At 66.5% G+C, this 56,580-nt stretch carries 54 protein-coding genes and 1 pseudogene (2 of these 55 running past the window's edge); 25 read left to right on the top strand and 30 right to left on the bottom strand.

What is annotated here, in order from left to right; genetic code table 11:
• Positions 1 to 462, top strand: the 3' portion of a protein-coding gene (locus tag E0T84_RS04690; RefSeq protein WP_138743938.1) for a hypothetical protein. 393 nt of this gene lie to the left of the window's left edge; the window shows 462 of its 855 coding nt (coding positions 394-855); its start codon lies off the left edge, out of view; it ends in the stop codon at positions 460 to 462.
• A gap of 23 nt (positions 463 to 485) precedes the next feature.
• Positions 486 to 1,196: a crotonase/enoyl-CoA hydratase family protein gene (locus E0T84_RS04685; RefSeq protein ID WP_138743937.1), complete on the top strand. Its 711-nt coding sequence runs from the start codon at positions 486 to 488 to the stop codon at positions 1,194 to 1,196.
• Between the two features lie 75 nt (positions 1,197 to 1,271).
• Here the strand turns inward: E0T84_RS04685 and E0T84_RS04680 are convergent, their stop codons facing one another.
• The gene (locus tag E0T84_RS04680) at positions 1,272 to 2,111 is read right to left on the bottom strand and encodes an endonuclease domain-containing protein (protein WP_138743936.1); all 840 of its coding nucleotides are present in this window, start codon (positions 2,109 to 2,111) and stop codon (positions 1,272 to 1,274) included.
• 47 nt (positions 2,112 to 2,158) lie between these two features.
• Here E0T84_RS04680 and E0T84_RS04675 point away from each other — a divergent pair, with 47 nt between their 5' ends.
• The 5 genes from E0T84_RS04675 to recD are packed head-to-tail and all read left to right on the top strand — an operon-like array spanning position 2,159 to position 12,019.
• The gene (locus tag E0T84_RS04675) at positions 2,159 to 2,635 is read left to right on the top strand and encodes a MarR family winged helix-turn-helix transcriptional regulator (RefSeq protein WP_070946253.1); all 477 of its coding nucleotides are present in this window, start codon (positions 2,159 to 2,161) and stop codon (positions 2,633 to 2,635) included.
• Positions 2,632 to 3,882, top strand: coding sequence for an MFS transporter (locus E0T84_RS04670; protein ID WP_070946254.1), 1,251 nt, complete (start codon positions 2,632 to 2,634; stop codon positions 3,880 to 3,882). The genes E0T84_RS04675 and E0T84_RS04670 overlap by 4 nt, the downstream gene beginning before the upstream one ends.
• A gap of 24 nt (positions 3,883 to 3,906) precedes the next feature.
• Positions 3,907 to 7,119 carry an exodeoxyribonuclease V subunit gamma gene (recC, locus tag E0T84_RS04665; RefSeq protein WP_138743935.1) on the top strand — a complete coding sequence of 1,071 codons (3,213 nt, stop codon included), beginning with the start codon at positions 3,907 to 3,909 and terminating at the stop codon, positions 7,117 to 7,119.
• Positions 7,116 to 10,370, top strand: a complete 3,255-nt coding sequence (recB, locus tag E0T84_RS04660; protein WP_138743934.1) for an exodeoxyribonuclease V subunit beta — start codon at positions 7,116 to 7,118, stop codon at positions 10,368 to 10,370. Before recC ends, recB begins: the two co-directional genes overlap by 4 nt.
• Positions 10,370 to 12,019: an exodeoxyribonuclease V subunit alpha gene (gene recD, locus E0T84_RS04655; protein WP_138744022.1), complete on the top strand. Its 1,650-nt coding sequence runs from the start codon at positions 10,370 to 10,372 to the stop codon at positions 12,017 to 12,019. Before recB ends, recD begins: the two co-directional genes overlap by 1 nt.
• On the opposite strand, the gene E0T84_RS04650 is transcribed toward recD, so the two are convergent.
• From E0T84_RS04650 to E0T84_RS04640, 3 genes are all read right to left on the bottom strand, one after another.
• Positions 12,016 to 12,165 (bottom strand): hypothetical protein, encoded by a 150-nt coding sequence (locus E0T84_RS04650; protein WP_019344342.1) that lies wholly within the window; start codon positions 12,163 to 12,165, stop codon positions 12,016 to 12,018. The two genes, recD and E0T84_RS04650, sit on opposite strands and share 4 nt — an antisense overlap.
• Before the next feature lie 160 nt (positions 12,166 to 12,325).
• Positions 12,326 to 12,730: a hypothetical protein gene (locus E0T84_RS04645; protein ID WP_138743933.1), complete on the bottom strand. Its 405-nt coding sequence runs from the start codon at positions 12,728 to 12,730 to the stop codon at positions 12,326 to 12,328.
• Between the two features lie 74 nt (positions 12,731 to 12,804).
• Positions 12,805 to 14,577 carry an alpha/beta hydrolase gene (locus E0T84_RS04640; RefSeq protein ID WP_138743932.1) on the bottom strand — a complete coding sequence of 591 codons (1,773 nt, stop codon included), beginning with the start codon at positions 14,575 to 14,577 and terminating at the stop codon, positions 12,805 to 12,807.
• Positions 14,578 to 14,723: 146 nt separating this feature from the next.
• On the opposite strand from E0T84_RS04640, the gene E0T84_RS04635 reads away from it, so the two are divergent.
• Positions 14,724 to 15,365, top strand: coding sequence for a TetR/AcrR family transcriptional regulator (locus E0T84_RS04635; protein ID WP_239252991.1), 642 nt, complete (start codon positions 14,724 to 14,726; stop codon positions 15,363 to 15,365).
• A gap of 11 nt (positions 15,366 to 15,376) precedes the next feature.
• On the opposite strand, the gene E0T84_RS04630 is transcribed toward E0T84_RS04635, so the two are convergent.
• The 9 genes from E0T84_RS04630 to E0T84_RS04590 form a co-directional block, all read right to left on the bottom strand.
• Positions 15,377 to 16,606, bottom strand: coding sequence for a tetratricopeptide repeat protein (locus tag E0T84_RS04630; protein ID WP_138743930.1), 1,230 nt, complete (start codon positions 16,604 to 16,606; stop codon positions 15,377 to 15,379).
• Positions 16,606 to 17,682, bottom strand: a complete 1,077-nt coding sequence (locus E0T84_RS04625; RefSeq protein ID WP_138743929.1) for a vWA domain-containing protein — start codon at positions 17,680 to 17,682, stop codon at positions 16,606 to 16,608. The genes E0T84_RS04630 and E0T84_RS04625 overlap by 1 nt, the downstream gene beginning before the upstream one ends.
• Positions 17,679 to 18,761, bottom strand: coding sequence for a hypothetical protein (locus E0T84_RS04620; RefSeq protein ID WP_138743928.1), 1,083 nt, complete (start codon positions 18,759 to 18,761; stop codon positions 17,679 to 17,681). Before E0T84_RS04620 ends, E0T84_RS04625 begins: the two co-directional genes overlap by 4 nt.
• On the bottom strand, positions 18,752 to 19,228 hold the full coding sequence (locus E0T84_RS04615; protein ID WP_070946264.1) for a hypothetical protein: 477 nt from the start codon (positions 19,226 to 19,228) through the stop codon (positions 18,752 to 18,754). The genes E0T84_RS04620 and E0T84_RS04615 overlap by 10 nt, the downstream gene beginning before the upstream one ends.
• Positions 19,218 to 20,090, bottom strand: a complete 873-nt coding sequence (locus tag E0T84_RS04610; protein ID WP_138743927.1) for a DUF58 domain-containing protein — start codon at positions 20,088 to 20,090, stop codon at positions 19,218 to 19,220. Before E0T84_RS04610 ends, E0T84_RS04615 begins: the two co-directional genes overlap by 11 nt.
• A 7-nt stretch (positions 20,091 to 20,097) precedes the next feature.
• On the bottom strand, positions 20,098 to 21,054 hold the full coding sequence (locus E0T84_RS04605) for a MoxR family ATPase (RefSeq protein WP_070184935.1): 957 nt from the start codon (positions 21,052 to 21,054) through the stop codon (positions 20,098 to 20,100).
• A 100-nt stretch (positions 21,055 to 21,154) separates the two neighbouring features.
• Positions 21,155 to 22,114: a hypothetical protein gene (locus tag E0T84_RS04600; RefSeq protein ID WP_138743926.1), complete on the bottom strand. Its 960-nt coding sequence runs from the start codon at positions 22,112 to 22,114 to the stop codon at positions 21,155 to 21,157.
• 310 nt (positions 22,115 to 22,424) lie between these two features.
• Positions 22,425 to 23,552 carry a DUF4878 domain-containing protein gene (locus E0T84_RS04595; RefSeq protein WP_138743925.1) on the bottom strand — a complete coding sequence of 376 codons (1,128 nt, stop codon included), beginning with the start codon at positions 23,550 to 23,552 and terminating at the stop codon, positions 22,425 to 22,427.
• Positions 23,553 to 23,568: 16 nt separating this feature from the next.
• Positions 23,569 to 24,873 (bottom strand): hypothetical protein, encoded by a 1,305-nt coding sequence (locus E0T84_RS04590; RefSeq protein WP_138743924.1) that lies wholly within the window; start codon positions 24,871 to 24,873, stop codon positions 23,569 to 23,571.
• A gap of 254 nt (positions 24,874 to 25,127) precedes the next feature.
• Here E0T84_RS04590 and E0T84_RS04585 point away from each other — a divergent pair, with 254 nt between their 5' ends.
• Positions 25,128 to 25,883 (top strand): sensor domain-containing protein, encoded by a 756-nt coding sequence (locus E0T84_RS04585; protein ID WP_171054915.1) that lies wholly within the window; start codon positions 25,128 to 25,130, stop codon positions 25,881 to 25,883.
• 12 nt (positions 25,884 to 25,895) lie between these two features.
• Here E0T84_RS04585 and E0T84_RS04580 read toward each other — a convergent pair whose 3' ends face one another.
• Both E0T84_RS04580 and E0T84_RS04575 read right to left on the bottom strand, forming a co-directional pair.
• A complete protein-coding gene (locus E0T84_RS04580) occupies positions 25,896 to 27,152 on the bottom strand; it encodes an Ig-like domain-containing protein (RefSeq protein ID WP_138743922.1) in 1,257 nt (418 codons plus the stop codon).
• Positions 27,153 to 27,289: 137 nt separating this feature from the next.
• The gene (locus E0T84_RS04575; RefSeq protein ID WP_138743921.1) at positions 27,290 to 27,823 is read right to left on the bottom strand and encodes a TIGR00730 family Rossman fold protein; all 534 of its coding nucleotides are present in this window, start codon (positions 27,821 to 27,823) and stop codon (positions 27,290 to 27,292) included.
• A 52-nt stretch (positions 27,824 to 27,875) separates the two neighbouring features.
• Between E0T84_RS04575 and E0T84_RS04570 the strand changes: the two genes are divergently transcribed.
• Genes E0T84_RS04570 through E0T84_RS04560 form a run of 3 tightly spaced genes read left to right on the top strand, consistent with a single transcriptional unit; the run spans position 27,876 to position 30,157 of the window.
• The gene (locus E0T84_RS04570; protein WP_070187414.1) at positions 27,876 to 28,082 is read left to right on the top strand and encodes a CopG family transcriptional regulator; all 207 of its coding nucleotides are present in this window, start codon (positions 27,876 to 27,878) and stop codon (positions 28,080 to 28,082) included.
• Positions 28,079 to 28,462: a type II toxin-antitoxin system death-on-curing family toxin gene (locus tag E0T84_RS04565; RefSeq protein WP_070187413.1), complete on the top strand. Its 384-nt coding sequence runs from the start codon at positions 28,079 to 28,081 to the stop codon at positions 28,460 to 28,462. Before E0T84_RS04570 ends, E0T84_RS04565 begins: the two co-directional genes overlap by 4 nt.
• Positions 28,463 to 28,522: 60 nt before the next feature.
• Entirely contained in the window at positions 28,523 to 30,157 is a 1,635-nt protein-coding gene (locus E0T84_RS04560) for a peptide chain release factor 3 (RefSeq protein ID WP_138743920.1), read from the top strand.
• A gap of 77 nt (positions 30,158 to 30,234) precedes the next feature.
• Here the strand turns inward: E0T84_RS04560 and E0T84_RS04555 are convergent, their stop codons facing one another.
• Positions 30,235 to 30,927, bottom strand: coding sequence for an LpqN/LpqT family lipoprotein (locus E0T84_RS04555; RefSeq protein ID WP_070187420.1), 693 nt, complete (start codon positions 30,925 to 30,927; stop codon positions 30,235 to 30,237).
• Between the two features lie 186 nt (positions 30,928 to 31,113).
• On the opposite strand from E0T84_RS04555, the gene E0T84_RS04550 reads away from it, so the two are divergent.
• Positions 31,114 to 31,479 carry a hypothetical protein gene (locus E0T84_RS04550; RefSeq protein WP_138743919.1) on the top strand — a complete coding sequence of 122 codons (366 nt, stop codon included), beginning with the start codon at positions 31,114 to 31,116 and terminating at the stop codon, positions 31,477 to 31,479.
• 10 nt (positions 31,480 to 31,489) lie between these two features.
• Here E0T84_RS04550 and cax read toward each other — a convergent pair whose 3' ends face one another.
• The 4 genes from cax to E0T84_RS04530 all read right to left on the bottom strand — a co-directional run bounded on the left by cax (position 31,490) and on the right by E0T84_RS04530 (position 36,488).
• Positions 31,490 to 32,566, bottom strand: coding sequence for a calcium/proton exchanger (gene cax, locus E0T84_RS04545; protein ID WP_138743918.1), 1,077 nt, complete (start codon positions 32,564 to 32,566; stop codon positions 31,490 to 31,492).
• A 46-nt stretch (positions 32,567 to 32,612) separates the two neighbouring features.
• Complete coding sequence (locus tag E0T84_RS04540) at positions 32,613 to 34,949, bottom strand: esterase-like activity of phytase family protein (RefSeq protein ID WP_138743917.1); 2,337 nt, start codon at positions 34,947 to 34,949, stop codon at positions 32,613 to 32,615.
• Positions 34,950 to 35,063: 114 nt separating this feature from the next.
• A complete protein-coding gene (locus E0T84_RS04535; RefSeq protein WP_070187408.1) occupies positions 35,064 to 35,471 on the bottom strand; it encodes a hypothetical protein in 408 nt (135 codons plus the stop codon).
• A gap of 60 nt (positions 35,472 to 35,531) precedes the next feature.
• Positions 35,532 to 36,488, bottom strand: a complete 957-nt coding sequence (locus E0T84_RS04530; protein WP_371725696.1) for a mechanosensitive ion channel family protein — start codon at positions 36,486 to 36,488, stop codon at positions 35,532 to 35,534.
• A 128-nt stretch (positions 36,489 to 36,616) separates the two neighbouring features.
• Between E0T84_RS04530 and E0T84_RS04525 the strand changes: the two genes are divergently transcribed.
• The 4 genes from E0T84_RS04525 to E0T84_RS04510 all read left to right on the top strand — a co-directional run bounded on the left by E0T84_RS04525 (position 36,617) and on the right by E0T84_RS04510 (position 40,868).
• A complete protein-coding gene (locus E0T84_RS04525; RefSeq protein ID WP_138743915.1) occupies positions 36,617 to 36,916 on the top strand; it encodes a DUF1778 domain-containing protein in 300 nt (99 codons plus the stop codon).
• Positions 36,917 to 36,925: 9 nt separating this feature from the next.
• Positions 36,926 to 37,459: a GNAT family N-acetyltransferase gene (locus tag E0T84_RS04520; protein ID WP_138743914.1), complete on the top strand. Its 534-nt coding sequence runs from the start codon at positions 36,926 to 36,928 to the stop codon at positions 37,457 to 37,459.
• A gap of 100 nt (positions 37,460 to 37,559) precedes the next feature.
• Positions 37,560 to 39,551 carry an OPT family oligopeptide transporter gene (locus tag E0T84_RS04515; protein WP_138743913.1) on the top strand — a complete coding sequence of 664 codons (1,992 nt, stop codon included), beginning with the start codon at positions 37,560 to 37,562 and terminating at the stop codon, positions 39,549 to 39,551.
• A gap of 219 nt (positions 39,552 to 39,770) precedes the next feature.
• Positions 39,771 to 40,868, top strand: coding sequence for a Fic family protein (locus E0T84_RS04510; protein WP_249383583.1), 1,098 nt, complete (start codon positions 39,771 to 39,773; stop codon positions 40,866 to 40,868).
• Here E0T84_RS04510 and E0T84_RS04505 read toward each other — a convergent pair.
• The 8 genes from E0T84_RS04505 to E0T84_RS04470 form a co-directional block, all read right to left on the bottom strand.
• Complete coding sequence (locus E0T84_RS04505) at positions 40,865 to 42,016, bottom strand: Wadjet anti-phage system protein JetD domain-containing protein (protein ID WP_138743911.1); 1,152 nt, start codon at positions 42,014 to 42,016, stop codon at positions 40,865 to 40,867. The genes E0T84_RS04510 and E0T84_RS04505 overlap by 4 nt on opposite strands.
• The gene (locus E0T84_RS04500) at positions 42,013 to 45,396 is read right to left on the bottom strand and encodes an ATP-binding protein (protein ID WP_138743910.1); all 3,384 of its coding nucleotides are present in this window, start codon (positions 45,394 to 45,396) and stop codon (positions 42,013 to 42,015) included. The genes E0T84_RS04505 and E0T84_RS04500 overlap by 4 nt, the downstream gene beginning before the upstream one ends.
• Positions 45,389 to 45,967, bottom strand: coding sequence for a DUF4194 domain-containing protein (locus E0T84_RS04495; RefSeq protein WP_138743909.1), 579 nt, complete (start codon positions 45,965 to 45,967; stop codon positions 45,389 to 45,391). The genes E0T84_RS04500 and E0T84_RS04495 overlap by 8 nt, the downstream gene beginning before the upstream one ends.
• Positions 45,964 to 47,388 (bottom strand): DUF3375 domain-containing protein, encoded by a 1,425-nt coding sequence (locus E0T84_RS04490; protein WP_138743908.1) that lies wholly within the window; start codon positions 47,386 to 47,388, stop codon positions 45,964 to 45,966. Before E0T84_RS04490 ends, E0T84_RS04495 begins: the two co-directional genes overlap by 4 nt.
• A gap of 60 nt (positions 47,389 to 47,448) precedes the next feature.
• Positions 47,449 to 47,760: a type II toxin-antitoxin system PemK/MazF family toxin gene (locus E0T84_RS04485; protein WP_070946287.1), complete on the bottom strand. Its 312-nt coding sequence runs from the start codon at positions 47,758 to 47,760 to the stop codon at positions 47,449 to 47,451.
• Positions 47,757 to 48,056, bottom strand: coding sequence for a hypothetical protein (locus E0T84_RS04480; RefSeq protein WP_249383575.1), 300 nt, complete (start codon positions 48,054 to 48,056; stop codon positions 47,757 to 47,759). The genes E0T84_RS04485 and E0T84_RS04480 overlap by 4 nt, the downstream gene beginning before the upstream one ends.
• Positions 48,057 to 48,205: 149 nt before the next feature.
• Complete coding sequence (locus tag E0T84_RS04475; RefSeq protein ID WP_138743907.1) at positions 48,206 to 49,897, bottom strand: DUF6398 domain-containing protein; 1,692 nt, start codon at positions 49,895 to 49,897, stop codon at positions 48,206 to 48,208.
• Positions 49,898 to 50,058: 161 nt separating this feature from the next.
• Positions 50,059 to 50,457, bottom strand: a complete 399-nt coding sequence (locus E0T84_RS04470; protein ID WP_212757696.1) for a DUF4143 domain-containing protein — start codon at positions 50,455 to 50,457, stop codon at positions 50,059 to 50,061.
• A 406-nt stretch (positions 50,458 to 50,863) separates the two neighbouring features.
• Here E0T84_RS04470 and E0T84_RS04465 point away from each other — a divergent pair, with 406 nt between their 5' ends.
• From E0T84_RS04465 to E0T84_RS32195, 7 genes and pseudogenes are all read left to right on the top strand, one after another.
• Complete coding sequence (locus tag E0T84_RS04465; protein WP_249383574.1) at positions 50,864 to 51,355, top strand: hypothetical protein; 492 nt, start codon at positions 50,864 to 50,866, stop codon at positions 51,353 to 51,355.
• 73 nt (positions 51,356 to 51,428) lie between these two features.
• Entirely contained in the window at positions 51,429 to 51,704 is a 276-nt protein-coding gene (locus E0T84_RS04460; protein ID WP_070187418.1) for a type II toxin-antitoxin system Phd/YefM family antitoxin, read from the top strand.
• Positions 51,701 to 51,982: a type II toxin-antitoxin system RelE/ParE family toxin gene (locus E0T84_RS04455; RefSeq protein ID WP_070187395.1), complete on the top strand. Its 282-nt coding sequence runs from the start codon at positions 51,701 to 51,703 to the stop codon at positions 51,980 to 51,982. The genes E0T84_RS04460 and E0T84_RS04455 overlap by 4 nt, the downstream gene beginning before the upstream one ends.
• A 90-nt stretch (positions 51,983 to 52,072) precedes the next feature.
• Positions 52,073 to 53,145, top strand: a pseudogene (locus E0T84_RS04450) (HNH endonuclease domain-containing protein).
• Positions 53,146 to 53,162: 17 nt separating this feature from the next.
• Positions 53,163 to 53,822 carry a nicotinamide riboside transporter PnuC gene (pnuC, locus tag E0T84_RS04445; RefSeq protein ID WP_138743906.1) on the top strand — a complete coding sequence of 220 codons (660 nt, stop codon included), beginning with the start codon at positions 53,163 to 53,165 and terminating at the stop codon, positions 53,820 to 53,822.
• The gene (locus E0T84_RS32200) at positions 53,819 to 54,433 is read left to right on the top strand and encodes a hypothetical protein (RefSeq protein ID WP_249383573.1); all 615 of its coding nucleotides are present in this window, start codon (positions 53,819 to 53,821) and stop codon (positions 54,431 to 54,433) included. Before pnuC ends, E0T84_RS32200 begins: the two co-directional genes overlap by 4 nt.
• A complete protein-coding gene (locus tag E0T84_RS32195) occupies positions 54,336 to 54,908 on the top strand; it encodes an AAA family ATPase (RefSeq protein ID WP_249383572.1) in 573 nt (190 codons plus the stop codon). Before E0T84_RS32200 ends, E0T84_RS32195 begins: the two co-directional genes overlap by 98 nt.
• A 45-nt stretch (positions 54,909 to 54,953) precedes the next feature.
• On the opposite strand, the gene E0T84_RS04435 is transcribed toward E0T84_RS32195, so the two are convergent.
• Positions 54,954 to 55,346 (bottom strand): hypothetical protein, encoded by a 393-nt coding sequence (locus tag E0T84_RS04435; RefSeq protein ID WP_138743905.1) that lies wholly within the window; start codon positions 55,344 to 55,346, stop codon positions 54,954 to 54,956.
• On the bottom strand, positions 55,343 to 56,146 hold the full coding sequence (locus E0T84_RS04430) for a hypothetical protein (RefSeq protein ID WP_138743904.1): 804 nt from the start codon (positions 56,144 to 56,146) through the stop codon (positions 55,343 to 55,345). The genes E0T84_RS04435 and E0T84_RS04430 overlap by 4 nt, the downstream gene beginning before the upstream one ends.
• Positions 56,147 to 56,381: 235 nt before the next feature.
• Between E0T84_RS04430 and E0T84_RS04425 the strand changes: the two genes are divergently transcribed.
• On the top strand, positions 56,382 to 56,580 hold the start of the coding sequence (locus tag E0T84_RS04425; protein WP_138743903.1) for a metallophosphoesterase. It continues 779 nt past the right edge of the window; only the first 199 of its 978 coding nucleotides appear in the window; its start codon is at positions 56,382 to 56,384; its stop codon lies beyond the right edge, outside the window.

Here is a 56,580-nt window from a genome sequence, read left to right as displayed (position 1 = left end):
CGCATCGTGTGGGATTCGGCTTTGGACCGTAAGCAACTGGGCGAGGCCATCGCGTCGCGCTTCGACGGCGCGATCACCTACTACGACGAGCCGGGCGCGCCCGGCAAGCCCAGTGGCCGCAAGCTGCGCAACACCGCGGTGCTCGATTGGGCGACGCTGCCGCCGGTGGACCGCATGGAGTTGCTCACCACACATGATCAGGCCCGCCGCGAGAAGCAGAAGCTGGAGTTGTTGCGCAGTGTGCTGACGTATTTCCAGTACGCGGCCAAGGAGACCGACGAGCAGACGCTGCGCAACGAGATCAACCGCATGAACGCGATGGGCGCCGAGGTGCGGTCCCGCTGGCGCAACCGCTACGAGGCCGGCCATGACGACGATGACGACGACGATTACGACGACGACGAGCCCGAGACCGATCTGATCAAACCGGCGGCAACGTCCGGCAGGCGTCACCGGGCCTGAGGACACTCGCTAGCATCAGTGCGATGAGCAGCCTGGTGAGCTACGAGCTCAACGATGTCGTGGCCACGATCACGATGGATGACGGCAAGGTCAACGCACTGTCGCCTGCGATGCAGGCCGAGATCAATGCGGCACTCGATCAGGCGGCCGCCGGCGCGGCTTCCGGCGAGGTGAAAGCCGTGGTGCTGGCCGGAAATTCGAAGGTTTTCAGTGGCGGGTTCGACCTGAGTGTGTTCTCCTCGGGCGACGTGGCGGCGACGCTGGGCATGCTTGCCGGCGGCTTCGAGCTGGCGGTGCGGTGCCTGAGCTTCCCGGTGCCGGTGATCATGGCCGCGACCGGACATGCCATCGCGATGGGTTCGTTTCTGCTGCTGTCCGGCGATCACCGGGTCGGCGCGGCGACGGCGCGATGCCAGGCCAACGAGGTCAAGATCGGCATGACGCTGCCGATCGCGGCCATCGAGATCATGCGGATGCGCTTGACGCCGGCGGCTTTTCAGCGCGCGAACTCCATGGCGGCGGTGTTCACCGGCGACGCGGCGATCGCGGGCGGTTGGGTGGACGAGGTCGTCGACGCCGACGCGGTGCTGTCCCGGGCCCAGGAGGTGGCCGCCGAGGCTGCCGCGACCGTGCACACCGCGGCGCACGTGGCCAGCAAGCTCAAGGCCCGCGCCCAGGCCCTGACCGCCATTCAGGCTGGAATCGACGGGCTGGCAAAGGAATTCGCGGGGTAGCTCGCGCTTTCGGCCGGCCGTCTGCTCACGTGTGAAGCGCTACGGCGGTTTTTCGGCCGTTTTTCCGCCACAGCGCTACGCACGCGAAGCCCAGGCTTTGGCGATCCGGCCGAGCATGGTGGCCATACCTTCCCGACGGGTGACCCGGACGACGATCCACCCCATTTCGACCATCGCGTCGACCCGCATGATGTCTTTACGAATCTGCTCGGGATCGGTGTGATGAGCGCCCTCGTATTCCAGGACGATCTTGAGCTCCGGCCAGGCCAGGTCGACCTCGCCGATCAGCGCGCCGTACTCGTTGCGGATCGGGTATTGCGTTTGCGGCCGCGGATAGCCCGCGCGAATCACCAATAGCCGCAACCACGTTTCCTGCGGCGACTCCGCGCCCGGGTCCACCAGCGCGATGGTGGCGCGCGCCTGCTTGATGCCCTTTCGCCCCGTATGCGCGTCCAGGGCCTTGTCGATGTCAGCCACTTTCAGGCGAGCGGCCCTCGCCAGCGCGTCGATCGCAGCGACAGCCGGATCCTGCGGGAACTTGCAGGCCAGATCGACCGCAGTGCGCGTCGGTGTAGTGAGGCGGATATCGCCTATAGAACAGATCTCGTCGTCATCGATCGCGTCTGCCCACGTGACGATCCCTCGCGCCGGCCTGCGATTGTGGTTGTCGATGATGTAGGCGGGCAGGCTCGAGTCGATCCACCGCGCTCCGTGAAAGGCCGACGCGGAGTATCCGGCCAGGACGCCGTGCCCCCGCGACCGCAACCAGCAGGCCTTGGCTCGCAGCAGCGCGGTTGGTCGGGTGCCCTTCGCGACATAGATATCGCGGTGAATGGCCACGAACCGGGTTCTCAGCTGGTGGCGGGTCAGCACACCTGAGGCCACCGCCTCGCTTCCGACGAATGGATCCCCCATGCGCGGAGTCTGCCGATGCCTACCGACAATCGCCTGCCAATACATGTATGTGCTATGCACATATAGTGCCTCGCTACAACCAACTCGATGAGCTCCTCGTGCGCATCCACACCGTCCGGCAGCGCCCGGGGTGGCGGCACCGGCTGATCGACGCGTCGGGCAGTGTTGCGTCACTGTCCACGCTGCGGGTGCTGCGGGCCGTCGAGCAGCGGGAGAAAGCCGGGCAGAGCGCGTCGGTCGGCGAAGTGGCCGAGTACATGGCCGTCGAGCACTCCACCGCCAGCCGCACCGTCGCCAATGTCGTCGCCGCCGGCCTGCTGACCAAGGCGCTCGCCGCCGAGGACCAGCGCCGCTGCGTACTCACCCTCACCGAGGCGGGGCGCCAAGCCCTGGCCGACGTCACCGAACGACGACAGGAGATGGTCGCCGAGACCGTGGCCGGCTGGCCCGAGGCCGACGTCGACAGACTCGTGGATCTGTTGGAGCAGCTGGTCACCGATTTCGAGCGGGGGATCAGCTCGTGACAGCCCAGACCGCTGCCCGCCCGCAGCCGCGCGGCGCCGTGGCACTGATGTTCGACCCGGTCTTCGGCGCCTTGTTCTGGGGCAAGATGTTCTCCGTCGTCGCGGTGTGGACACACGGCATCGTGGCCGCCATCGTGATCTTCGACGCCACCGGTTCGGCGGTGATGGTGGGCATGGTCGGCGTCGCACAGTTCCTGCCCCAGCTCATCTTGAGCCCGACCAGCGGCAAGTGGGCCGACGTCGGCAACCCGGCCCGCCAGATCCTGTGGGGCCGGGTGTTGTGCATCATCGGCTCCGGCTCGACCGCCCTGTGGCTGGCCCTTTCGCCCGACTTGCAGGGCACCGCCGCAGCGGTGCCGGTCCTGGTCGGCTCCACCCTTGTCGGGTTCGGGTTCGTCATCGGCGGCCCGGCCATGCAGTCGGTGGTGCCGAGCCTGATCCGCGACGGCGAACTGCCGACGGCCATGGCGCTCAACAGCATTCCGATGACCATCGGCCGCATCCTGGGGCCTGCCATCGGCGCGTTCCTGGCGGCGCGGCTGGGCGCGGCGCCGGGTTTCGCGATCAGCGCCGGCCTGCACATGGTGTTCGCCGTCTTCTTGCTGCTGGTCACTTTCCCGGCCCGGCCGAAGCTCCGGCCCGACGGCGACTACCGGGTGCGCGCGGCCCTGGCCTACGTGTGGCGCGATCGTCCGCTGCTGCTGGCGTTGCTTGCGGTCACGACGGTCGGGTTCGCATCCGATCCGTCGATCACGCTGACCCCGTCGATGGCCGACGAGCTCGGCGGCGGCGCCCATCTGGTGGGCGCGCTTTCGGCGGCCTTCGGTGTCGGTGCGGCACTGGGCATGGTGGTGCTGGCCGTGATGCGCGGGCGTCTGCCGGCTGCCCGGGTCTCGACGATCGGGCTGTGGCTGCTGGTCACCGGGTGCGGGCTGCTGGCCCTGGGCACCGTGACGGCCTTGGCGCTGGCCGGTTTCGCGATTGCGGGGCTGGGGTTCGGCTGGGCGATGACGGGTTTGAGCACCGTCGTGCAGGAGCGGGCACCGGAGGAGCTGCGGGGCCGCATCATGGCACTGTGGCTGGTCGGCTTCCTGGGCTCACGCCCGTTCGCGGCGGCGCTGCTGGGCGGTGCGGCCGACGTGTTCAACGTGCGGGTGGCCTTCCTGATCGCTGCTGCGGTGACACTGGCGGTGACGCTGGCAGCCCGTCCGGCGGCGCTGTCCGCACCAAATCCGGTGGTGGCCTGACCGCGTCTCTTATCGTGTGTGTCGATGGGATTTCACCTGCACCGCGCCGAGCGCACCGATCTGCTCGCCGACGGGCTGGCGGGTCTGCTGTCCCATCCCCCGGCTGATCCGTTCACCCAGGAGCTGGTGCTCGTCCCCGCCAAGGGCGTGGAGCGCTGGCTCAGTCAGCGGTTGGCGAACCGGCTCGGCGTCTGCGCGGCCGTCGAGTTCCGCAACCCGCGATCGTTGATCGCCGAGTTGACCGGTACCGCCGACGAGGATCCATGGTCGGCTGATGCGATGGCCTGGCCGCTGCTGGCGGTCATCGACGAGAACCTCGACCAGCCGTGGTGTGAGCCGGTGGCAACGCACCTCGGCCACTTCGAGACCGGTGACGAGTATGAGCTGCGCCAGGGCCGGCGCTATGCGGTGGCCCGCCGGTTGGCCGGGCTGTTCGCCTCCTATGCGCGGCAACGCCCGCAGTTGCTGGTCGACTGGGTTGATCTGCCCGCCGACCTGGCCTGGCAGAAGCCGTTGTGGCAGGCGCTCGTCGAGCGGATCGACGCCGAGCCGCCGCACGTCCGGCACGCGAAAACCCTTGCCCGGCTGGCGGACTCACCCAGCGACCTGCCCGAGCGGCTGTCCCTGTTCGGGCACACCCGGTTGCCGGTCACCGAGATCGAACTGCTCATCGCGCTGGCCACCCATCACGATCTGCATCTGTGGCTGCCGCACCCCAGTGACGACCTGTGGCAGTCATTGGCCGCGCACACCGGCCCGCTCCCCCGCCGTGAGGACAACAGCCACCGCGATGTGGGTCACCCGCTGCTGGCCACCCTCGGCCGCGATCTGCGGGAGCTGCAGCGCGGGCTTCCGGCCACCGACAGCGACGAATATCTCAGCGGGGCAGACCATCCCGATACCGTGCTGGGCTGGCTGCAGTCCGATATCGCGGCCAACGCGGTCCGCCCGGCCGGGCGGGTGCCCCGACGTGAGGACCGCTCGGTGCAGGTGCACAGCTGCCATGGGCCGGCCCGGCAGATCGAGGTGCTGCGCGAAGTGCTGCTGGGCCTGCTGGCCGACGATCCGAGCTTGGAGCCACGCGACATCCTGGTGATGTGCCCCGACATCGAGACCTATGCCCCGTTGATCACGGCCGGGTTCGGGTTGGGTGACGTGGTGCCCAGCCCGCGAGGTGCACACTTCACCATCGGCGCGCATCCGGCGCACAAGCTGCGGGTGCGGTTGGCCGATCGTGCACTGGTGCAGACGAATCCGCTGCTGTCGGTGGCGGCCTCGATGCTGGCACTGGCCGGTGGGCGAGCCACGGCCAGCGAGGTGCTCAACCTGGCCGAGTCGGATCCGGTACGGGCCCGGTTCGGTTTCACCGATGACGATCTGGAGGCCATCACCGCCTGGGTGCGTGAGGCCAATATCCGGTGGGGTTTCGATCAAGAGCATCGCAGCCCGTATGGCGTCGAATTCCTGCACAACACCTGGCGTTTCGGGATCGACCGGGTGCTGGCCGGGGTGGCGATGTCCGACGACTCGCACGCCTGGCTGGGCACCACGCTGCCGCTGGACGACGTCAGCAGCAACCGGGTCGAGTTGGCCGGCCGGTTCGCCGAATTTGTTGAAAGGCTCAGGGAAGCTGTCGATCAGCTCAGCGGGGTCCGCCCGCTCGGCGAGTGGTTGTCGGCGTTGAGCGCCGGGATCGAGGCGCTGGCCCACTCGGATGAGGACTGGCCCACCGCCCAGGTGCAACGAGAGTTCACCGAGGTCACCGCGGCTGCCGGCGCGGCCACCACACCGATGCGGCTCAGTGATATTCGCGCGCTGTTGGATCGGCACCTGGCCGGCCGGCCGACCCGGGCCAATTTCCGCACCGGAACCCTCACGGTGTGCACCATGGTGCCGATGCGCTCGGTGCCGCACCGGGTGGTGTGTCTGGTCGGACTGGACGACGGGGTGTTCCCTCGGCTGGGTGCGGCCGACGGCGACGACGTGCTGGCGCGTGATCCGCGCACCGGTGACCGCGACATCCGCTCGGAAGATCGCCAGTTGCTGCTCGACGCGATCGGCGCGGCCACCCAGACCCTGGTCGTCACCTACACCGGCGCCAACGAATACTCCGGGCAGGCCCGGCCGCCGGCGGTGCCACTGGCCGAACTCCTCGACACCATCAAGATCACCGCCGAGCAACCGGTGGATGTGGTGACCGCGCACCCGTTGCAACCCTTTGACATTCGCAACGTAACCCCCGGCGCCCTGCTGCCCGAGGGGCCGTTCACCTTCGACCCCACGGCGCTCACCGCGGCACAGGCCAGTGCCGGGCAGCGGGCGCAACGTCCGCGGTTCTTCGACCATCGCCTGCCCGCGCCGCCGGCCGACGATGTCGCGCTGGAGGATCTCGTCACGTTCTTCAAGGATCCGGTTAAGGGCTTCTTCCGGGCGCTGGAGTACACGTTGCCGTGGGATGTGGACGGGGTTTCGGACGAGATGCCGGTCGATATCGACGCACTGGAGGAATGGACCGTCGGCGATCGCATGCTCAGCGACATCCTGCGCGGCATGCCCCCGGCCGATGCCCAACAGGCCGAGTGGCGTCGCGGCACGCTGCCTCCGGGCCAATTGGGTTGGCGCCGTGCGATCGCGCTGCGTGATCGATGTGCGCTGCTGGCCGCCGAGGCGCTGCGGTACCGGAGCACTGACCCGCAGGCCTATGACGTCGATATCGACCTGGGTGCCGGGCGACGGTTGACCGGTACGGTCTCCCCCGTGTTCGGCGACCACCTGGTGTCGGTCACGTACTCCAAGCTCGACGGCAAGCATCTGCTGCAGAACTGGATTCCGTTGTTGACGTTGGCCGCCGGGCATCCCGACCGCGACTGGTCCGCCGTCTGCATCGGGCGGCCGCGGCGTGGCGACACCCCGCGGGTCGCTGGGTTGGCACGCCCCGAGGATCCGGTCGCACTGCTCGCCGATCTGGTGGCCATCTATGACGCGGGCCGCCGGGAGCCGTTGCCGCTGCCCATCAAGACCTCTTATGCCTGGGCGGCCGCCCGTCACGCCGGGGATGACCCGGAGCGTGAAGCCGGATTCCGTTGGCGTAGCGGCCGGTTCCCCGGTGAAGATGAGGCGCCGGCACATGTGCGGGCCTGGGGTCGTGGCACGCCGCTGAGCCGACTGGCCGGGCTGGGTGAGTACGCAGAGCGGTTGTGGTTGCCGCTGCTGAACGCCGAGGGGTCACCCCGGTGAAGGTCTTCGATCTTCTCGGCCCGTTGCCGCGAGTCAACAGCACCACGGTGCTGGAGGCCAGCGCGGGCACCGGCAAGACGTTCGCACTGGCCGGTCTGGTGACGCGGTTGGTGGCCGAAGGAGCGGCGACGCTGGATCAGATGCTGCTCATCACGTTCGGCCGGGCTGCCAGTCAGGAGTTGCGCGAGCGGGTGCGGGCCCAGATCGTCGGTGCCCTGGCGGCGTTGGAGGATCCGTCGCGCGCCGACACCGATCTGCTGCAGTATCTGGTCGCCGCGGATCAGCAGGCCCGCGGGCGGCGGCTGCGCGATGCGCTGGCCGGTTTCGATGCGGCGACCATCGCCACCACGCATCAGTTCTGCCAGATCGTGCTGAAATCGCTTGGTGTGGCCGGGGACAGCGATTCGGGTGTGACGCTGGTCGAGAGTCTTGACGAGTTGGTGTGCGAGATCGTGGACGATCTGTATCTCGCCCATTTCGGTGCCCAGCGGGATGTCCCCGAGCTGGGCTACGCCGAGGCCCTGCGGCTGGCCCGCGTGGTGGTGGACAATCCGGCGACCGAACTGCGGCCCGTGGAGCCCGAACCGGAGTCCCCGGCGGCGATTCGGGTGGGATTCGCGCGGGCGGTGCTGGCCGAGTTGGAGATTCGCAAGCGGCGCCGCGGCGTGCTGGGTTATGACGACCTGTTGACCCGGTTGGCCGGTGCGCTCGAAGCCAAGGATTCGGCTGCTCGGGTCCGGATGGCGCAGCGCTGGCCGATCGTGATGGTCGACGAGTTCCAGGACACCGACCCGGTGCAGTGGCAGGTGATCGAGCGGGCGTTTTCCGGGCAGTCGACCCTGATCCTGATCGGTGACCCCAAGCAGGCGATCTATGCGTTTCGCGGTGGGGATATCGACACCTATCTGCGGGCCGCGGCCACCGCCGGGGACAAGCAGACGCTGGGCACCAACTGGCGCAGCGACAGCGTCCTGGTGGATCGCTTGCAGGCGGTGCTGCGGGGCGCCGAGCTCGGCGGGCCGGACATCGTGGTGCACGACGTGCGGGCCAATCACCAGGGCCACCGGCTGGCCGGGGCGCCACACAACGACCCATTCCGGCTGCGGGTGGTGACGCGTAACCGGCCCGGCACCAAGGTGATTCCGATCGCCGACCTGCGCGAGCACATCGGAACAGACCTGGCCGCCGACATCGGTGCGTTGTTGACCAGCGGCGCCACCTTCGATGGCGGCAAGCTGCAGGCCCGCGACATCGCGGTGATAGTCGAGACCCACAAGGACGCCCGGGCCTGTCACACCGCGCTGCTCGCGGCCGGGATCCCCGCGGTCTACACCGGGGACTCGGACGTGTTCAATTCCGAGGCCGCGCAGGATTGGCTGTATCTGCTGGAAGCCTTCGACCAACCGCACCGTCCCGGGTTGGTGCGGGCCGCAGCGGCCACGATGTTCTTCGGGGAGACCGCCGAAACCCTTGCCGCGGGCGGAGATGCGTTGACCAACCGGGTCGCCGACACGCTGCGCACCTGGGCCGGCCACGCCCGCGAACGCGGCGTGGCGGCGATCTTCGAGGCCGCGCAGCTGGCCGGAATCGGCAAGCGGGTGCTGTCCTGGCAGGGCGGTGAGCGGCTGATGACCGACCTGGCCCACGTGACCCAACTGCTGGGCGATACCGCGCACCGGGAGGGCTTCGGGCTGGCCGCACTGCGGGACTGGTTGCGCACGCAGCGCACCGAGGGCGGGGGCACGTCCGAACGCAACCGGCGTCTCGACAGCGACGCGGCCGCGGTTCAGATCATGACAGTGTGGGTGAGCAAGGGCCTGCAGTTCCCGATCGTGTACCTGCCGTTCGCTTTCAATCGTTATGTGCCGGAACCGGATCTGGTGTTGTTCCACGACGAGGGGATGCGCTGCCTGCAGGTCGGCGGGCCGGATCCCGCGGTGACCCGGGCCGGGCGGGCCGAGGCCGCCGCCGATGACAGCCGCCTGACCTATGTGGCGATGACGCGGGCCCAGTCGCAGGTGGTGGCGTGGTGGGCACCGTCGAACGACGAGCCGAACGGCGGTCTGTCGCGGCTGCTGCGCGGGCGAACCCCGGGGCAGGCCGCAGTGCCCGACCGATGTGCCCCGGCGAAGGTCTCCGATGACGACGCGCTGGCCCGGCTGCGGGCCTGGGAGGCCGCGGGCGGCCCGGTGCTCGAGGAGTCGGTGATCGCCCCGGCCGCCCCGGTGCCCACCCATGAAGTGCCAGATGGTCTGGCGGCACGGCATTTTCATCGGTCCATCGACACCGCGTGGCGGCGCACCTCGTATTCGGGGCTGTTGCGCGCTGCCGAGGGCGACGGGCAGCGCGGGGTCTCCAGCGAACCGGAGGTTGCCGAACTCGACGACGAGTCGAGCGATATCGCCGTCGTCGCCCCGACCCAGGGTGCCGACGTCCCGTCCCCGATGGCCTCGCTGCCCACCGGCGCGGCGTTCGGTTCTCTTGTCCATGCGGTCCTGGAGACCACCGATCCGCTGGCCGCCGATCTGACGGCAGAACTGCTGAGCGAGGTGCGCACGCATGCGGCCCGGTGGCCGGTGGAGGTGTCCGCCGACGAACTTGCCGCGGCCCTGCTGCCCATGCACGACACCCCGCTGGGGCCGTTGGCGCCCGGGGCGACGCTCCGTCAGATCGGACTGGCCGACCGGCTGTGTGAGCTGGACTTCGAATTCCCCATGGCCGGCGGCGATCTGCGCGGCGGCGAGTTCGCCAGGCTGGCCGACATCGGTGCACTGCTCGACGAGCATCTGCCGGCCGACGACCCCATGGCGGTGTACGCCGACCGCTTGTCGACGGGGCTGTTGGGCTGGCAGCCGTTGCGCGGGTACCTGTCCGGGTCGGTGGATGTGGTGCTGCGAATCGGGCGGCGCTTCGTCGTCGTCGACTACAAGACCAACTGGCTGGGCACCGGTGACGAGCCGCTCACCGCGGCCGATTACGGGCGGGACCGGATGGTCGAGGCGATGCTGCACTCGGACTATCCGTTGCAGGCGCTGTTGTACAGCGTTGTGCTGCACCGGTTTTTGCGTTGGCGACTGCCGAACTACGATCCGGACACCCACCTGGGCGGGGTGATGTACCTGTTCGTGCGCGGGATGTGCGGGGCACAGACACCTGTCGTCGACGGGCACCCAGCCGGGGTGTTCAGCTGGGAACCGCCCGCGGCGCTGGTGATCGCGATGTCGGAGCTGCTCGATCAGGGGGCCGCGTGATGCTGGATGCGTTCGCCGAGATCCTCGAGCCTGCCGATGTGCAAGTGGCCCAACGGTTGAGCACGCTCGCCGAGGAGACCGACCCGCGCGTCACCCTGGCCCTTGCGCTGGCGGTACGGGCCGTGCGCGGCGGCTCGGTGTGTGTGGACCTGCGGTCGGTGGCCGCGCAGACCCAGTTGCCGGAGCTGCCGTGGCCACAGGTCGACGGGTGGTTGCGGGCAGTGGCGGCCAGCCCGCTGCTGGGCACTCCCCCGGTGCTGCGGTTGTTCGGCGACCTGCTCTATCTCGACCGGTACTGGTTGGAGGAGCAGCAGGTGTGCGACGACGTGCTGGCCTTGGTCGCCGCCGACCCGGGTGGGTCGGCACCCGATGTGGCGAGGTTGTTCCCGCCGGGGTTCGAGGAGCAGCGGGCCGCGGCGAAAGTGGCGTTGTCTCAAGGGCTCACCGTTCTGACGGGCGGGCCGGGCACCGGCAAGACCACCACCGTGGCGCGGTTGTTGGCGCTGCTGGCCGAGCAGGCCGCGTTGGCCGGTCGGCCGGGGCTGCGCATCGCACTCGCGGCGCCGACCGGCAAGGCCGCGGCCCGGCTGCAGGAGGCGGTGCAGCTTGAGGTGAGCCGGCTCGACGCGGTGGATCGTGAGCGGATCTCGGGCCTGCAGGCCACCACGCTGCACCGGCTGCTGGGGCCCCGACCGGACACGTCGTCACGCTTCCGTCACCACCGGGCGAACCGGTTGCCGCACGACGTGATCGTCGTCGACGAGACCTCGATGGTTTCGCTGACGATGATGGCACGGCTGTTGGAGGCGGTACGTCCACAAACCCGGTTGCTGCTGGTCGGCGATCCTGACCAGCTGGCCTCGGTGGAAGCCGGTGCGGTCTTGGCGGACCTGGTCGACGGGCTGGGTTCGCGCGGGGTGGCCGCCCTGCAAACCTCGCACCGGTTCGGTGAGTCGATCGGCGCACTGGCCTCAGCAATTCGGGCCGGGAACGCCTCGGCCGCGGTGGAGGTGCTGGCGGCCGGCGGCGAGCATGTCGAGTGGGTGGGCGCGGACCCCGGCGAGCGGCTACGGGAAGTGCTTGTGCCGCATGCCCTTGCGCTGCGGCAGGCGGCGCTCCTCGGGGATGAGCACGCGGCGCTGGCCATCCTCGATGAGCATCGGCTGCTGTGCGCGCACCGGCACGGTCCGTTCGGCGTCACGCACTGGAACCGTCAGGTACAGCGGTGGCTGGCCGAGGCGACCGGTGAGCCCACGTGGGCGTCGTGGTACGTAGGACGGCCGATCCTGGTGACCGCCAACGACTATGGGCTCAAGCTCTACAACGGCGACACCGGCGTCACCGTCGCCACCCCGGACGGCTTGCGGGCCGTCGTAGGTGGCTCGGGAACCTTCGCCACCGGTCGGCTCACCGAGGTCGAGACCATGCACGCCATGACCATCCACAAATCCCAGGGCAGCCAGGCCGACGAGGTGACCGTGCTGCTACCGCCGGAGGACTCCCGCTTGTTGACGCGGGAGCTGTTCTACACCGCGGTCACCCGAGCCAAGACGCGGGTGCGCGTCGTGGGGTCCGAGGCGGAGATTCGCGCGGCGATCGCCCGGCAGGCAGTCCGAGCGACCGGCCTGCGAAAGCGGCTGAAGCTCTAAACGGCGCGTCCGGCGAAAAATGCGCCGGAGACGAGGCCGATGACGATCGCCAGCGTGGGCAGGCCCATCGCCGCAGCCGTCACGACGCCGGCGACCGCGCCGATGCCGAGCACCAGCAGAAGTACGCCCACAAATGCACCGACCATTGCACGCCCTTTCCTATGACAGCGATCACAATGTACCCTCTCGGTGGGCTGAATCACACGCAGATCACGCACCAATTTGGTTAACGATTTCGCCGCAAAATGTATAGCTGAGCTTGGTATATGCCTTGTTCAGCGCATGTCAGCGAACAGGGACGGCGCGCTATCCGGCGCCAGAGACGCTCAGCGCCCAGAACACCAGCGCGTTGACGGCCAGGAAGGCCGGCAAAGAGATCGCGAAGGCGCGCCCCCGCCGGCGTCTGGGTGCCGCGAAGGGCAACACCAGGGCCCAGAAGAGGCTCACCGGCACGGAGATGAGCACCCCGAAGATGATTCCGTAGCCGTGCGGATCGGTGGCCGGATTCGTGTCGAAGGCCGAACTGAGCACGCCGTAGACGACCAGCGCCCAGAACGCCACAGCGCCACCGCCGATGACCGCCGCGACCCAGCGGATGCCCACCATGACCGGATCATGCCGCGCGGCCGCCGACGGCGACTGGATGAAGGCCCGCGGACCGTACCGGTCGACCCACTCGTGTGGGTATTCCTCTGGCGGTGTCTGCTCCACGGCAACCCCCCGGTTCGGCGTTCTCACCAGGATATGGCCGGAGCCGGGGGCTGACAGTCACCCGTGTTCGAAAGTCAGACGGCCATCGCGACGGATTGTCCGGCCAATGGTTCGTACACCGCGTATTGGAACAAGACGTCGAGGATCACCTGGGCCACTGGGTCCCACGGCATCGATTGCACCCAGTCGGTCGAGGTGAACGGCAGCACCACGGCGGTGGCGGGGCCCGACGGGGTGGGGATCTCGATGCTGTCCTGCGGCGCGCCGTACACACCGGTTTGCGTGCCGTTGTACATGTCGTTGATCCAGCCGGACGAAATCGTCTTGACCGCATCGATGTTCCGCGGTTGCGAGAAGCCGGCGATGGCGTACTCGGCGAACTGCAGGATGGGGTTTGCACCCTGCAGGCCGTCGATGTGACGCCCCCCGACCAGCATGACGCCGTTGAACATGTCGGGCCGGGCGGCCTGCAGTTCATCACCGGCGACGCCGCCGAGACTCCACACGTAACGCTCGGACGAAATAAGCAGCACGGGACGGTAATTGGCGCCCGTCAGCTTGCTCAGCGCGTCGGGCATGTCCTGGTGGGTGTCCACTCCATCGAGCAGGACCACCCCGGCCAGGTCGTCGACTGCGCCGTTGTCGACCATGCGGCCGGCCGCTCCGGTGACCAGCATGCCGCCCAGGGAGTGGCCGACCAGGACGAACTTGGATGGCAGCGTGACGGGGTGGCCTGCCGCCGCACTTGCACTCGCGGTCAGCTCGGCCCGGTCATCGACGAACAGATCGGCCACGGACTGCTGCATCGGTTCGCCGCCGAGCCATTCGGCTCGTGGGTCGAACAGGTTTGACGACAGCGTGGGGGCGACCACGATGCTGTTGGTCGACTCAGCCAGGTACGCCGCGGTGTAGCTGTACATCGGGCCCGTCGCCATGAAGCCGTGCTGTAGGTAGATGACGCCCGTCGCGGAGTCCGGGTCCTCGGGGAAATACCAGTCGGCCCGCACGGTCTGGTCGGTGCCCGGCATGTCCAGCGTCGAGGTGCGGACGGTGACAGTGCTACCCGGCGGGAGCACCGGCGGGCCCGAGAACACCTGCAGCGCAGCACCGATCACGTTGAACACCACCGAGCCGACGATGTTCACCAACGGGGCGGGCCTCGGCGCGGTGGCCGGGGACCCGACGGCTGCGGCCAGTTGGACCGTCGGCGGCTCCAGCCGTTGATCGGCAACGGTTTTCGAGATCCTGTCCGTGACCTTGGCGAGCAGGGCGGGACGGTCGGGAACGGTCTGGGGCGCCGTCTTCTGGGCGACTCGTTGGGTGACGGCTTCGATCGCATCGGCGATCGGGGGTGTCGCCTTCTCGGCGGGTGCGGTATCGACGGGTGGGATATCGGCGACTTCGGGAATCTCCGGCGCCTCAGGCTTGGCCGCAAGCTTGGGCCGTGGACGTGATCGCACGGTCCGGGTCTTCGGGGTGCGGTCGGCGACCTCGGCCAGCGCCGCGCGGGTCCGCTCGGCGATGCCGTCGACCAGGTTGTGGACGGCCGCACGCGTCGGCAGCGACCTCAGCACGGGCCTGGGCAGCGACAGCTGCGGGCGCTCGTTGGACGCGGCCCCGGCGGCTTGCCTCGGTTTCTGCTTACGTAGGCCGTGGTGGGCGACCTTGGCCCGTTGCTTCGTCGTCTTGTCAGAGTCGTTGGCGGACTGCGTGGTTGATTTCTCCCGACCTGGATCGGCATGCGACGTCGCGACGGTGCCGCCGATCAGTCCCATCCACAGGGCGACCAGCAGCACGCCCCACCCGATCGTCGTGAACCCATGAATTGCCCGCCCCGGTTTGATCACGCAGGCACGCTAACCGGCCCCGGCGGCCACCCGCAGGAAAATACACAAATTCGTTCAAATGTTTCTTTAACGGGTCGTGTCCGCCGGGGCACCGCGACTCGTCGGGCATACTGAGACCCCACAACGCAGCCGAGCAGGACAGTCGATTGTCAGCACCACAACGCCGACCCCGGGGACGTCCGGTAGGTGGCGGCAACACCGCCGAGCAGTCCCGCGAGGTGTTGATGGATGCCGCCGAGCACCTGTTCGTCACCCGCGGGTACCGAGCCTCGACCATGGAGGTGATCGCCCACGAGGCGGGCTATTCGCGGACCGCGATCTACCGCCAGTTCGCCAACCGCAACGAGCTGATCGCGGCCATGGTGCAGCGCACCACCCAGCGGCATATGGCCTCGATCCTCACCCGGATCCCCAAGGGGGCCGGTCCGGTCGATCTGCTGGTCGAGAGCTTGGTGATCGTCGCGACCGAGTTGGTGTCCGATCCGCTGCTCAACACGATCGCCGACCAGACCGCCGAGGGCACGATCGCGTCACTGATCGCCAACGACCCGCGCCTGACCGAGTTGGTGCAGACCACGATCGAGGCCATGATCGCCGATGACGCCGGCCAGTTCCGGTCCGGTTTGCAGGCACATGACCTGGCGCAGTACATCATTGCGACCGCACTCGGTTTCCTGGTGAATGCCGTCCCGGTACGCAACGATCCCGCCGTAGCGCGGGACTACATCGAGACGTTCATCCTGCCCGCCATCGTGAAGAAGCCACCACCGCCGCGGCAGGTGTTCTGAGTAGCCCACGTTCACTCACGTTCGCCGCCATAGGAACTGGAATCCTCCAGGATGGCCTGCAGCTTGTTCCCCGGGTCTGAACCCAGTCCATCGCGGCCCTCGAGGCGCAGATCTGGCGCGCTGGTGTTCTTGTCTCCCAACGGCAGTCCGTCGGGCCCGACCGGCCCGAGGATCTGCGCAGGATTCGGCGCGGCCGGGTCGGCCACTTGCAATGGGCCGTCGCCAGGGCCGCCAGGCGGTTGCTCACCTGACGGGCCCGGCGGTGGCGGCGGCGCTTCGGGCAGGTTCTCACCAGGCAACGCCGGCAACGGCGGGGTCTCGGTTGCCGTCTGACCACCGCCCGGTGCGAGCGGCGGTAGCTCGGGAGCCCCGCCCTGTCCGACCGGCGGGAGGGCAGGGGCCGCCCCCGGCCCCTGCGGCGGAGGGGGCGCACCTTGACCCGGATCCTGGCCGGGCGCCTGCTGCTGACCGGGAATCAGGCCCGGGCCCTGTCCCGGATTCTCCCCTTGGCCAATGCCTTGACCCGGCGGGGGCGGCAGGGCCGGCGGCGGCGGAGGTGGTTCGGGGGTCACCACGGCGGGACCTGTCGGTCGCGGCGGGGGCGGGGCATGCAGCGCGGCCAGTTTGCGGTCCAGCCGCGGTTTGGCGTCCGCACGCACTGCCCGTCGTTCTTCGTTGGGATCGGTGTTGTACAGGAAGCACCCGTCGGGGGCGTCTTTCACCACGCTCAGGGCTGAGTTGTACAGCCGGTCGGCATCGTCGGGACGTCCGGACCGTACGGCCAGGTCGGCCAGCGTTTCCCGCACGAGTTCGAGATTGATCCGCACCGGGCAGGAGTCGTCGCCGTCGAAGCGTTCCAGCGCGTCGCTGAACCGTGCTTCGGCGTCGTTCAGTTTCCCTTCCAGGACAAGCAGATCGGCTTCGGCGAACGCGATGTTGCCGGGTTCGATCACCCCGAACTTTTTCAGTTTGTCGACATCGATGCGCAACGCCTCGATGTCGTGCCGGTCGAACGAGTCCACGGCGGAATTCCCGACCATCACCACCGAGATCAGCCCGGCGACGACGAGCGCCAGCAAGGCGGCCACGGGTGCGGTGTAGAGGAACAGTCTGCGGCGCAGTCGCAGCCGCCGCTGTGACGGATTGAACCACGCCACGGTTCGCGCCCGGGCGATCCGCAGGTAGTGCCGCAGGAACCCGACGATCTGGCCCAGAATCTGGTTCGGCTTCTGACGCAACATTATTGGGCCACCACATCCTCAGCGGTGAGGTCGCTGCGAGACAGCCGATTACGCCGAACTTCTCGGACCATCAACACGGCCTCTATCGACAGCAGTGCCGCACTGATCAACGCGAACACCCAGTACCACTCGGTGCGCCCGACCAGCGGATCCCCGTCACCGGTGACATCGCCACCGTCGACCATGCCGCCCGAAGCCACCGGCGGTAGCACCGGCACGATCTCTTGGCCGGCCTCGCGGTGAAAGTATTTGACGCCAAGGCTCTTCGCGATGTCCTGTAGTCGGGCCTCGTCGAGCCCGGACCGGATGATCGCTCCGGTGTTCGGGTCACCCAGGTAGTTCTTGCGCCCGTTGGCATAGCTGTGGGGAATCGGGCCACCGGCCGGGGTGCCGTATCCCAGCACCGCGCCGCCCTTGAAGAGGTCTTCGGAGATGTCGAACGCGCCCGGTTTGGCCTGGTCGCCCTTGGCCCCGTCACCGAAGTAGAACACCAGGCTCTTCGACTCGGGGTAGGCCTTCTTCGCTGCTGCCAGTTGTTCGCGCAGCAGACCATTGGCGGCCACCGGATCGATGAAATTGTAGGAGTCATAGGGTGTCAGCGAATACGCCGAGAGGTTCTTGACGTAGGCCTCGAAGCTGTCGGTATCGGGCGAGAGCGGCCAATTGACCTTGGCCTTGGTGGCGAACCCGATCATATTGAACCGCGCTGTTCGGTACTTCTCCATCAACGCGGCGATGTCGGCGCGGATGCCCTCCATGCGCGCCTGCCCGTTCCCGTAATCGGGTATGCGCGAAGTCACGGATCGATCGACGACGAAGAACACGTTGATGTCGGAGACCGCACCGCCTGCGGCAGACGCCTTGCGATCGCCCTCGTCGGCAACCCCGGGACGAAATGCCGCCAGGACCAGGAACAGCGCGGCGAATGTCAGTCCGAGCCAACGCAATACGACGGGACGGTAACGGCCCGGTGTGGTGCGCACCAGCAGCTGATAGAGCGTGAACACCCGCACGGCCACGATCAGGAAAGCCAGGATCGCGAGCAGGTAGACCGGCAGGACCGGGGCGAAGTTCATCGGCGCAGCACCCCCAGCCCGATGGACAGGGCCAACGCCGCCACCACCGCGATCGACAGCGGCACCGCCGGGATGTCGAAGTGTCGCTTCGAGTCCTGGTTGACCCCGAGGTAACGCGGTGCCGGCGGATCGTCGTTGATCTTGTCGAGGGCGCGATCGAGGATGTCGTTGGCGCCGTCCGAGGATCCGGTGCCCGCCGGGTTGTAGAGCGAGAAATGACCCCTGGTGGCGTCGGCCAGTGCGCGCAGGGAGTCGTTGCCGGTCTGGCTGATCTGCCCGACGTCGGCCCGGGAAATGGCGTTGATCTGTATCCCTTCGCGCTGCGCCAGGGCCAGCACCTGGGATTGGTCGTAGACCGAGGGCCGCTTCTCGTCGTCGGCGCGGAACTTGCTGTATCCGATGTAGACCAGTTGGCGGCGGTGGGAGTCGCTGCTGTTGCCGAACCCCGACAGGCACATGGCCAGGGTGTCTTCGAGGCTCGGCGCGTAGTCGACGTATTTGATGGGCCGGGCGAATGCTTCGAGCCCGGCTGCGAGTTCGAGCTTCTGCTCGACCGCCACGTTCTGGTGGGTGTCGATTTTCTGCTGAATCCCGGCCAGGCCGGCGAAGTAACGCATCCGCTGCTCGGCGAAGGCGCTGTCACGGGTCATGGGCAGTGCCCGCAGGTTCTGGGACGTGATACCGAACGAGGTGGCCGTGGAGTCCTTGGCTTGCCCGGCCCAGTAATTGAGGAAATCGGCGGTGGTCGGATCATTGGCAGGTTGCCCTACACACAGCATGACGTCGCGGGGGTAGCTCGCGTCGTAGCCGTCGTTGGCCGTGGCGAGCTTTTGGGGACGGGCCGCCGCGACGATGGCGCCCAGGAAGGCGATCGCCACCATCGAGCCGACGACAGCCATCGAGATCAGGTAGATGCGCTGCACCCGAGCGAATTCGGGCAACCGGGTCAGGCGGGTCGCGTTGGCCAGCGGCCGCATCCTGCGCTGCACCTTGGCCACCGGCAGTCGCCAGGCGATGGCCACGGCGATGGCGAGGCCCAGCACGCCGATCAGCAGCAGCCAGGTCCATCTCAGGTCCATGCGTGGATCATCTCCTCGGCCGAACGTCCCAAAGCCAGTACGTCAGCGCGGGATTCGGGATTGAACTGCGCATCGTGCAAGAGCGTCAGCAGTGGGACGGCGTCGGACAACTCGCCCTGGGCGAGGTACTCGGTCAGCAGGTTCTTGGCGTACACCCCGGTGCGCAGGTACAGGAAGCTGCGCAGTGTGTGGTTGTAGGCGGTGGCGGCGTCTTCCCGGGACAGCTCACGTCTGCCGTAACGCGCGGTCGTCTCTTCGATCGCCCGGGTGAATCGGCGCCGGATCAGTTGGGCATGCCAGTCGCGTAGGACGGGGATGGACCGCAGCCGTTGCGGCGGCAGCGTCCAGATCACCACGCCGGCGCACCAGGCGATCAGCGCCACGACGATCAGGGCGGCCAGCACCAGCCACCATCCCGACGGGGCCAGCGGTCCGCCGATGAACCTCAGCAGGTCATCACCGGGCATTGCTGTACACCTCCGTCAGATGCGTGATCCTGTTGCGCACTTCGAGGCTGCCGCCGATCCGGACGAAAGGCACTGCCATCCTGTCGAAGAACCCGTCGAGATCGACCATCCGTTGCTGCTCGGCCCGGCGGTAGGCGTCGACGACGGCACGGCCCAATGTGGTGCCGTCGGGGATGAACCGTCCGGTGCCCACGTCGTAGCCGTCCATCTCGCCCTGCTCCGCGCCGACGGCCGGCATGTCCGATATCGCCACCCACAGCAGCTCGTGACGGCCGGCCAGTCGCTTGACGGCTTCCTCCAGCTCGGTGGAGATCTCCGGCTCATCGGCGATGACGACCATCAACAGCCGCGCACGATGGCTGTGGGCGACGTAGTTCAGCTGCGTGACGATGCGGCTTTCCCCGACGTCGCCGACGCTGTGCGCCGCGAGCTGCTCGAGCATCCCCTCGATGTGGTTCTCGCCCTTGCGGCTTCGCACGGTGGCGCTGCCGCGGGCATCGCCGTAGACCAGGCCGAGCTCATCGGAGCGGCTCATGCTGATCATTCCGACGACACCGGCCACCACACCGGCGATGTCGCGCTTGAACTCACCACTGGGCGCCAGGGCGGACATGTTGCGTCCCGTGTCGCACACCAACAGGATCTTGTGGTGCTTCTCGGTGACGAATTTCGTGACCAGGGTGTCGCCGGCTCGGGCCGTGGCCTTCCAGTTGATGTCGCGGATGTCGTCGCCGGGCACATACGGACGCAGATCGTCGAACTCCAGCGTGCGAGTGTGCAGCAATGCATGCTTGCCGCCTTGCAGCATGCTGCGACTGACATTGCCGAAGTACTGCCGCGCGCGGTTGAGGTGCCTACCCATCGCCGGACTATCCGGGCACCGGGACCGCTTGCAGCACCTGATCGATCACGGACTCCGGGGTGACCTTGGCGCTGACTGCCTCGAATCCGAGGATGAGCCGATGCCGCAACACCCGGTAGGCCACCTTGTGGATGTCCGGCGGCAGAACGTGATTGCGGCCGGCGATCAGCGCGGCGGCGCGTGCGGCGTTGACGAAGGCGATCGTGGCGCGGGGGCTGGCGCCGTACTCGATGAACCGGGCCACCTCCGGGCGCAGGAACTGGTGCGGTTCGCGGGTGACGTGCACCAGCCGGCTCACGTACTGCATCAGCACCGGGTCCATGTGCACGTTGCGCGTGGTGAGTTGCAGTCGCCGAATCGTTTCCAGGTTCACCACCGGGCGCGGCACCCCGGTCCGGTCGTACACCCCACGGTCTCGGCGCTGCAGCACCTCGACCTCTTCTTCGGGGGTCGGGTAACGCAGCACCTCTTTGAGCATGAACCGGTCGGTCTGGGCTTCCGACAGCGGATACGTGCCCTCCTGGTCGACGGGGTTCTGGGTGGCGATCACCAGGAAGGGTTCGGGCAGTGGGTATGTCGTTCCGGCGATGGTGGTCTGGCGTTCCTCCATCGCTTCGAGCATGGCGCTCTGCGATTTCGAGCTGGACCGGTTGATCTCGTCGAGCAGCACGATGTTGGCGTGCACGGGGCCCAGCTGGGTCTTGAACTCCGCGGTGGTGGCGTCGTAGATCTGGGTTCCCAGAATGTCGCTGGGCAGCAGGTCCGGCGTGCACTGGATCCGCTGGAAGGTTCCCGCGATCGCATCCGAAAGGGTGCGGGCCGCCGTGGTTTTCGCCAGGCCCGGCACGCTTTCGAGCAGAATGTGCCCGCCGCCCAGCAAGCCGATCAGCAGCGTCTCGCGCAGCTGCTCCTGCCCGACCACCTTGGCGCCGAAGGCGTAGCCGATCTCGCGTACCGCCTGCATCGCGAGTTGTAGTTCCTGATTACCGGGCTGAACCCGGTTGGTCAGTGTCGTACGTTCCCCCGCATCCACGCCGGGCTGTTGGAGTTCCACTCGGTGATCCTTACTCGTAGGTGTAGGTCGGGGGATTCTTGGTGAGGTCGACGTAGCCGCCGAGCTCCACCCGCACGTTCTCGTCGTCGATGTTGAACATCGGCTCGGTGGACCGCGCGGACAGCTTCATGTCGACCGCGCCCGTGACGGTTGCGTGGCCGCTGAGCCCGTCACCGAAGACTCCCGGTGGCATCCGCAGCCTCACCCTGTCGGCGTTGCTCGGCGCGGTCCAGCGCGCACTGCCGTCGATCAGGCGGTAGGAGGCGCGGCTGGCATCCATGGGGCAGTTGGGCGGGGCCAGGGAGGTGGATTTCGCGCACTCGGTCATGGCCTCCAGAATCGCCTTGTCGGCGGCTTCCTTACCCGCGTCGCTGACTTCCAGCTCGTAATCGGCGTCCTCTTCAGGCTGCTTGTACGACGCCCCCGACTGCAGGTAGGAATCCCGGCGGTATGTCAGGGTGATGTTGGGGTTCGAGCTGCTCACTTCTATCGCACCGGGAAAGAGGTAGGCGATGCCCGACGACGGCAGCGGTTTCCCGAAGATGCTGAACGAATCCAGCAACGCCGTGGAACCTTTGGCTTTCTCTTTCTCGAAATTCAGTGCGTAGGTTGGGTATTCGACCTTGTAGGTACCGTCGCCAGATTGTTTGACGGGGATTTCCTGGTCTACGGCCTGATCGCCGAAGTTGGCCAGGACATGCACCGAGCTGGAATCCTCACCGAGGATCTTGATGTCGGTGATCGGCATCTTGTCGATCTGCTTCTTGAGCACGTCGTCGGTGAGGTAGGTCTTGTCGGGGGGCTGGTTGAGCCCGAACGACAGCGCCTTGTCCGCGTTGCCTTTTGCCAGTGCCTTCAGGTAGCCCTCGACGGCACCACTGGCAGTCGTGGCATCCGGGCCGGATGCACCGACCACCACGATGATCCCGACCACCACCGCGACCACGAGCACCACGGCGCCGGCGATCATGCCGAACAGCTTGCGGCGATTCTTGGGTGGGGTGCGGTAGGAGGGGGGATCGAATGACGGGGCGCCGAACGGGCTAGCACCAGATGGAAAAGCCGCATTTCCTTGAGGATTCGTGTATCCGCCGGTGAACGGCGGGGCTCCGGGGGGTGTGGCACCGAACGCCGGGCCCGGTGAAAACGGCCCCGGGACCGGCGACGGCGGGCGGGCCGGGGGCGGAAAGCCTTGGGGCGGCTGAGATGCATCGCCGCCGATGGGATTGTCTCCCCCGAAGTTGGTCACAGCATCTCCCGCTCGGTCGACGTCATCTTCACTAGTTCGTAGAAACTGTCGGCGGTTGCACGCCGATGTTCACCTCGACCTGGTCCGAGATGCTCAGGGAGTTGTCGATGACCCGCCCGGTCCTCTTCTCGACGGCGGTGAAGGGCACGTTGAGGCCGCCCACCTGGACCACAGTTGTGTGATCGGGAAGCCGGAAGATGTCCGGGGGCAAGTCGACCGGGCCGCGCACACGCATCGTGCTCATGTCGTAGGTGTCGGTCCAGGTTCCGGTGAGGATGTCTCCGCACCCGGTGTGATCACCCGGGTTGAAGCACTTGTTGATCCAGGCCAGCACGGCGTCCTGCGCCGCTTTGAGTCCATCGGGGCCCATCGAGAACTTCGGCTTCACGCCCGTGTCCTTGAATGCAGAAACGTCGTCGAGGGTGGTCGGTGGCAGCTCGTTGACCTTGACATACGGTGTGGCTGTGCCCATTTCGAGGTAGCCCGGAAAGACGTAGAAGTGCCGGCTCTGCGGCAGCGGCTTGCCGAACACGGTCAACGCCTCGGCCGCCTCGGGGTCTCCGTAGCCGTGGATCTCTTCGGTGGTGGCATCGACGAACGCCGCCGAGAGCTTCCACTGGTTGTCGACCACGACCATGTCGAGCTTTCCTTCGGTGCGCTGGCCACCGAACTTCGCGGCAACCTTCACCACGGCAGTCCGCTTGTCGGTGTCGGGTTTCCTGCCCTCCTCCCCGATCACCTGCACCTCGGTGATGGGCAACTTGTCCAGCTGCTTCTTCAAGATGTCACTGGTCAGAAAGTCGGTGGTCGCCGGTTGAGTGGCGCTGAGGTCCAGCGCCGCCTGCGCGTCGCCTCGCGACAGGGCTTCCATGTAGGCCTTGGCGACCTCCGTCGGCGCGCCGTCGGGATTGAAACTGGCGCCCTCATCCCCCTTGCCCAACAGGAACGCCACGATGACGCCGATCACCGCGAGAACGGCCACCGTAGCCGCGGCGGTGATGATCAGTGGTTTGCGGTTCTTGGCCGGCCGCGTCCTCCCGCCGCCGGGCGGGAACGAAGGACCGCCGAAGCCTGGTTGCGGGGCGGGCTGGTCGAAACGTGGAGGCGGCGCAGCGCCCTGGGACGGGTTCGGCCCGGGCCAGTCAGCGAAATTCGTCACGTTGGTTTCTCCGCGCTCAGGCTCTGTCGAAATCGATTACGGGCGGGTTCTCGGTCATGTCGGCGGTGCCGAAGACGGACGCCAAGAACGTCCCCGTTTCCGTCGAGCCCGACTCGGTGCGAACGGAGATACCGAATTCGGCGTTGCCGATGATCTTGACCTTGCCCGTCTTCTCATCCATGAAGTTGATGGTGATGGCGTCGAGGTCGGACGGAGCTGTCCATTGCGCGGAGTCGGGCACGAAGTCGGACCGAGCGGCCTTGTTCGGGCATTTCGGCGGCTCGAGACTGCTGCTCTCGGCGCACTTTTCCAACGCCTTCTTCAACTCGTCCCGCACAATCTGGCGGCCGTCGTCGCTGACCTTGATGTCGGGGTAGACCACTCTGCTCATGGTCGAGATCTCATACAGAGTCGGGTCGGCGTTGCCCACGGCCGGCGAGTTGTCCACCTCCAGGGCCGGGTTCGAACTACCCATCTCGACCAGTCCGGGGAACACATAAGCCTTGCCGCTCTTGGGAACAGGCTTGTCCCAGACCGTGATGGACTTGGCCAGATCGGGATTCATGTCGTCGATCTTGAATTCGACTGACATCGCCGCCGAATCCAACTTCCACCCCTGCCCTGGTGGCGGCTTTTCCAGCACGATGCGCTCGTCGCTGTCGACGCCTCCGACTTTCGCGATGACGTGCACCATGGCACCGCCGCTGGTCGTGGGGATGTCGCCGAGAATCTTGACGTCGGTGATGGGGAACTTCTCCATCTGCTTTTTGAGGATCTCGTCGGTGAGCATCGAGGTGTCCGGCGGTTGATCGCGGCCCAGCGACAACGCTGTCTTCGCATCGCCACGCTGCAAGGCCTCCAAATAGGCCGTCACCGCCTCGCCGGCTTTACCGGTGCCGCCGTCGTACTCACCGCCGCCGCTGAACACCACGACGCCACCGACGATCAGTGCTACCGCCACGACGCCGGCGCCCGCGCCGAGCAGGATCCGGCGGCCCCGCTTGGTGGACGGAAGCCTCAGGAATGGTTTGCGCGCAGGCTTGGGGGTGGGCATCGGGATATATCCGGGGCCACCACCGGCGAACTGTGGTGGGGCGCCGTACGGACCCGGCTGCGGTGGACCGGCGCCCCACTGCGGGACGGGGGCCGGGGGCGGGGGCAGTGGCGGCGCACCGAACTGCTGCCCACCTGCGGGCCCCTGCGGGTACTGCGGCCCGGGGTTGGCGCCCCAGCCCGATTGCTGTGGTGGTGGTGGTCCTTGCGGGCCCGGGCCCGGTTGGCTGCCGAACGGGCCCGGGCCACCGAAGCCCCCGCCTGTCACGAGCTCGTCCCAACGATCAGCATGGACCGCACCGCATCCCCCGAATCCTCACCACCGACCAGACCTGCGCGCGGTGTCTGGTAGCCACACGGCGGTGACCGTGAGAATCCTAACCGCAGCTGGCGGGGTTCACAGGCACTAATTTCCTGATCGCCCCGGCTGCCGAATGAGCAGATTGCCGCGTTCGTACCCCGGGAACCTAGGGCAAGATCGACACGATCGACCGAACACGACGAGGGGGCGCGGTGCGGGCAGTGGTGGGTTTGCTTGGAACGGTTCTGCTGTTGGCAGGATGTTCACAGAGTGTCGATGGTTCGGCCGAGTCGTCCGAGGCGGCTCCGACGTCCTCGGCCGCGCAGGCTCCGGCCCCGGCAGCGGCGGATCCGGCCACCGTGGCGCGTGCGGCACTCCTGGGCCCTGGTGAACTGGGTGAGATCATCGGTGACACCGACGTGCAGCAGACCGCCACCTTCACTCAGCCCGGGCAGTCTTCGAATGGCATCGAGCCCCGTGACTGCGCGGCCCGCCTGCAGTTCCAGGAGGCGGTGGGTGCCGACGGCTATCAGGCCGTGGCGGGTGACGACAACCGCGGCACGCGGGGCCAGTCGGCCGCCCAGCTGATCCAGGTGTTTCCGCAGACCTCACCGGTGTGGCCGCAGGCCGGACGTCAGGCACTGCGGGTGGCCGGCAACACGGTCCGGATGATCAACGACGAGCAGTGCCACGAGGGTGTCGTGTTCACCACCACCGCCAAGGACGTCACCCAGCATTGGACGGCCGGGCCGGTCACCGCCGAAAACCCGGAAGCCCTTTCCGACCCGCGCCGCGACACCGCTCGCGGTGGCGGCGGTATCGCACGTCAGGAAGCGCCGGCCCGCAACTGCTACCACGCCGTCATGGCCCGCGGGAACGCCGTCGTCGAGTCGATCGTGTGCGGTGACGGCGATTCGCAGGCGCAGGCCAATCAGGTCATCGACCGCATCGCCGCCAAACTGCCCGCACCGAAGTAGGTGTGGCGGGCCTCAGCGCAGCGCGCTGCCCTTGACCCATTCGGTCCAGGGCACCGACCAGTCGCCGTTGTTGGTCATCTTGAGCGGGTCGCCGCCGGTGTTGCGGATCTCGACGATGTCGCCGGGCACGGAGAAGTTGTAGAACCACTCGGCGTTCTCGCCGCTGAGGTTCAGGCAGCCGTGGCTGACGTTCTCCTTGCCCTGGGCCCAGATCGTCGAGTTCAGCTGGTGCAGGTAGATGCCGTCGATGCTGATGCGGGTGGCCCACGGGATCGTCGTCTTGTAGCCGAGCCGCGAGTTGACCGGCAGGCCGTAGGTCGAGGAGTCCATGACCACCGGGTTGGCCTTGTCCATCACGGTGTAGATGCCGCGCGGGGTCCAGAAGCTCATCGTGGTGCCGCCGACGGTTTCGGTGCCGCCCATGCCCATGGAGGTGGGCATGGTGCGTACGAGCTTGCCGTTGTCGTAGACCCTGACCTGCTTGTCGGTGTCGTCGGCGATGGTGACGTGCGAGGCGCCGATGGTGAACGACACCTTCTCGTCTTGCGCGCCGTAGAGGTCGTCGCCGAGTTTGGCGCCGTAGATGCCGGCGTCGACGGTGACCTTGGTGCCCGGGGCGTAGTACTTCTGCGGACGCCAGTGCGCGGTCTGGTCGTCGATCCAGTTCCACGAGCCGAGGGCCTTGGGCTCGGTGATCACCTTCATCCGGTTCTCGGCGGTGGCTTTGTCGGTGACCGGCTCGTCGAAGCGCGCGACGATCACCATGCCGACTCCGTAGGTGGCGCCGTCCTGCAGCGGGCTGTAGTTCGTGCCGTTGAGGTAGACGCGGGCCTGGTAACCGGGGGTCACGGTGGAGAAGGTGGTGGTCCTGCGGGTCGGCATCCCGCCCGGGCCGCGCGCATCGACCTTCAGGGTGTAGGTGCGGCCGTAGCCGAGTGTGGTGGTCGGCTTCCAGGTCCTGGCATCGGGGGTGAGGACGCCTGGAATCTCTTTGCCGGCGTCGTTGAGCATCGTCACCCTCGCCACGGTGCCGGTATCGGCGGTGACCATGACCCGGGCCAGTGGGTCGACCTCGGCGTCAGGCCTGGGGGTGATGGTCAATCTGGCCGGCTCGGTGGGTGAGGGCTGCGGGATGCCTTGTGGCGGCGCGGCCAACGTCTGACAGTGCTCGGCGCAGTCCGGCAGGGCCGAGACAACGACACCACCCGATACGGCCAGCACAGCAAGTGCGACCGCAAGGTAGGCACGACGAACAGACGTCAACATCACTCCAATGTGGTTCGGCGAGGGCCTGATTGATCCGTGTCCGTGATCGGAAGCCGATCGGTGCCTCAATCGTAGCCGGGCCACCTGTTCTTCGGCACAACGGCCACTGCGTGTGCGCGAGTCGTGATCGGGTCGTTGCTTCAGGTAACGACGTTCTGCAAGTACGTCATCGCCGCCGCGGGTTCCTCGGTGACGTAGACCAGATCTTCCAGCGGCAGGGGCAGGAAGCCGTCCTGCTCCATCCGTCGCAGCTGGATCACCAGGCCGTCGTAGAAGCCGGCGGTGTTCAGCAGCACCACGGGTTTGTCGTGGCGCCGGTGTTTGCGCAGCTCCAAGATTTCGGTGGCTTCGTCGAGGGTGCCCAGGCCCCCGGCCATCACCACCAGTGCGTCGGAGCGCGCCAGCAGCGTCGCCTTGCGCTCGGCGAGGTCCGCGGTGAACACCATCTCGTCGGCATCGCCCCGGGCCTGCTGTCGCAGGAACTCGACCGAGATCCCGATCAGCCGGCCACCGCTGTTCTGCACCCCGTCGGCCACAACCTTCATCAGTCCTTTGTCGGAGCCGCCCCACACCAGCGTGTGGCCTGCCTTGCCGAGGAGTTCGGCGAATGCGCGCGCCGGTTCGGTGTAGCGGTGGTCGAGGTCGGCGGCGGACAGGAAGACGCAGATGTTCATCACGAACGATCATGCCTTCGCCGGAGTGGTATCAAACCGGTATCATCGCGTCATGGGCATGACTCTGAGGACGAGTGACGCGCAGACAGAGGCACTTCGACAGCAGGCTGCCGCCGAAGGACGATCGATGCAGGCCGTTGCGCTGTCGGCGATTGACGAATACATCGCCCGACGCGCGCACCAGGCCAAGCTTTCATCCGTTCTGGATCGGGTGGTGGCCGAGGAGGCCGGAGTTCTGGAGCGCCTGAAGGACGCGTGATCGAGTACCTGGATCTCGACGACCTGCTCGAGATTGCGCGTCGTGCAGTGGGAGTCGACGTCAAGGTCGGGGACTACGGGTTGCTCGAATCGGCGCTGGCGCGGCCGCGGGCGTCGGTGTTCGGCGAAGACGCCTACCCGGACCTGCACCTCAAAGCCGCGGCACTGCTGCATTCCCTGGCCCGCAACCGCGCGCTTGTCGACGGCGACAAGAGGCTGGCGTGGACGGCGTGCCTGACTTTCCTCGGTATCAACGATCGGTGGATCACGGCGCCCGAAGATGACCGCTTCGATTTCGTGATCCGAGTGGCGACGGGCGAAGAGCCCAACCTGGACGACATCGCCGAGCAGCTTCGCGCGTGGAGCGACCCTTCCGAATAGCTGACACCGACCGCTCAATTACTGATTTACCCCTCAATCCCCATACCATCGCTAGTCGAGATGACCGACAAAGCACTCGATGACGCCCTGGTTCCCCAAGCCGCCAACACCGCCCAAGCTGCCAAGATCGCCGCCGAGGCGGCCCGCCGCCGCACCTTCGCCGTCATCAGCCACCCGGACGCCGGTAAGTCCACGCTGACCGAGGCGCTCGCGCTGCACGCCCGGGTGATCAACGAGGCCGGCGCGATCCACGGCAAGGCCGGCCGCAAGTCGACGGTGTCGGACTGGATGGACATGGAGAAGGCGCGCGGCATCTCGATCACCTCCACGGCGCTGCAGTTCCCGTACCGCGACTGCGTCATCAACCTGCTCGACACCCCGGGCCACGCCGACTTCTCCGAGGACACCTACCGGGTGCTGACCGCGGTGGACTGTGCGGTCATGCTCATCGACGCCGCGAAAGGTCTTGAGCCCCAGACCCTCAAGCTGTTCCAGGTGTGTAAGCACCGCGGCATCCCGATCATCACGGTGATCAACAAGTGGGACCGCCCGGGCCGGCACGCCCTGGAGTTGATGGACGAGATCCATGAGCGGATCGGGCTGCGCACCACTCCCCTGACCTGGCCGGTCGGTATCGCCGGGGACTTCAAGGGCGTGATGGATCGCCGGGAGAGCAAGTTCATCCGGTTCACCCGCACCGCAGGCGGGGCCACCGCCGCGCCCGAGGAGCACATCGCGGCCGCCGACGCGCACGCAGCCGCCGGCGATGACTGGGACACCGCGGTGGAGGAATCCGAGCTGCTGTCGGCAGACGGGTCCGACTACGACCGCGAGACGTTCCTGTCCGGCGAGTCCTCCCCGGTGCTGTTCACCTCCGCGGCGTTGAACTTCGGCGTGAACCAGTTGCTCGATGTGCTGGTCGAGCTGGCTCCGGCGCCCAGCGGGTCGGTCGATGTCGACGGCAACCGCCGGGCGGTGGACTCCCCGTTCAGCGCATTCGTGTTCAAGGTCCAGGCCGGTATGGATACCTCGCACCGCGATCGGATCGCCTATGCGCGGGTGGTGTCGGGGACGTTCGAGCGCGGCGACGTGCTCACCCACGCGGCCACCGGTAAGCCGTTCGTCACCAAGTACGCGCAGTCGGTGTTCGGTCAGCAGCGCTCCACGCTCGACGACGCCTGGCCCGGCGATGTGATCGGATTGGCCAACGCTGCCGCACTGCGCCCCGGCGACACCCTGTACCGCGACATCCCGGTGGTGTATCCGCCGATCCCGAGCTTTTCTCCCGAGCACTTCGCGGTCGCCCGCGGCACCGATCCCAGCAAGCACAAGCAGTTCCGCAAGGGAATCGAGCAGCTCGAGCAGGAAGGCGTGGTGCAGGTGCTGCGCTCGGACAAGCGTGGCGAGCAGGCGCCGGTGTTCGCCGCCGTCGGGCCGATGCAGTTCGAGGTGGCGGCCCACCGGATGGCCACCGAACTGAGCGCGCCCGTCGCGTTGGAGTCCCTGCCGTATCAGGTGGCGCGGGTGGTCTTGCCCGAGGACGCCGAGTTCGTCAACAAGCAGGTCTCCTGTGAGGTGTTGACGCGTACCGACGGCGTCATGCTCGTGCTGTTCTCGACGCCGTGGCGGCTGGAGGGTTTCCAGCGCGACAACCCCGACATCAAGCTCGGATCGTTGGTGGCCGCGGAGGGGTAAGCGCGATCCCGGTGATCTCGCAGTAAACCCCTGCAGCACAACCGATTATGAGCCTTTACTGAGCAGGGGTGGGCCCGTCACGGTGCACCGCGTTCAGGCGGCAGCACCTGGAATCCATCCAGGAGAGTTTTGGCGTCGTGCTGATACGTCGGACTGTCCGGGTCGGTTGTCTGCACGGTTGCTGTGACCAGGTACTGGTGGCCGCCGACGCTGGTAGGCACCGACAACACGGTCACCACGCGACTGTGTGCGCCGGGGCCAGACGGATCAGCCGTGAATGTGATGGTCTCGGCGGGCAGCCCGCACACCGTCGCCGGCTCGAATGCGAGGTCCTTCGCCCCCGCCAACTTCACCAGGTTGGCGTGTTGTTGCGTGAAAATGGTCTGAACATCAGCCTTGGGGGCGTCCTCCAGCGTGACCACGATGTTAGGTGCGAACTGATTTGCCGTGAGGTCGGTGTTGACCAGGACGAACCGGATGACCTCGCTGTCGAGTTTGGTGCTGCGGTTCCAGCCTGCCGCTTGGGGGACCCGCAGTTGCGGCTCGGCGGCGCCTCGACCCGGTATGTCGAACAGCGGCCCGTCGAATTGTGCGCAGGCGTTCGGATCTCCCATGGCATCGCCCACTGGAGCGGTCGGTGTCCTCACCGGGCTGGGCACGTGGTCTTTGATGAGGTCCTCGACCGACGCGGGCTTCTCGCTGCTGCACGCCGACAGCGACCCGACGAGAACGAGCAACGCAGCCGCGCGGCGCGCAGATCGGTGTGCCATCTCCATGACCAAATCTCTCCACTCTCTGGACCACGGACCGCAGCCATTGGCGATCTTCCTGGAACCCTAACGGCCGGCGACCCATCGCCATGACAGAAATATTCCTGATGGCGGCGGCCTTTCGACCTGTCCGATGTGCCGCTATTTGTGCAGGTTGTCCGGTGGCACGGCCGGTATGGTGAGTCGATGGCCGATCCGGCACCCCGCGCCGGCGCCCGGGATGGCAAGCACTGGGCGTGGTTCGTCGGGTTGCTCACCGCCATGGGCCTGGTGGGGTTCGTGGCGGCGGCAGTGCTGATGTTGCCGCTGGCGATGGCGACCGACCCCTGTCACGAAGGCGTCACCGAGAAGGTCTGCGAACTGTCGGCGGCCGGCCAGAACGTCCTCGTGTGGATTCCGTGGATGTGTTTGGTGGCCGGCACCGTCGTGGCCGTGGCGGGCGCGGCGGTGGCCGCATGGCGGAAGTGGACACCGTTGATCGGGATCCCGGTCGGGATCGCCGGGTATTTCGGGATGATCCCGATCGGCTACTGGCTGGCGTTCCTGGTCTGAGCCGCGGCCGTCAGCCCCACCAGAACGACGCGGCGATGATGCAGTACAGCCCGATCAGCGCCGCGCCTTCCAACCACGTCGACTCCCCGTCGAATGCGATGATCGCCGCCAGGACGACGGCGACCAGCAGCGCAACGATCAGCATGGGCCCGAACACCAGGGTCAGTGACGCGAGCCCGAAGACCTGACTGACCAACACCAGTACCGGGGCCAGCACCAGGGCGATCTGGATGGGGCTGTTCAGGATGAGCGAAAACGCGTACTCGGCCTGGTTTTTGGCGGCCAACTGCACGCCGACGACATTCTCGACGGCGTTGCCTGCGATGGCCACGATCACCAGACCGGCGAAGGCCTGCGAGATGTGGAGCGAGTCCATGGCCGGCTCGAGCGCGTCGACAAACCAGTCCGATACGAACGCCGCCGCCGCACCCGCGATGGCCAGCATGCCGATCGCCAACCCGACCGGCCAGCGCGGCGCCTCTTTATCCGGTTGTGGCGCAGGGGTAGTGGTCTTGTTCTTGTCCCGGCTCAAGGAATACGGCAACGACAGCGCGAACAGCACCAGCAGGACAACCGACACGATCATCGAGAAGGACACTTCGTGTTCGGAGGCGGGGGCGTGCACCTCGTGCGCGATCGACGGGATCGCCATGGCGGTGACCGAAAGCACCATCAGCACCAGGATGGTCCGGACCTGAGCGGAGCCGAGCTTCTGCGGGCCATGTTTCAGCCCGCCGACCAGGAACGCCAAGCCCAGCACGAGCAGCAGGTTGGCCAGGATGGAGCCGATCAACGCGGCCCGCACCACGTCGACCAGCCCGGCCTTGAGCGCGAAGATGCAGATGAACAGCTCCGGCAGATTGCCCAGCGCGGATTGCAGCACTCCGGTTGCGCCGGGGCCGAACCGGTCGCCGAGCTGTTCGACTGCCAGGCCGACGAGGGAGGCCAGCACGGTGACCGCCAGCGCGCTGAGAACGAAGCCGACCAGGTGCGGCCAGCCACCGTAATGGGACAGCCCCGCCACCACGCAGATGGCAAGTCCACCGAAGATCAACAGCTTGTCGGATCGGATGAGTGCCGTCCCCATGGGCGCCATCTTGTCATGTCGACCCGGCTCGGGGGCCGAACCGACGCTACCCCTTCAGCGCTTCGGCCACCGGGCCGAGTTCGAGGAGGACGGTTTCCCCATTGGCGTCGTCGAGCCCGTCGTTGTCGGTGATCACGTACAGGTTCTGGTTTCCGGCGATGGCGACGCCCTCGACCTTCTCCTGGACATAGCCGTTGGTGGCCTGCAGATCGGGCACCAGGTTGCGGGCCAACGTCTTCGGCAGCACCTGCGGTTTCTCGGCGGCCGTAGCCACGCCTTGGCCGTCGGGGATCGCCACCCGATACAGCGCTTTCACGCGCGCGTCGGGGCCGTTGAGTTTGTCGCGTTCGAGGAGCAACAATTCGCCGTCGTGGACGGTGATCTCGGAGTTGCCGATCCAGTCATCCTTGGCGCCGGTGGGGTCCAGCTGATAGCCGAACCATTCCCACCTGTCCCCGTCCGGGGTGTAGCGCCCGATGCGGACGACGCCTTTGGGATCGGATTTGAGTTCGCGTTGCAGCGCCACCCAGACCGAGTCTCCTGCGCTGTTCGGCTGGAGGGCAACACCTTCCAGTCCGTTGCTGCCGAGTTGCGCGGCGATGTCGTTGGGCAGCGCTACCCGTTTCTCGATTCTGCCGTCGGCGGCAACGTAGACGAGCTGGTTACCGGGCCCGTCTTCGCCTTCCACCGCCAGGATGAATCCGCCGTCGGTGCGGGCCGATATGCCCTCGGTGTCGAGGGTGACGGGCTTGCCGTCTTCGGTGATCGCCAGCTCGGTGTCGATCAGCGCCGGATGTTGTGCCACGTCGACGCCGAGGATGCGGGCGGGGCCGTAGGCGCTGTCGGTTGCGGTGTAGAGCCGGTGGGAGTCCTTCGGGTCAGCCGTGAGTGCGCCGAGCGCACCCCACCCGATCGGTTTGCCGTCGATGTCGCCGGAGACGATGGAGGGGAAGCTCGGTTTGCCTGTGCCGGCGAATGTTTCGCCGTAGCCGTAGATATTCACCGAGGCGCGTACCCGCTCCTCGGCGTCGTCGGCCTCTGAGGAGATGGCCAGCAGATTGCGCGCCGGGATCGGCAGCACACCTTCGGGGCCGGGGGTGGTGGGCAGGATCTGCCGGAAGACCGGCGCCGTGGGGTCGCTGACGTCGTACACGGCGACGAAGTTGCTGCGCTCCGATGCGATCAGCGCTGTGGGCCGGCCACCGATGTCGGTGATGGCCAGGCCTTCCGGTTCCGGTCCCTTGGCCTCGGCCCGGCTTTCGATGTGCAGACCGGTGCGCACCGCCAGTTGCTCGACGGAGTTTCCGGCGTCCCAGGTGACCTCGCCAGTTCTCGCGTCGAAGATCGTCCAACCGCGGGTGCCGCCCTTCCAGTCGCCCTCGTTGGCGGTGGCGACGTGATCGTCGCCGATCCAGCCGATGGCATCGGGTTCGCGTGGGGTGTCTTTGATCGAGCCGGTCTGGTCGAGCGTGTTGTCCTCTTTGGTGTCGATGGCGTCGACGGATTCGCTTCCGGCGCTGAAGATCTTGGTGACGGTGCCGGTGCGGCCGTCGATGACGGCGATGCCGTTGTTCTCCTGCAGCGTCACCGCGACCTGGCCGCGGGAGTTGATGCTGACGTACTCGGGTTCGAGGTCTTGCGCGGTGTCCAGGCCGGCGGCGCGGGCGGCCTCGACGTCGAAGTCGACCTTGCGCGGTGCCCAGGTGTCCGGTGCGCCCTTGAGGTCGATGAGTTGCACGAATCCGGCGGGCGGCTGGGGCAGATCGCCTTCCTCCTTGCCGGGCGGGGTGAACTCCTCGTTGCGTTGGTTCTCCATGGCGATCGCGGCGAAGCTGCCGTCGGGGCTGATCGCGATCGAGTCGGGCTGGCCGCCCAGGTCGATGCTGTGCACGCGGGTGCGGTCGCCGGTGCGGACGATGTCGACGCGACCGGACGGGTGCGCGAAGTCGCCGCCGGTGGTGTCGACGACGACGAGAACGAACTCGCCGACCGCCGCCACCGAGGTGGGCTGGTCATCCTTGTGGCCCAGCTCGGCGAGGGAAAGCGTGCCTGCGCCAACCGGTTTGGCGGGATCTGTGATGTCGAGGAAGCCGATGCGCTTGGCGGCGGCATCGGTGTAGATGAGCGTGTTGCCGTCGGGGGTGACCGTGGAGATCTCGGCGACGGTTTCCTTTTCCACCGGATCTTCGGCAGGCCTGTTGAGGTACACCGGGTAGGTGGCGGTGCGGTGGTAGCTGTCTTGGGCCGCGAGATTCCAGTCGATCGGCGAGGTGGCCTTCGGTGTCTGCGGTCCGCCCTCCCCCGGCTTGTTGTCCTCGGTGGAGCAGCCCGCCAGGATCAGCGCTGCCACGGTGGTCACCGCTGCGGCCCGTGCCGTTCTCATTCGTCACCCTCTTCAGTTCTGCTGATGCGTCGCCCGAGCTTGCCTGGCACAGATGACCCGGGGGGAGTTCACAGATGAACGCACGGCAACGGATTCACCCGCAGGCCGCACCGGCTACAGCGATGCCGAGAGCGGTCCGAGGACCTGGCACTGCGGGGCAATCTCGGCGATGCCCATCCAACCGCCGCACCCGCGGCCGGTGGCCACGTAGGCAGCGCCGGGGCGGTAGGGCGACAACACCTCCGCCGGTCGGGTTCCCCGGCCCTGATTGCATTGCACCGGTGAGGCGTTGTCCTGACGCTGCACGCAGGCGACGCTGAAACGGGGGTCTGCGGGTGCTCCACACGCCGAGGGTGAGACCGTCACGCTGACCATGGCGGCACCGTCGACGTGAACGACGGCCGGTGGCGACAGCGTGAAGGCGCATGGCGGTGCGGGCTCGGCGTGGACAACCGGCGAGGCGACGCCGGCGAGTCCGGCGATCACCACCCCTGACAGCAGCACCAAAATGGCACGAGCCATGCGATCAGCGTAGTTCAGGGCCGTCGTTATTTTCGGCGATGAGCTGATCGGCCCGGCCAATTACGCGCCGTCGGTCTCCTGACCGCCGACGACGGCGTGAATGCGCCCCTGCGGGTAGGGCAGGTTGATTCCGTTTTCGTCGTAGGCGCGCAGAATTTCCCGACGCAGCTTGCGTTGCACCGACCATTGCGCGTTCGGCCGGGTCTTGAGGGTCATTCGCAGCGTGAGCTGGTCGGCTGCCAGCGACTGCACGCCGAGCATCTCCGGTTCGCCGATGACCTTGCCGGCCATCGACGGGTCGGCGATGACGTCCTCGGCGGCCTCGACGGCCACCTGCTGGGCGCGGTCCACATCGGCGGTCAGGGCCACCGGCACCTCGATACGTGCCACGGCGTAGTCCTGGCTCATGTTGCCGACGCGGGCGATCTCACCGTTGCGGACGTACCACAACGTGCCGTCGATATCGCGGATGGTGGTGATCCGGAGCCCGACGCTCTGCACCTCTCCGATCACCTCCCCGACATCGACGGTGTCACCGACGCCGTACTGGTCCTCCAGCAGCATGAACACGCCGCTGACGAAATCGCGCACCAGGTTCTGGGCGCCGAAACCGATCGCGAGGCCAACCACGCCGGCCGAGGCGATGAACGGCGCGATGTTCACGCCGAGCACGCTCAGAATCGCCAACACCACCCACACCAGTAACACGATGGATGCGGTGGACTTGAGGACCGACCCGATGGTCTGGGCCCGCTGCTGGCGGCGTTCGGCCGCCCGGGCCACATTCGTCGCCGACGCCCGGTCCCGCAGATAGCGAAGCAGCGGCGGCTTCTTCGCTTGCCCCTCAAGTTCGCCGCTAACGGACTTTTTGGCCCTGCCGGTGGTCGCACGGTCGATCATGCGATGCAGCAAAAATCGAATGATCAACGCTACGACGATGTACGCCGCGACCCTGACGGGGACCTCAATCAGCCAATGTCGATTGGTTTCCGTCCACTCAAAAGCCAGGTTGTACATTTCCACACTTTCGACCGTACGACAGCGCTGACGCAGGCGTCGAATGCGCGAAAACGATTCACGGTAGCGCGGCCATGACGAAGAAGTGTACGTATACTGTACATACATACGCACCGAGCGAGGCGGCCATGACAAGTGACAGCACCCCCACGAAGTCGATCCGTGACCAGCGTCTGAACTTCCGCGCCAGCGCCAAGCAGCAACAACTCATCCGTCAGGCCGCCGAGGCCACGGACAGCACAGTTACCGACTTCATCCTGGGCAGCGTTCTGGAGCGCGCGGAACGCGTCCTGGCCGACCGCGCATGGTTCGTCGCCGACGAGCATCAGTGGGATGAGTTTCAGGCGCTGCTCGACGCCCCGCTGGAGCCCGTGCCGAAGCTTCGTCGATTGCTGCATCGCGACAGCCCATTCGCCGAGACCGATTGACGGCGACCCGTGCCCGCGCACGCAGCCAAACCCACTCGACCACAAAAGCTTTCGAAAGCCCATGATCGCATTGGTTTCGAATCGGGTGCGACCGAACTTGACGAGTGGCTGGAGAAGTGCAGCTGGCAGAACCAGCGGGCGAACAACGCAACAACCTACGTCAGTACGCATGACGGCCGCGTTGTCGGTTACTACGCGATCACCGTCGCCGGCTACGCGCGCAGCGCAGCTCCGGAAGCCATCGCCAAACGAGCGCCCGCCGCTGTGCCATGTTTTCTGCTGGCAAGGCTGGCCGTCGACCGACGGTGGCAGGGCCACGGGTTGGGGTGGGGCCTGCTTCGAGATGCGCTGCAACGAGTCTTGATGCTGTCGCAGTCAGTAGCCGCCCCGGCGTTGCTGGTTCACGCGCGGGACGAAGCAGCGCGAGATTTCTACCTCCACCATGCCGAGTTCATACGATCCCCCGTGGATCCGTTTCACCTGTTCCTACCGCTGAAAGCCATTGCGGCGGCCATTGATGACGTCCCTGACGGTCAGTCCTGAGTCCTGGTCTGCCGGTCGACTGTCTCACTGAGCCGTTCGCGCCGCGCCGTGACGGCCGAGTGCCTACCGTGTATGCACCAGCAACCGAGAGGACAGCCCGTTGGCCGTCGCAGAACCCACCACACCGACGCTGCGCGAACTGACCATCCGCGGGATCCTGCTCGGCGGGGCGATCACGCTGGTGTTCACCGCCGCAAACGTCTACCTCGGTCTCAAAGTCGGTCTGACGTTCGCCACCGCGATCCCGGCCGCGGTGATCTCGATGGCGCTGCTGCGCAATTTCGCCAACCACTCGATCGTGGAGAACAACATCGTGCAGACCATCGCATCGGCGGCGGGCACGCTCTCGGCGATCATCTTCGTACTGCCCGGGCTGATCATGATCGGCTGGTGGACCGGGTTCCCGTACTGGATCACGGTCGCGGTGTGCGCGGTCGGCGGCATCCTCGGCGTGATGTACTCCATCCCGCTGCGCCGGGCCCTGGTGACCGGCTCGGACCTGCCCTACCCCGAGGGCGTGGCCGCGGCCGAGGTGCTCAAGGTCGGTGACAGCCGCGGCGGTGTCGAAGAGAACCGCGTCGGCATCCGGATCATCGCGTTCGGTGCGCTGGTGTCGGCCGGGTTCGCGCTGCTGGCCAACCTCAAGGTGCTCGCCAACTATGTCGCGGCGTACTTCCGGGTCGGGGCCGGCGGCTCGATGTTCGGTGCCAGCCTGTCACTGGCACTGGTCGGGGTGGGCCATCTGATCGGGATGACCGTGGGCATCGCGATGCTCGTCGGGCTCGTCATCTCGTTCGGGATCCTGCTGCCGATCCGCACCATCGGTACGTTCGGGACCGACGCGTCCGTCGCCGACGTGATCGACGGGGTGTTCGTGCATGAGGTGCGGTTCATCGGGGCCGGGGCAATCGCGGTGGCGGCGGTGTGGACGCTGCTGAAGATCCTGCGCCCGATCATCAAGGGCATCACCGAGGCCTTGGCTTCGGCCCGCGACCGCCGCCAGGGCCAGGCCGTCGACATCACCCAACGCGACATCCCGTTCCCCATCGTGGTGGGCATCGTGGTGGCGATGCTGGCTCCAATTGCCGTGCTGCTGTGGGATTTCAGCCACAGCACCATCCTGCACGGCACCGCAGCCGGGATCATCGCGGCCAGCCTGGTGTTCATCTTCCTCGTCGGCCTGGTGATCGCCGCGGTGTGCGGCTACATGGCCGGCCTGATCGGCTCGTCGAACAGCCCCATCTCCGGCGTCGGCATCCTCACGGTGATGATCGCCGCGTTGCTGATCAAGCTGGTGTACGGCCCTACCACCGATGACGGGTCGCTGGCCCTGGTGGCCTTCACGCTGTTCGTCGCGGCCATCACCTTCGGGGTGGCCACCATCTCCAACGACAACCTGCAAGACCTCAAGACCGGCCAGCTGGTCGGCGCCACACCGTGGAAACAGCAGGTGGCGTTGGTGATTGGGGTGCTGTTCGGCTCGGCGATCATCCCGCCGGTGCTCGACCTGATGCAACGCGCCTTCGGGTTCCTGGGCGCGCCGGGCGCCACCGATCACGCGTTGGCCGCACCGCAGGCCGCGCTGATCTCGTCGCTGGCCAAGGGCGTGTTCGGCGGTTCCCTGGACTGGTCGCTGATCGGGCTGGGCGCGGCGATCGGGGTGGTGATCGTGGTTGTCGACGAGATCCTCACCCGCACTTCGCGGTTCAGCCTGCCACCGCTGGCGGTCGGGATGGGGATGTACCTGCCGATGAGCCTGACCCTGATCATCCCGCTCGGTTCGCTGCTGGGGTTCTTCTACAACAAGTGGGCTGACCATCACGGCGGTACCGAGACCAGCATTGCGCGCAAGAAGCGGCTCGGGGTGCTGCTGGCCACCGGCATGATTGTCGGCGAGAGTCTCTACGGCGTGGTGTTCGCCGGGTTCGTCGCCGGAACCGGAAGCGACGACCCGTTCGCGATCTTCCCCGGGAATGACGGGACGCCGGCCGAGATCATCGGGATCGTGGCATTCGCAGCTGTTCTCATGTGGCTCTACAAGCGGACGCAGAAGATCTCTGCGCGCGAGTTGCCCGTGTCTTCGGGGGCGTAGTCGTCGCCGTCGCCCGAGCAGACGGCCGCAACCCGGACCCTGACGCCCACTAGTCCGACTTATGACCAACAACTCGGATTAGTGGTAGTGTTAGTCCGAGTTAGGAGGTCCATGAGGCCGGCAATACACGCATGGCCACCGCACCGCCAGGAATCCCGGGATTGGACGCAGGCGCACCGCGGCGGCACCCGCGACGACCGCATGCTCCGTTCAATCGTTGTGTCGTTGCCGCCGCTCATCGCAGACCGCACCGTCGCTCTCAATTCAGAAATCGCGGCCGATCTGGAAGCGGCGACATCCGAGATCACCAAGCTCGACGGCACCTACGCCGACGACCTGTCAGCATTGGGCACCCTTCTGCTGCGCACCGAATCGGTGGCTTCATCGAAAATCGAGCAGATCGAAGCCAGCGTCGATGACTACGCGCGCGCGTTGCATGGTGTCCGTGCGAACTCCTCTGCTGTCGCCATGGCTGCGGCGACGTCCGCACTGGAGGCAATGATCGGAACGGTCGGCCCGCGCAAACCCATCCGCCTTTCCGCTATCACCGCGGCCCACGCAGCGCTCATGCGCGACGATCCTTCCGAGTCTTCGGCCGCAGGCGAGCTCCGCGACGTGCAGAACTGGATCGGTGGCAGCGACTTCTCCCCACGCGGTGCGCTCTACATTCCGCCACCACCGGACACGGTGCAGGACTACATGAAGGACCTCATCGCCTTCGCCAACCGCGACGACATGCCAGTGTTGTTGCAGGCGGCCATCGCACATGCGCAGTTCGAGTCGATCCACCCCTTCACCGACGGCAACGGCCGCATCGGCCGAGCCCTCATCAACACCATCTTGCGGCGGAGGGGAAGCACCACACGTGTCGTGGTACCACTGGCCTCGGCGTTGGTTGCGCGCCGTGACGACTACTTCGATGCACTGGGCAGTTATCGTTCGGGTGACCTTGCTCCACTGCTGGGAACCTTCATCCGCTCCGCCGGGATCGCCTCGGCCGAATCGCGGATCACAGCGGAACGCCTGCGCGAAATCCCCGGCCAGTGGAGAGAACTCACGGGTCCGGTGCGACGCGCTAGCGCCGCTGCCAAGCTTCTAGGTCTGTTACCTGCCACACCCATTCTGACTTCTGACGACGCCGTCGCCTTGGTCGACGCGCCGCGCAGCAGCGTATTCGGCGCCATCGGCCGGCTTTGCGACGCCGACGTTATTCGCGCATTGACCGATCGAAAGCGAGACCAGATCTGGGGTGCCAGTTTGGTACTCGATGAGCTAGACGAGCTCGGCAGCCGGATCGCGGCGGCAGTTCGTGGTTAGAGCCAAGCCCGCAACCGCTGCTCAACCCAGCACCAGTCGATCCGTTCCTGTTCGAGGCGAACTCGCTCCCCCAATGCGTCCTCAACCAGTTCGGTGTACAAGCCCTGCTCGTCAGGGGTCAGGCGTGTGAGTATCGACTTCGCGGGGCGATCCTCGGTCACCCAACGGTCCCGATGGGCCAGCAGGGTTTCCCGGTCCATCAACACCGAACGGGCGGCCGGCAGCCAGGCCCGCAGACGGTCGAGAATGGCGAAGCCGTGGGTGTCGATGTCACCCCAATACACGATGTAGGCGCCGGACAACCACGGCAGTCGCCCGACATCGTCGACGTCAAATCCCTTGCCCCAGATCACTACACCGTCGTCGGGAACCTCCAGGCTGAGGTAGCTGATCTCGTTCTCGACGATGAGTGCAACTCGTGGTCGAACATCGAGCCGGGCCAGTTCCTCAGCCCGCACCGCCAATTCGGTGAGCGGGGCCGGCAGACCCAGCGACCTGGCGGGCCGCAGCCGCACCAGACGGGGTTTGGACCGCAGACCGAGACCAGCCAGGAACCCTGAAGCCGACGCTGAAACACCAAGCATCGCAGCTAAATCCGCTCGGCGCCTCTCGGCGAACTTGGTGTCCACCCCCGGGGCACTTATCTCGCGCAGGTACCGCCGCGACTGCCGGTGAGTGTCGAGCCAATCGTAGGCGGCAATGAGTTGCGGCAGCTCGGGAGCCACTGCCAGCGCACGATGCGGGTTGGCCACGATCCACCCACGAACCCGCGGATGCCGGTCCGCGACCGCGAGCATCTCGTCGAAACCGCGAACCACCGCCGTCACGCCGAGCAACCCCCACACCTGGTCATACGAGGAGAGCACCGCACGGACGGGTACTCGGTTGCGGCCGATCTGTCTGCCGCCGACCGATTTCCATTCCAGTGTGTAGCGGGCGTCGTCGCGGCGCCCCGTGTCGACGGCCGTCACCCAATCCCGGGCGGCTGCGACGTCGTCGCCGATCTGCCCAGGCTTGGGCCCGCGCAGCGGCACCTCGATCGACTGGAAGGGGACCCCATCGGCATACGCCCGCAACAACGAGCCGTCGTCCCACCGGCGCCTGACCTTCGCGGCAATGTCGCCGGGCGTGCTCCATCCCTTGCTCACCTAAGGGGCCTGTCCCGCCGGTTTCGGAACTCCTCAATGGTCATGGTTTGCAGGCGCGAGTACGTGCCGGTCGGGTTGTCCACGATGCCAATCGCTTTCACATACGGCTCGATGATGTGCACCTTCTGCAGCGGCGTGACGATCAGCAGTTGTAGCCCGAGGGTCGCAAACAGATCCAGCGCGTACCGCGTCGAGGCGTCCGAGCCGCGCCCGAACGCCTCGTCGATGACGGCGAAGCGGAAGTCACGTGATCGTTCGGCGCCCCATTCGAGACCGAACTGGTAGGCCAGCGAGGCCGCCAGAATTGTATAGGCAAGCTTCTCCTTCTGACCGCCGGACTTGCCGTCGGAATCGCTGTAGTGCTCCCACTCGAGGCCCGTGTCGACGTCACGTTCGGAGGCCGAGAAGACGAACCAGTTGCGTACATCGGTGACCCTGCGGGTCCAGTTCTTGTCCGATTCGGCGTAGCCGTCGCGACCGCGGAAGCGTTCGATGATCCTCTTCACGTCGAGGAATCGTTGCTCGGAGTATTGGTCGCCGTCGACGGCCAAGGTGTCGTTGGTCAGGTCGCGCAGATCGGAACGGAACTGCGCGACATCCTGATTGGTGGTGGGCTCCTTCTCCAGTTTGATGAAGCGGCCCGGGTTGTAGGGCACCGCGCCAAGGGCCTCGTTGATGCGGTCGACGCGCTCGTCGATGGCCGACGCCTGCCGGCCCAGCCAGTTGTTGAACCCGGCGAGCTCCTGGATCGCGTTCTTGTTGAGCTGCTCCTTGAATTCGCTCTCGAACCGTGGGAGATCGTCGGTGGCCACCCGTTCCTGGAACGCCAGGAAGTCACCACGCGCGTCGACACTGGCATCCATATCGGCTCGCAACTCGGGCCAGCGGCTCAACACCGCCGCCATGTGCTGGCCCAGGTTCAGCCCGTAGCCATTGAGTTGGCCGGAAAGCCGCTCGATGCGCCGGTGCAGGTCATCCGACAGCGTCGACTCGGTGTCGGCACAGTCCGCCGCGCGTCGGGGCCGGTTTTTGCCGAGGCGCTCCTCCAGGGCCGGGTACGACGCGCGTGCCATTTCCAGCCGCTCCTGCACCTGCCCGGCGACGAACGCGTCGTCTCGGTTGCGCTCCTCCTTGGCCCGGTTGAGGGCCGATTGCGTGGTGGCCAGCGTGCCGGTGAGCTTCTTGATCAGCTCCGTGACAGCGTCAGTTTCCTCGGCATTACCTTCCAGCGCACGGGTGATCTCCTCCAACCGCGACGAGCCGGCCTGCAACCGGATCCGTTCGGCATCATGGGCTTTCGCGCGCGATACGGCCTCGTCGACGTCGAGATCGATCCAACTGCGAAATCCCTCGACGCGCAGGAGCGCATCCAGTCTGCTCTGCAGCACGTCCCGCTGGTTGCCGAGCCTCTCCGCTTCGGCGTTGGCCTGTTGCCGCTCGCGCTCCAGCTCGCCGAGCTCGGCACGCATCGCGTCGATCTTGCGTTCATTGACCCAGCCCAGTACCCATCGTTTGGGGTCGTCGACTCGGTGCCGGTCGTCTTTCTCGTGCCGGTCGCCCGAGCGCACCTGCCCTTCCCGGGTGACTGCACGCCGTTCACTACGAAACTCGGCAAGGGTTTCCGCACAACGAAAGTCGGCCCGCTTCGTCAGCTCGTTGCGAAGGTACTCGTCGAATTGGCCTTCCCGGATCTCGATACAGTCGGCCAGCAGTAGCCCATCGTGCGCCGGCGGCTGCAACCGAACCCGAAGCGAGGGCACCCGTTCGTAGACCAGCTTGGCGCCGCGGCCCGCCACGGTGAGCCGGCGACCGTTGACCCACGAGGTCACCGCGTCGTAATGGCGCTGCGGCACCAACAGTGACAAGGCGAACCCCCGCAGCACGCGTTCCGCGGCACCCCGCCAGTCGGCGTGCTCCTCGTAGACATCAAGCAGCTCACCGGCATACGGCAAGTCTTCGGGCGTCAACCCCAGGGCCGCGCACAGTTCGGCGCGCACCACGACCTGCTCGTGCGGCAGGTTGTCGGTGCGTTGTTCCAGGCTCGCGATCTCCTCGGTGAGGACGTCGCATTTACGCTGACATTCCCGCTCCCGCCCGAGCGCATCGACGGTCGCGGTATCGATGTCGCGTTTCTCGGTGGCCAGCCGGGGCCGCGCGGTGGCGACCAGTGCGGCCAGATTGGTGAACGCGTCCCCGTCGGTGACGGGTTCCAGCCCGGAGCCCGCCACCGCGGCATCGAACAATGTCCTTGCCTGCCGCCGTGCTTCGGCCTGAGCGCGAGCGTCGGCCGCCAGCCGCTCCAACTCACCGATGCGGTCTCCGCCCGCTTTGGCGCGCTCCTCGATCAGGGAGTCGCGTTCGTGGCTGAGCCTGCGCTGGTCGGATTCAGCGGTGTCCAATTGGGCCAGCAGCGCCGCGCCGTCGGCCTCGAGCTGTGTGATCTCGTCGGTGAACAACGCCGAGCGGAGTTCTGCGATGAACAGCCGGACCGCCGACCGCTCGAGTTCCAAACCCCCACGTTCGGTGAGCGCGGCGTCGTACTTGCCCGCGGTGTCCACGATGGGCTGCAGGGCTTCGAGTTGCTCGCGGGCCCGTTTGACGGCGTCGTGCGCCTTGGTCAGGTCGTCGAAGTGGCCGATGATGTCGCGCACCCGATCGGTCGAATCGCTCGGTTCGAGCATGTGATCGCGCACGAAATCATTCAGGTTTCCAACGGATTTCATCGACACGGTCTGATGGAACAGCTCGAGGGCCTGTTCCGATCGGATACCGAGCAACCGGCGCAGCGAAGTAGCGTACTTGGGGAACTCGTCGAAAATGTCGGCTCCGGCGGTCCGCAGCCGCTTGCGCAGTTCGCGGAGGTCGGTGCCGAAATCGGCGAAATCCGTCGCGATCGAGAGCTCTTTGCCGGCGGTGAGAAAAAACCGGTAGGGCTGCCCGGTGCTTTCGCGCTGCTGGAACACCTGGGCCAGGGTGACCGTCTCGTCATGGCCGTGGTTGCGAAAGACTCCGAGGATCACCGAATAGGAGCGCTTGTTCTCCCGCAGGCCTTTCGGTCGGGACTTGCCCGTGGACTCGTTGCGCTCGGACTTGTAGTGACCTTCGACGTAGGAGCGCAGGGTGCGTTCCTTGGCGTCGGCGCCGGCTGCTTTGTTGTAGGCCGCCTTGTGCGAGGGCACCAGCAGGGTGGTGAGCGCGTCGACGATCGTGGACTTGCCCGACCCGATGTCGCCGGTCAACAGCGCGGTGTCGGTGCCGGGCGTGAACCTCCAGGCGTGGTCGTCGAAGGTGCCCCAGTTGTAGACCTCGGCGTACTGCAGCCGGTAGCCGACGCGGTGACTGTCGTCGAGCTCTGCTGTGCTGAACGGGGTTTCACTCATCGTCGGCCCCCGCCCCGGCGTACTCGCGGAGCTTGGCCGCAAAGTCGGACAGGGTCTGGGCGTCGACGTACGCCTTGAGGATGCGCCGCACCTCCCAATGGTCGCGCTGCCCGCGCAATGGGCGCAGGAAGCCGAGCTCGGCCGCCTTCTTGATGGTGGTCTCCGCCTGGTCGACGACGCGCGCGTCGTTGGTCGACTCGGCCTGGAAGAGGCGGAGCAGCTCGACGATCTGCTCGGTGCTCAACACCAATCGACCCTCGCCACCGCTGGTCTCGAACTCTACGAGCCGCTTGCGCAGCAGCACCAGCAGCAGGCTCACATTGTAGGTCAGGGCCCGCCTGCGCACCAGGCGCGGCAGCGCCTCCTCACCTTCCTCCTCTGGTCGTGAGCGGAGGTAGGCATAACCCTCGGCGTCGTCGACCACCACGTCGACGCCGATGGTGGCGAAGTGGTCACGGACCCCGGCGCCCGCCCGCTCCAGAGTCAGCCAGCTGTCCTCGTCGGAGGCGCGGTAGACGACGCCCTGCATCAGCCTGATGATGGCTGCGGCAACGGCACGCTCGTTACTCATAGGCGCCGCACCATGACCTTCGGTAGCCGCGCCCGCTTGGTCACAGCCGGGTCGGCGGGGTCGGGGTAGTCCAGAACGGTCTCGTCGGTGTCATCCATGTCGATGGTCACGTCCTCGTCGTTGAGCGCGAGGTAGCCGACGATCTCTGCCGCACCCTGCTCGATGGGATGCACCGCGATCACATCGGACAACAGTGCCGATGAGTTCTCCGGCAGGACGGCGCGGATGGTCTCGGCCAGCCGGGCCTGGTCGATGTAGGTCTGCGTGAACAGCAGGCCCGCGTCGACCTCCTCGGCACCGTCGGCGATGTGGCTTTCGACCGCGACCGCCACCGGCGGCTGGTACAACGGGCGCTCGAACGGCAGCGCGATGCCGACGCCCGGTTCGTCGACCTCGAGCCCGAGCGACGGCGGGTTGTCGCGGACGTCGAGGGCCGCGGCCTCCACCGCCCGGACCAGGTCCAGGACACGGCGGTTCTCCAGCCAGATCTGGTCGTCGAGGAAGCGGCGCAGTTGTTCGGAGATCTGCCGGACGGTGCGTTGCGCCCGGTCGGCGGCTTCGGACCAGTCGTGGTGAATTCCCCGGATGCGCTGATCGGGCTCGATGGTGTCGAGGGCCGATACCTTGGCAAGTAACTCGGCGAGCTCGGTCTGACGGTGCTCTGAGAGCAAGAAGTCGTAAAACGCCTGGAAGCTGCGGCCCTGGTCGGAACCCGCGATCTCCGAGCGGCTGCCGACCAGTTCGGTGAGCAGCTCCCCCTTGGAACCTTCCCAGGCAGCGATCTTTTCGCGCGCGGCGCGGTCCAGCAGCCGGAAGTTCTCTTCGACCTCACGAAAATCCGACAGCAGTTCCCGCGCGGTCGTCGACAGCTGTTGATAGCGGTCGCGCACCGCGGTCGCATCCAGCACGGGTACGTCACCGGCCGCGACAGCGGCGATCTCGGCGTCGAGTTCGTCTCGGCGACGGTGCAATTCGGCCAAACGGACTTCGGGCTGCACCTCGGTGCCGTGCACGATCTGGCGCAGTAGTTCGACCACGGTGTGTAGCCGGGATTCGGTGCCGACGAAAGATCTGCCCTGCAGGCTGAGGACCCAGGCGTAGGCCTTCTCGAACGCGGGTGTCACCTCGTAATGGACTTCGTCGTCGCCGGGTGGGTAGAACCGGCGGAGGTAACCGGCGTCGGTGGCCGCCCAGTCCTCCAGATAGGCCCGCGGTTCCTTCGGGTACCGGACGTCATCGGTGTTCAACGCGTAGAGGTGGTCGTCGAGGGCGTCGGCGACCGTGCTGGCCGAGCACGCACCACGGTTGCCTTCGACGAAGAACTGCCCGAGGAACGACAGGATCAACGTGGCGTTACCGGCGCGCAGCAGTCGCCACGCCGGGTGCCGCTCCCGGAGCGTGGTGATCGCGTCGTAGTCCACGGCCTAAGCGTAGGCAAGTGCTCCGACAGGACCATGGCAGACACTGAGCGGGTATTTGATTCAGGGAAGAGCAATCCGCAACGCTTGGCTGACTTCGTGCATGGTCTGTGCCGATAAGGCGCCGAGCAACTCCGTGAGCTCGTCCTGGTAGAGCTGCACAATGTCGTCCACCAGGACGTACCCGACAAGAGGGTCCGCCACAGTCAGCTGCACGACTGTCGGTAGATGCGCATTTCGGCTTGTCGTGGTGATTCGGGCGGCCAGCACCGTCTCAAGGTTCCTGTTACGGGAGTTGTTGCTGAGGATCACCCACGGTTTCGGACCGTGTCCCAAATCGACCCGGTACACCTGACAGCGCGTCGCGCTATTCAACGACCGGCCTCCGACCGCCGCACATACCGTGCGCGCGCCGCCCGACGTTCAGCAGCATCGCCATTGAACTCTTCCGCAAACTGCGCATATCCGGCGTCGAGGACATGTTCACGCATAGCTTCGGCCCCAGCCTTCAGCAAGGCACGGAGTGCACCAGCCTCGGACTTGACGTCGCTTTCACCGCGCTGGCTTGCCCACTGACGCAACACCTCGAACGAGGTCGAACCTTCGGTGAGGTAGGGCTCGATCGCAGCCTCGTCAGTGTCTTTCAGAATGAGACTCACTCGCTTACCCATGCCACACATTTTACACCCAAAACGAGTGCATCATCCGGCGCACAAAATGGGCCGCCAGCGCGTCGACGACGACCACCTGGTGTTCACACCGTTTGTCACCCATGTCGCGGACGCTACTCACGGGCTCTGGCATACACCGTCCGCGCCGTTCACAGCTGCGCGATCTGCCCCCGAAGGTCGTCGCGCCGTCGGATGATCTGTTCGCGACGCTCAGCGGTCAGAAAGTCGGGTGAGCCGAGTTCCACGTCGAGGTGGTGGCCCGGGAAGCCGGCGGCCCGCAGCATGACCTCGGCACGCTGCGACGGACTGCTCTTGACATTGAAATGCCGTGTGATGTCGGCAGATCGAAGGCGAAGGGGTCCCGCAACCAGTTCGCATTGGCCGTTCGCCTTGCCCGCGATCCACACCACGGCGGCGGCCGCCGTGTCCGCACGCGCCTTGCGCCTGAACACTTCAGGGCCCTCGGAGGCGACGCGTGCGAGCACCCTCCGAGCGACGGTGCGGTATTCGACGTCGAGCAGTGCGTCACAGCAGCTGTCCGCCAGTTCCAGCACTTCGGCCACCCGCGGTGTCACGTCATCGGGAATACCTGACCAGTCGAATGGCTCGTCGGGCAACGGCACGGTGTTCAGCTGGTCCAGCTGCTCCTCGCCGCCCACCTGCCGAGCCAAGGACTCCAACTCCATCTCCTGGTACCAGGACGGCTCGTCGAACTCTCCGAGCGCGTCGAGCAGTGCCGCGGGTCCCTGTGGCCGGGGTGAACGGATCGCTTTCTGGTATTCCGGTGCGTAGTAATCGATCGCGGCCAGCGTCTGATCTGTCAGGTCAGCGCCTACGCCAGATTCGTTGTGCGCAAAGCGCACAAAGGCCCGCAACAGCTCCGGCGCCTCGGCCAGATATTCGGCGGGGGCGACGATCTTGCGAGGCAACCAGTCCATGAACAGTATCTCGACCTGCACGCTGCTCCACCGCAGCGGATCGCCTGGGCCATAGTCCGTGCCGTACCAGAGCAGTGACTCGAGCAGGTCGCGATGATCGCCGTCGTCAAGCGGACGCCCCCACTGCGAGGCGAAGAACCGATCCGTCAGCCGGCTGAGTTCGTTCGAATCCCACTGCGGCCGTTGATAGCCGGATCCACCTCCGGGCAAACCTCGGGTGACCCACTCGATCAGCGGACGGCACGCCGGCCAGGATTCGGTTTCAACTGGCGGGAAGGTGATGGCGCCAATCTTGATCGCCTCCTCGACCCACGCCCGCGCGTCAGCCAGACTGAGTTCCTCCCAGACCACGTCGGGTTCCTCAGCGATGCGCTGATACTGGTCGACGATGACGGAGATCGGTTCAGACACCACGAAGGCGTCCTTGACCAGTTGGCCGAGATTGTGGTCAACGTAGACGACGAGGGTGATCTCGTGGTCGCCCGCCAGGTGCACCCCGATGATGATGTTGTCGCCGTCGCCGAGGACATGGGCCATCCGCACCGCCCGGTAGGCCGACGACTCCGCCAGCCGGGTGAGCCACTGCGGACCGGCGTCGGGTCGGGTGGCCAGTTCACGCCGGATACGGGCATGCAGGAGGTCGTCGTCGTTGGCCAGCTCGGCGAGCACGGTCAGCAGCGCCGTGGTTTCCGGGGTTGGGACGTCGATGAACATCGCGGCGAGCTCTTCGCGGGTCGGTCGGTCCGGTGCCTGCTCCGATCGGGCGAACGGGTGGTCCCTGCCCCGTGGATCGACGGCGGTCAGCAAAGTACTGGCGAAACTGAGCAGGTGCAGGGGATCGGGATCGACCAGGGCCGTCCGTATCTGCGCGAACAGGTCCGGCTCGGCCGGCTCGTGGTTCATCGACCGGACGTTTCGGCGAGCCTGACGATGCTTGGCTGCGCGGCGTTGGCGGTTCGATTTCGACATAGGCTGAGGGTACGTCGCCATCACGCGAAGATTGCGGCGCGAGACCGCTTCGCGAAGCGGTGGGTAGAGGCATGCCCGACGGGTGTGCCAGAGCCCTACGGTCCCAATGCAGAGATCGGCACCACATGGACACCATCGGCGCGTTTTCCGCCGCCTCCTGTCGCCGTCACGACAACGAGCGCCGACGGGTCGCCATGCTTCGAGGCATCCACCGCAGCAGCGAAATCGACGAGGCCAGCCGCGGCCCTGTCGATGACGCCTTGATCGCCTGTCAACTTGACCTCGAACGCGGCCCAGCCGTCTGGTGTGTCGACTATCGCGTCAACCTCTTTGCGGCCGTGAGACTCTCGCCAGGAATAGACCGCACCGCCGAGAGGCTGGGCATAGATACGAAGGTCGCGTACGGTCATCGCTTCAAAATGGAATTCGGCGGCGGCCAGGTCGGCGAGAAGATCCATCGATCCGACCTTCAACGCGGCGGTGCCCAGGGACACGCTGCCACCACATGAGTCAGTGTTTCCGACATGTCCAAGTCTCGGTTTTCGACAGATCTAAGTCTCGGTTTTCGACACAGAAGGGACGCTTGAAGCACCTCAGCCTCGCCAACCACAGCCCATCCGGGAAAGCTTGTCAGCCCTCCCCTTCATACTGTCCGGCTCGCTGGAGATTCCACGTCGAGCGAGAGGACACTCCCGATGACGCTGCGAATCGCCACGCTGAACATCCGCCACGGCGGCAGCAAGAACGCTGACGCACTGGCCGCGCGGCTGCTGGGCTATGACCCCGACCTGCTCGTGGTGACCGAGTTCCGGGCCAACGACACCGGCTCGCGCCTGGCCGCAGCTCGAACGCGCCGGGTACGCGACCACACACCCGCTGGCCGATCCGAAGCAGAACACCGTGCTGATTGCGTCGCGCACGTCGATCGACCGCGCATCGCGTTTCAGCCGCGATCTGTCCGCCCATCATCTGTGGTGCGCCGAGTTCGACGGGACCATCGTCGGCGGTGTCTATCTGCCGCAGGCCCACGCGAAGCTGCCCTACTGGGAGGCCCTGATCGACCGGGCCCGACGCAGCGAGGTCGACCTGCTGATCGGTGACTTCAACACGGGCAACAACGATCTCGACAAAGATCCCGACGGCACGAAGTTCATCGGGCCGGAGATGCCCGGCCGGTTGATCGCGTCCGGATACGTCGATGTGTGGCGGTCTCTGCATCCGGGCGTCCGCGAATACTCCTGGTTCAGCCGCCCCGGCGACAACGGGTTCCGGCTCGACTACATCTACGCCGCGCCTGAGTACGCGCAACGGGTCCACACCTGCGAATTCGACCATGCGCCACGGCTTGCCGGCGAGACGGATCATTCGGCGCTGATCGCGGCGTTGGACTAGACGTGATCGCGATACAGCATTTGGCCATTATTCTAGCTTCAATATGGCTAATATTTGGGCTAAAATGGCGGGCATGACAACAGTGCCGCTCGGCGAGGCCAAGGACAAGCTCTCAGCCCTGGTCGACAGCGCCGAAACAACACACGACATCATCACCATCACGAAGCACGGGAAACCTGCCGCGGTACTGATGTCCGCTGACGATCTCGAGTCGCTGCGCGAGACGATCTACTGGCTCTCACGATCAGGTACGACCGACGCAGTGGCGAAGGCCGTTGCAGAGTACGAAGCCGGTGAGACCATTTCGCTCGACCAACTCCGGGCTGATCACAACCTTCCGCCGCAATGAGCGATGAAGCTCTGCCACCGTACGAAGTCCAAATCGCATCGCCGGCACGGCGAGCACTGGCGCGATTACCCGGCCGCGTCGTGCACGCGGTCATCGAGTTTGTCGCCGGACCGCTGGCGCAGAATCCGCACCGACTGAGCAAGCCTCTCCGCGATCAGCTCGAGGGCACGCGCAGTGCACGTCGCGGCGACTACCGCATCCTGTTACGGATCGACGACGAGAACCACACCATCCTCATCATCGATATCGACCACCGCGCCCACATCTACAGGGCGTGATGGCTTGCCGTAACGCGGTGCAGCAGCGGCAACCGCCGGGCCGGATTCAACCGCGACGTGCACCCGCACCACGTGTGAGAAAGTGCCAATGTGGACGATCCACTACTGCTCGGCCAGCGGGTGGTGGCGATCCTCGAGACCGGACAACGGGACGCCACGTACAAGCTGGCCACCTTGATGGGTCTGATCGAGCACTGCATCGAAAACCTGCCGCCGAACCTGACGATCGGCTACGGGTATCGCTACCCGACCTCGCGCACCGCGTGCTGGGGATCTACTGGCGGCAGGTGCGGACCTTCGACGGCCACGTCCTGCGCCAACGCCGGACCGGTTCGAAGGCGCGCATCATCGATGCCACGCTGGAGCTTCGCGCGGCGGCCGGCGCGGGAAATGGTGGCCTGTCGCTGGAAGTGGCCAAAGTCCGAGCGGCCAAGGACTATCAGGCGGCGATCGACAAGATCGTGATCGCCATGGCCAAGCAACCGCTGCCGCGGCTGCAGAAGCTGCCAGGGTCGGCAACCGGTGACCCGTTTCTGTACGACGACGCGTTCCTCGGCGAGAACGTGTCCCGGAAGACCCTGCGTGCCCACGGCGATGCGATCGAGTTGATGCCCGGCGTGGCACACGGGTTGGCCCGGCTGGCCGGACTGCTCAAACCCGCACTGGAAATCATGTGGGTCGACGACGTCCGCGGCATGAACAAGTTTCTGCACGCCGAAGTGCCCGACGTGGCCGGGCATCTGTTCGGCCGGGATCGCACGGACCTCGCCGCCGTCCGTGAACCGTTCACGGAGGCCTTCGGCCCGCACTGCTTCTACTGCAATACCCACCTTCAACCAGGCGATCCCGTCGACCACGTGCTGCCGTGGTCGTTGGTCGGCATCGACGGGCTGGCCAACCTGGTACTGGCCTGCCGTCGGTGCAACGGCGACAAGAGCAATGCCCTGCCGGCGGTCAGCATCGTCGATCGTGTCCTCGACCGGGACCGCGACGTGCTGGAGCAGATCTCCGACGAAATCCGTTGGCCAACAGAGCACAACCGGGTGGTGGCCGCGGCCCGGGGAATCTACCGCGGGCAGCCAGCCGGTATCCCGACCTGGACGGGCTACAAGGCCAGCACACGGCTGGATATCGCATTCCCGCCGTGGTGGGCCAAGACGTAGCCAATAGGCTGTGGCAGATGATCGACTGGCTGGCCCGGGTGGTGGAACCGCTGAACACTGCGCTCTTCACGATCGGCACCGATGCGGTCAGCTGGGCCGAGTTCCTCGGCTTCGTCACCGGCGGCCTGTGCGTCGCGCTGACCGTCCGGCGCAACATCCTCAACTTCCCCGTCGGGATCGCCAACAACGCGTTCTTCCTGGTGCTGTTCACCTCGGCCAGTCTGTGGGCGGCCTCGGGCCTGCAGGTGCTCTATATCGCCCTGGGTTTCACCGGGTGGTGGCAGTGGCTGCGAGGCCGGGCCGACACCGGCACCACCGTGGTGCGCCGCAGCGGTCGGGCCGAGTTGGCTTGGTGCGCGGTGTTCTTGGTGCTGGGCACCTGGGTTCTGTATGTCATCCTGACGGCCGCACATGACGCGGCCCCGTTCCTGGACGCGGTGACGACGTGCCTGTCGTTGATCGCCCAGTGGCTGCTCAACACCCGGCGAATCGAGACCTGGTACTTCTGGATCGCCGCCGACTGCATCTTCATCCCGCTCTATCTCAGCCAGGGGCTGATCCTCACCGCAGCGGTGTACGTATTGTTCCTCGGTTTGTGCATCGCCGGGCTGCGAGCCTGGGCACGCGAACTGGCGCCGGCCGACGAGGCCCTGCCTGCAGACAGCGCGGTGCGATGACCAAGTTCCGGCACGGCCTGATGATCGGCAAGTTCTATCCGCCGCGGCTCGGGCATCACGAGGCGATCCGGGCCGCCGCGGCACGCTGCGACCGGTTCACCGTGCTGGTGATGGCCGCGGCGGTCGAGACGATTCCGCTGGCGGATCGGATGGCGTGGCTGCGTGAGGAACACGAGCGCGATGCGAACGTGCGGATCGCCGGAATCCCTTGTGATGCACCGGTCGACGTGACCGACGAGCGGGTGTGGGCGGCTCAGGTCGCGGCAATGCGGGCCGGGGTGCGGGCCGCCGGTGCCGCGCCGGACATCGACGCGGTGTTCAGCGGTGACGACTATGTCGACGAGCTCGCCCGGTGGTTCGGCGCGACCGCCGTGAGGACGGGGCGCACCCGGGAGCAGCACTGCGGTGCGTACCGATCTCGCGGGCCGCTGGCACGAGTTGGCTCCGGCCACCCGGGCCGGATTGATCACACGCGTCGTGGTGGTGGGGGCCGAGTCGACGGGGACGACGACGGTGGCCGAACGGTTGGCCCGTCACTATGCCGCGCGCGGAGGGGCGTGGGCCGCCACGCAATGCGTGCCGGAGTACGGGCGCGAGTACACCGATCTTAAGTGGGCCGCGAACCCCGGCGTGGATATCACCGAACTGCATTGGGATGTTGCCGATTTCGATGCCATCGGGCCTGAGCAGACCAGGCTCGAGGAACAGGCAGCGCGGACCGGCTCACCCGTCTTGATCTGCGATACCGATGCGTTCGCCACCGCGATCTGGAAGCGCCGCTACCTCGGCGACGCGTCCGGCGGCCCCTGGACGGAGGTCCCGCCGCGGGCGGTGTATCTGCTCACCGACCACGAGGGCGTGCCGTGGCACGACGACGGGATGCGGGAAGGGGACCTGGCGATCCGGGCCGCGATGACGGGTTGGTTCGCTGACGCGCTGACCGCAGCCGGGCACTCGTGGGTGCTGTTGACCGGGACGCTGGAGCAGCGCCTCGATCTCGCGGTCCGCACGATCGAGCCCCTGTTGGAGTTGCGAGCGCGGTTTGGGAAACCGTTGCGCGGGCCGGGGTTTGAGGGGACGCCGTAGGATCAGGCACCCTCCGCTGCGGGCACCCCACGATCGAGTTCTCGCTCACCGGTTGATGATCTTTTCCAGGACCGCCGGGCGATCCTGTACGACCACGACATCGGGGAACTGCGCGAGCAACGCACAGACGAACGCCGACCGCATAACCTTCAGGTCGTTGAGCAACTCGATGTGGCTGAGAGTTCCGTTCTTACACAACTGTTCCCAGGCCACGACGATCATCCATGCGGGCACCAGCTGAGGTCCGGCGGCATGTGCCCGGGACCGCTCGGTCTCCACCCGCACCCCCATGCGGTCGAACGACGTCACCCAATTGGTGCGCTTGTTGCTCAAGGTCTCGATGACATCGCTGTCGGTGACCACCTCCTTGATGCGCTCCAACAGGTCGTCGTCCAGTTCGACCGCTGACTTGCGGCTCAGTCTCGTTTCACGACTCATTCCTCTACACCTCCAATCATCAATCGGCTCTTGATGTCCCGGTATGCCTGCACGCGCGCCATCACGGCGTCGACCGCCGAGTCCTGCTGCATGGTTTCTGGGGTGGCCTCAATGCCGTACAACATGGCACTCAACTTCGCGTGCAGTTCGGTGCGCTGGTCTGCGACCCGAGCGTCCTCGCGTTCGGTGCGTAGCGACTTGTCGATCAGTTGCGCTTCCTTGGCGCACTTGCCGACGAGTTCCACGCGCTCGACCGCGGCGCGTTCCAGGTTCGCGATGGTGGCCTTGGCCTCAGCGAGGATCTTGCGGTCCTCGGCACTGGGTTTATCCAATGCCGAGAGCTTGCTCGTCACCGCACCCAAGGCGTGCGCCTTCTCGAAATTGTCAGTGATCCCCTTGATGTCAGCGCTGAAGTCGACATCGCCCAGCCATCCGGCGCGGGCGGCTTCGGACGCCGTCACCTGCCTGACCGCGCTCAGCGCGGATTCCAGGCGTGCGGCATTGTCCTTGCCGAGCGTGTCGATGCGGCGTTGCTTTTCCTTGCGCACTCGCTCTTCGCGTTCACGCTTGGCGGCCGCAGTCCGCGCCACCTGCTGCGCTCGTTCCCGTTCGTGCGCCTCATAGCTGCGCTTCTCCAAGGCAACGGTGATCTTGTAGGAAATCCAGCCCAGCATCACCACCGCAGTGATGACCCCGAGGGCGATCCAGACCGGCTTCGGCACCAGGGCGATGAGCACGATGACGAAAAAGACCAGTCCGCCGACGGCATTGGACCCGTCCGAGGAGCGTTTCTCGCTCATCTCTCCTCCTGTCGTTGATTCGCTTGGGCCAGAACGGCTCCACGGGGTAATCCGCTGGCGCTCGCGGGGAGCCGGCCAGTATCACACCGACCACCGACAAGCGTTCGGATACGCCGACGGGCACACGACTTGTCGGGGGCGCCGGTTATCCTGACGATGCGTCAAGAGATGCCGTCACCAGCTCCGACTGGACGCCCTGACGCGAGTGCCCCGACGACACGAAGGGAGCCACCCGATGAGCGATTCCCCCGAGGGCTACGACATCATCGGCGATGTCCACGGATGCGCCACACAGCTGAAGGCGTTGCTCGCCGAGCTCGGATATCGGAGAACCAGCAGACCGAGCGAATATCGGCACCCCGAGCGGCAGGTCATCTATGTCGGTGACCTGATCGACCGCGGCGACGAACAGCTGGAGGTTCTGCAGATCGCCA

Source organism: Mycobacterium sp. DBP42 (genome assembly GCF_005924235.1).
In the GTDB taxonomy this organism is placed as follows: Bacteria; Actinomycetota; Actinomycetes; order Mycobacteriales; family Mycobacteriaceae; genus Mycobacterium; species Mycobacterium syngnathidarum.
The sequence above is the reverse complement of the archived record's forward strand: the minus strand, read 5'-3'. Positions and strand labels throughout refer to the sequence as shown.

What these genes read in the sequence shown, in the direction of transcription:
- E0T84_RS04685 (WP_138743937.1), top strand. Translation starts at nt 486, where the DNA reads ATGAGCAGCCTGGTGAGCTACGAGCTCAACGATGTCGTGGCCACGATC.
- E0T84_RS04680 (WP_138743936.1), bottom strand. Translation starts at nt 2,111, where the DNA reads ATGGGGGATCCATTCGTCGGAAGCGAGGCGGTGGCCTCAGGTGTGCTG.
- E0T84_RS04675 (WP_070946253.1), top strand. Translation starts at nt 2,159, where the DNA reads ATGTGCTATGCACATATAGTGCCTCGCTACAACCAACTCGATGAGCTC.
- recC (WP_138743935.1), top strand. Translation starts at nt 3,907, where the DNA reads ATGGGATTTCACCTGCACCGCGCCGAGCGCACCGATCTGCTCGCCGAC.
- recD (WP_138744022.1), top strand. Translation starts at nt 10,370, where the DNA reads ATGCTGGATGCGTTCGCCGAGATCCTCGAGCCTGCCGATGTGCAAGTG.
- E0T84_RS04650 (WP_019344342.1), bottom strand. Translation starts at nt 12,165, where the DNA reads ATGGTCGGTGCATTTGTGGGCGTACTTCTGCTGGTGCTCGGCATCGGC.
- E0T84_RS04630 (WP_138743930.1), bottom strand. Translation starts at nt 16,606, where the DNA reads ATGTTGCGTCAGAAGCCGAACCAGATTCTGGGCCAGATCGTCGGGTTC.
- E0T84_RS04625 (WP_138743929.1), bottom strand. Translation starts at nt 17,682, where the DNA reads ATGAACTTCGCCCCGGTCCTGCCGGTCTACCTGCTCGCGATCCTGGCT.
- E0T84_RS04620 (WP_138743928.1), bottom strand. Translation starts at nt 18,761, where the DNA reads ATGGACCTGAGATGGACCTGGCTGCTGCTGATCGGCGTGCTGGGCCTC.
- E0T84_RS04615 (WP_070946264.1), bottom strand. Translation starts at nt 19,228, where the DNA reads ATGCCCGGTGATGACCTGCTGAGGTTCATCGGCGGACCGCTGGCCCCG.
- E0T84_RS04610 (WP_138743927.1), bottom strand. Translation starts at nt 20,090, where the DNA reads ATGGGTAGGCACCTCAACCGCGCGCGGCAGTACTTCGGCAATGTCAGT.
- E0T84_RS04605 (WP_070184935.1), bottom strand. Translation starts at nt 21,054, where the DNA reads ATGCAGGCGGTACGCGAGATCGGCTACGCCTTCGGCGCCAAGGTGGTC.
- E0T84_RS04600 (WP_138743926.1), bottom strand. Translation starts at nt 22,114, where the DNA reads ATGATCGCCGGCGCCGTGGTGCTCGTGGTCGCGGTGGTGGTCGGGATC.
- E0T84_RS04575 (WP_138743921.1), bottom strand. Translation starts at nt 27,823, where the DNA reads ATGAACATCTGCGTCTTCCTGTCCGCCGCCGACCTCGACCACCGCTAC.
- E0T84_RS04570 (WP_070187414.1), top strand. Translation starts at nt 27,876, where the DNA reads ATGGGCATGACTCTGAGGACGAGTGACGCGCAGACAGAGGCACTTCGA.
- E0T84_RS04560 (WP_138743920.1), top strand. Translation starts at nt 28,523, where the DNA reads ATGACCGACAAAGCACTCGATGACGCCCTGGTTCCCCAAGCCGCCAAC.
- E0T84_RS04555 (WP_070187420.1), bottom strand. Translation starts at nt 30,927, where the DNA reads ATGGCACACCGATCTGCGCGCCGCGCGGCTGCGTTGCTCGTTCTCGTC.
- E0T84_RS04550 (WP_138743919.1), top strand. Translation starts at nt 31,114, where the DNA reads ATGGCCGATCCGGCACCCCGCGCCGGCGCCCGGGATGGCAAGCACTGG.
- cax (WP_138743918.1), bottom strand. Translation starts at nt 32,566, where the DNA reads ATGGGGACGGCACTCATCCGATCCGACAAGCTGTTGATCTTCGGTGGA.
- E0T84_RS04540 (WP_138743917.1), bottom strand. Translation starts at nt 34,949, where the DNA reads ATGAGAACGGCACGGGCCGCAGCGGTGACCACCGTGGCAGCGCTGATC.
- E0T84_RS04535 (WP_070187408.1), bottom strand. Translation starts at nt 35,471, where the DNA reads ATGGCTCGTGCCATTTTGGTGCTGCTGTCAGGGGTGGTGATCGCCGGA.
- E0T84_RS04530 (WP_371725696.1), bottom strand. Translation starts at nt 36,488, where the DNA reads ATGTACAACCTGGCTTTTGAGTGGACGGAAACCAATCGACATTGGCTG.
- E0T84_RS04525 (WP_138743915.1), top strand. Translation starts at nt 36,617, where the DNA reads ATGACAAGTGACAGCACCCCCACGAAGTCGATCCGTGACCAGCGTCTG.
- E0T84_RS04500 (WP_138743910.1), bottom strand. Translation starts at nt 45,396, where the DNA reads ATGAGTGAAACCCCGTTCAGCACAGCAGAGCTCGACGACAGTCACCGC.
- E0T84_RS04495 (WP_138743909.1), bottom strand. Translation starts at nt 45,967, where the DNA reads ATGAGTAACGAGCGTGCCGTTGCCGCAGCCATCATCAGGCTGATGCAG.
- E0T84_RS04480 (WP_249383575.1), bottom strand. Translation starts at nt 48,056, where the DNA reads ATGGGTAAGCGAGTGAGTCTCATTCTGAAAGACACTGACGAGGCTGCG.
- E0T84_RS04475 (WP_138743907.1), bottom strand. Translation starts at nt 49,897, where the DNA reads ATGAACCACGAGCCGGCCGAGCCGGACCTGTTCGCGCAGATACGGACG.
- E0T84_RS04460 (WP_070187418.1), top strand. Translation starts at nt 51,429, where the DNA reads ATGACAACAGTGCCGCTCGGCGAGGCCAAGGACAAGCTCTCAGCCCTG.
- E0T84_RS04455 (WP_070187395.1), top strand. Translation starts at nt 51,701, where the DNA reads ATGAGCGATGAAGCTCTGCCACCGTACGAAGTCCAAATCGCATCGCCG.
- pnuC (WP_138743906.1), top strand. Translation starts at nt 53,163, where the DNA reads ATGATCGACTGGCTGGCCCGGGTGGTGGAACCGCTGAACACTGCGCTC.
- E0T84_RS32200 (WP_249383573.1), top strand. Translation starts at nt 53,819, where the DNA reads ATGACCAAGTTCCGGCACGGCCTGATGATCGGCAAGTTCTATCCGCCG.
- E0T84_RS04435 (WP_138743905.1), bottom strand. Translation starts at nt 55,346, where the DNA reads ATGAGTCGTGAAACGAGACTGAGCCGCAAGTCAGCGGTCGAACTGGAC.
- E0T84_RS04430 (WP_138743904.1), bottom strand. Translation starts at nt 56,146, where the DNA reads ATGAGCGAGAAACGCTCCTCGGACGGGTCCAATGCCGTCGGCGGACTG.